The organism is Haematospirillum sp. 15-248 (genome assembly GCF_012102665.1).
Taxonomy (GTDB): Bacteria; Pseudomonadota; Alphaproteobacteria; order Rhodospirillales; family Rhodospirillaceae; genus Haematospirillum.
This window is the reverse complement of sequence record NZ_JAAVTF010000004.1, coordinates 114,119-157,256: the sequence shown is the minus strand read 5'-3', so window position 1 is coordinate 157,256 and position 43,138 is coordinate 114,119. Positions and strand designations below refer to the sequence as shown.

Below are 43,138 nucleotides of genomic sequence, written 5' to 3'. Positions count from 1 at the left end.
GGACGTGTCAACAAGGGAAACCGGCTGGATCCCAAGGGAAACAACCGTGTCCTCTTGCGTTGTCACAGGATCGGACCCAGCCCTCAGGTCCGGTACATCAATAACCGGCGTCACATTGACCGCGACAGGAACATCAACGGTTTTCGTGACCGCATTGCCACCGCCCTCCGGCGTGTCAACAACCGTCGCCCTGACCCTCGCCGTGAAAGCGCCGCTCCAATTCTCCGGCGGGCGCACCGCAAGCGTGCCAACCTTGCTGGCAGCAACAGCATGGCTCGTGTCCGGACCGCCGGATGTCGCAAGCGGCGTAAACACGTCCCCGGCCAGCGTCCCGAGGACCGCACCCGCGGGCAAACCGGACACACTCACCGAAAGCGTCTCGGACGTGTCAACAAGGGAAACCGGCTGGATCCCAAGGGAAACAACCGTGTCCTCTTGCGTTGTCACAGGATCGGACCCAGCCCTCAGGTCCGGTACATCAATAACCGGCGTCACATTGACCGCGACACCGGCGGTACGAACGGCAGACGATGGGGCACCTGCATCTGTCGACGTCGCCGTGACCGTCGCCCTAAAAGCGCCGCTCCAATGCGCAGGAACCTTCACCGCAGCCGTTGTGACCTGCGTCTCGTCCAGTGTCCCGCCAGGCACCTCAATGAAGGTGCCTTTACCGTCACGATAACCGACCTGCGTCCCGGCCGGAGCATCCTTCAGGCTGATCGCAAACGTCGTCGCTTCCTTGCCGTCCTTTTCCTCATAGGAAATCGTCAGCGGCACAACCGCACCAGCCGCCGTTTCAGGAACCGTAACCGGCGCAACCGACAAAGCCGAAAGACCATCCGAAATGGGCGCAATATCCGCATGTCGCTCCTCAGTCGGCAGAACAACGGCATCCAAGATCTCTGGCTCCAGAGTCTCTTCAACAAGCGCATCGCTCTCTTCGCCGTCAGGCTGAGTATACTCCTCATCCGAATCCCGACGCCGACGGTCACCACGCCAAGCCGTTATTTCTTGATCTTCAACAGAAATAGATTCATCCGTGCCGTCAGCGTCCTCGTTATCTTCGTCCTCCGTCTCCACAAGCCCGGAGCGTTGCTCCTGACGCTCCACCGAGACTTCCGAACGGTCTACAGATACGGATCCAGACTGTGCTTGCGTGACAACTTCACCCCCGGTCTCCTGAATATCGGAGACCTGCCGGCGCTCTTCCAACCCTGAAGAGGTAACCAGCGTTTCTTCGTCATCAGAGATATAACCATTCACATCCATATCGCGACGGCTGCCGGTATGGGTCGTTGCATGGCTCGTCAGATTGCGTTCCGAACGATTCTGTTCTTGGCTGTCATCATTGGCTTCACGCGCAATGGCGTCCAATGGATCATCTATTTCGTCATCACCCGCGACACGCGGCCTGAGATTGGCAATATCACCCGATAAAACCTCATCAAAGAGATCGGCCTGCCCAGACACAGAAGACACACCCGGAGTAATGTTCTCCACCTCTTCAGGCAGAACCACCGTAGAGTTCTTGTCTGTCATACGAACCTCTTCAAAACAACAGATTGATACCAAGGCCGCTGCCCCGTGCAACGGTTGCAGCAATCCTTAATGTGTATACGTGTTTTGGAAACCCGTACAGAGCTGTGTTTCTCAGCGCTCTGTGAAGGCTTGGGTTGCCGCTACGTAGATTGGTTTCAGGAGATACTCAATCAGCGTCTTTTCGCCGGTCAAGATATCAGCCTGCACAACCATGCCAGGCAAAAGCCTGTTGTGGATCTTTCCAATCCAGTTCTGGGACAAACGGATACGAGCCTTGTAATAAGGTTGTCCCTGTTCATCAAAAAATGTTGTGGCCGATATTAATTCCAAGGTTCCATCAATGCTTCCGTAACGAGCGTAATCAAAAGCCGTTACCTTGACCCGCACGGTCTGACCAACCTCAACCGCGCCAATGTCTTTTGTTGCTATACGGGACTCGACAACCATCTCTCCCGCACCGGGCACAATTTCGGCCAATAATTGCCCGGGCGTTACCACCTCGCCGGCATGCCTGACAGCAAGCCCCTTGATCACGCCATCAGACGGAGCCGTAACCGTCAGCCGATTCACCTTGTCACGGGCACGCCCCAAGGCTTCCTCAACTTCTGCAAGCTCTGCAGCCACGGCACCAATGCGGTTTACCGTCTCTTCATGGCCACTGCTTTCAAGCTCCATCAACTGCTGCGTCACTTCGGCGATACTGCCGCGAACACTTTCCAGCTGCCCCTGCATCCGGGACTGCTCTGCCTGCCGGCCGGCAAGCTCCCGCTCCGCACGCAACATGCTGATCTTGGAGCCAATCCCCTGCTGGAAAAGACGACGATAAACATCCCGTTCCTGCGAGAGGGCCGAAACTTCCTTGGCGCTGGACTGAAGCTGCTGAACCAGGCCTGCCTCTTCCGCTTTGCGCTGCCCCAGCCGGCTTTGCAGAACAGATCTTCTGTCCTTCAGGGAACGAATCTGCGCCGCAAGAATGGCCTGCTGATCTTCCCCGATAGAAGCAAAGTTGCCCCCGGACAAAGATGACAAGTCCACATCCTCTCCCGCTGCAAAGGCACGCAACCGCCCGAGCTGGAACTCCAGAAAGGCACGACGCGTCAGCAACTGACCTTGCTCTGCCTCAAAGGCAGCTGGATCAAGACGCAACAACAGCTGGCCCATGGATACGTGATCGCCTTCCTGCACCAGAACCTCACGGACAATACCGCCCTCGAAGTGCTGGATCTTCAGTACAGGATCAACAGGCACAACCTGACCGGACGTCACCGCCGTCTCGGCAACCGGCTGTGTAGAAGCCCAAACGGTAAATGCAAAAACAATAGCAGCAACGATAAACAGAAGCCTGCGACGATGGTCGCTGATATCTTCTTCCAAGTGCACGACATGGGCCTGAGGACGCTGCCGACGGCGGCCACGCTCAACAACCGGATGCGCTATTGCTGTTTGCACTACCTTGTCAGGGGCCATTGTCAGGCTTCTGTCCTTTTCCATCACTCTTTTCTGCCTGCTCCACGGGGGGAGTCGGCCGGGAGGGTGTCAGCGATTCAACATCCACAAAACGCACAACCTGACCATCACGCAGCTCCAGAAGCTTGTCTGCAAGCCGGACATGGCTGGGACGATGCGTCACCACAACAACCGTAACCCTGCCCTGCAAGCGGCGGATCACGTTCATCAAAGCCTCGTCACCGGCAGCATCCAACCCACCTGCCGGTTCATCCAGAAGAACGATCGGCGCATCCTTGCGCATCAGAACCCTGGCAAGGGCTATGCGGGTCCGCACACTGGGAGAGGCAACTTTCTGGTCACCAAACCGCGTTTCCAGACCATCGGGCAGCTCCCTCAGGTCATCAGCCAAACCAACCAGACCGGCTACCTCCTGAATATCAGCCAAGGACGCCGACGGGTCAGCCAGCTGGATATTCTGGATCACCGTACCCCGAAAGATCTCCGGCTCTTCCGGGCACCAGGCAATAACCCTTCTGTACTCCAGCGGATCAAAGCGACGGATATCCATACCATCAACTTTGACCATGCCGGTCTGGCCTTTGAGAACACCGGCCAACGCCTTGATCAGGGTCGACTTGCCAGCACCATTCCGACCAACAACGGCGACCACCTCACCAGGCTTCACTTCAAAGCTGACACCAAGCAGGGCCGGTTCACTATCCTGGCTGTAACGCAGACTGAAGCGACTGACCTGTATGCTACCACCCAGTTCACGCACTGGCCGAACCAAGGCATGAGGCGGACGCTCGGGTATCATCTCCATCAGCCGGTCGATCTGGCGGATACTGGAATGCACCTGCTCGGAACGAGCCAGCACCATAAACCCGGCCTGGAACGGCGCCAAGGCGCGCCACAACAGGATCATCGAGGCAATAAGCCCACCCGTGGACATCACACCGGCAAGGACAGCCACAGCGCCAAACCACAACGTGGCAACGCCACACAACATGACAACGCCCTGGGCGGCAACAGCCAAGAAAGCAACCGTCTGGTTGGTCCCGAAATTAGCCTGCGCTGCCCGCGCAGAGCGAATGCGATAACGGTTCAACCATACAGAGAACGCACCCGTCGTACGCAACAGCCGGTGAAGGCGCACCGCCTCAATAGCAAGCTCCTGCCTGTTTGAGGTCGCCCGCGCAGCTTCGGCTACCTGACGGCGCAAGGGCTCTCTGGCCAGAAAACCCATAGCAACAAGTACAAGAGCACCAATTGTCGGGACCAGCCCAAGCCAGCCAGCCAGAATGTACATGCTGGCGATTACCAGAACCGAGAAGGGTACGTCAAGGACAGACTGGGCGCTCTGCCCGGTCAAAAACTCACGTACCGTGTCGAAGTCCTTGACCCTGGACACTTGTGCACCAACGCTGGCCCCTTCTGTAACACTTGGCGGAAGATATAAAAGGCGCTCGAAAACAGCCCGCCCGACCAGAATATCGATTCGCGCGCCGACTCGAGCCAGCAACCTTGTACGCAAGGATCGGGCACCAAGCTCACCTGTCAGGGCAACAATCATGACCAGGACAAGAGACCCCAAGGTAGAAAGCGACCCAGATGATATGTACCTATCATAGATCGCCATCACATACAGCGGGGATGTAATCGCCAGCAACGTGATAACAGCTGTCAGGGCAAGGGCAATCCACAGATGGGGACGAAACCGCATCAGGATGCCACCCAGCCACGACCCTTCCCGCAAGGAAGAAGCCCGGGCATCAGGATCTTCAATCGCCTGGAAGACAAGGGCAACGCCAGGGTTCACGTCATCAATAACCTGAACACCATAACCGGGCATGAAAACATGCAAGCCATCGTGTTCCCGGGACAGAACAACACAGGCATCCGCATCGTCAGGGAGAAAAAGACAGGGCAGTTCCCGGTCCGGGATGGATGAAACAACCCCGACCCTCAGAACACTGGAGAAACCGAGATCAACCATGGTCCGGCGCAGACCGGTCAAGTCCAGGGGACCTCCGAAGTAAGGCAGGGACTCAACCAAGTGGCGAGTATCCCCGTCCCAACCCAACGCACGTAGAAGAACAGGCAGACAAAGCCCCAAGTCATTGCGGGTCAGCAATGACTCGTCGGGAAGCTCCAGCGGACGGGAACGGTAGCGTACCGGCCCCGCACCTGTAGCATCAGGGCCAGTCTCTTCTGGCGACACCCTGACTCCTATCCCCTTGTTCATGCTGTAGCCATCGACAACATCACCATCGGATATGACCACGCTCACGCCCCCTGTTCCGGAGGAACCGCGCGGACCACACCATCTGGACCCGGTAATGGAACCAGACGACCAGCAACCAGTTCATAATGACACTGGGCTATTTTCAATGTCGATGGCCTGTGACTCACAATGACAAAAGCGCGATCCTTCATCCGACGCTGCATGGCCTGCATCAGCAGCTGGTCCGAAGCTCCATCCAGAAGCGTATTCGCATCATCGAAAAGAATAACAGCAGGATCGAGAGCCAATATCCTTGCAATCGATATTCTCTGGATAACCCCGCGGGGCAAGGCACTGCCGATACGACCACCCAGCGGAGCATCAAACCCCTGGGCCAAGGACGCAGCAAATTCATTCAAGCCAAGCTCTTCAGCCACAGCAAGGGCTGTACGCTCCCTTTCGTGATCAAAAAGCGTCAGATTTTCCAGAAAAGTACCGGCAACAAGTTCGCCATGCTCGCCAAGAAAACCGGTCGCCTGCCACAGATCATCCCGACGCACATTGGCAAGATCCTGCCCATCAACCAGAACACGCCCCTGCTCGGGAACAAGATGACCTGTCATCAACCATAGCAACAGGGACTTTCCGCTGCCATTAGCACCACGAATGCTGATGGAATCCCCCGGACGCAAAGTAAGGGACACAGAATCAAGAAGCCATGATCCATCAGGCCTCCGCCCATAACAGACGTTGTCCAGTGTCAGAACCCCCTTGTCGATGACCAAGGGATCTTTGTCCTCATCCAAGGCAATGGCAAACGTTTCGGCAACCCTCTGCTCTGCCATCGTATTGCTTTGACGGCGGAGCCAAACAGACAAAGCCGCCTGCACAGGGGGGGCAATGCGCCCGGCCAGCATAGTGCAGGCCCCCAGACTCCCGACTGTCATCTGATGGTCCACAACCAGCATGGCTCCAAAGGCAACCGTCCCGACTGTCAAAGCCTGGGTAAAGATAGCCCCCAGCATCTGGACGGCTCCCTGACGAATAGCCAGGATGTGGCGCCCACTTATGGCATTCTCCAGGAGACGTTCAAAACGCCTGAGCATCTGCGCCTCGGCAGAGAGAGCCTTGACCGTCTGGATGCCTGACAGAGTCTCCAACATGAAATTGAAGCGACGCTCATACTGCTCACCCGTTTCTTCGGTGGCAGAACGCAGCTTGTCCCCCTGGTGCAGGGACACCATGACAAACACAGCCGTCATCAGGATGGGCACGAAAACAAGCCACCCGCCCAGGAAGAGAATAACAAACAAAAATATCCCTATAAAAGGCAAGTCAGCCAAGGCCAACAGCATCCGTCCACCATGGAAGTCACGCAGCTTGTCCACTGATGACAGACGCTCCAGATGAGTCCCCCCCCCGTCTTTCTCGAAGCGAGACATGGGCAGGGACAAGAGCCTGCGCAAACTTTCATAATGGCCACGATGTTCAAAGCGGGCCGACACAAGACCGGCCAATCCCTCTCTCAAGGTGCGCAAGAGCATTTCCAGGATCAAGGCGCTGATAACACCCAATGCCAGAAGATCAAGGGTTGCCATATTATGATTAGGCAAAATGCGATCATAGATCTGCAGCATTGACAGCGGCAATGCCAGGGCAACTACATTGATAAAGAAAGAAGACAGGAACAATTCGACAAGATGGCGCTGTCCGGACACAAGATGGGCCGGATCCGACGCGCGATGGAAAGCGGGTGCCTGACCTGCCATAATTGCCTGTCCCCTGCCGGACTCTCCCGACACTCCTGCCATACCTGAGCCAATACAACTTTTCGACTATGCATAAACAACCAAAGATAAACGTGTCCTGAATACACCGAAATTTCAACCAAAAGAATTTACAACTCTTCTATTCCCCATCAAAAGTAATCTTTGCGCCTCTTCAGCGGCCTACATTATCCTTTATTATCACATAGAAAGACAATGGTGGGGACGGCGGGACTTGAACCCGCAAGACCATAGGTCGGACGATTTTAAGTCGTCAGTGTTTACCATTTCACCACGTCCCCGGAGAAATGGACCCCACCCTAGACGCTCCCGGCCAAAGGCTCAAGCATCTTATTGCACCAGAAGGGAACTACCGATTCCATAGGGACAACACAGAGCATGTCCAACAGAAAACAATGTAGGCTGAAAAACAAAAAGCCGGCCGGAGAAACCCCGGCCGGGCATCAAGGAAAGAACTCAGGGATAATGCGTTCAGACCATGGTCTCAACCGCATTCTTGTAACGCGCCTGGATTGGCTCAAGCGCCGAACGGGCCACAATGGCACCCATCTCGGACAACTTCGAAGACTGGGCCACAGCCTTGTCCCAGCTCTCCCGCGCCAACTGCTGCTGCACGCGCGCCATATCATCCGGATTCTTGCAGGAAGCCAAGGCCTTGCTACCTTGGACAGCAACCTCAAGTGTCTTTCCGGTATAACCGAAAACTTCCTTGGCGATCTCCTCCACTCCGGCGGCCAGACGGTTCCCGGATTGGACAAAAGCATCAACGTTGGCCTTGTTGAAACTTACAACGTCGTCAAATGACCTGAACATCGGACCCTCCCGGGGGCATTCGCAGGCATAGCCCAGAGAAAACAGGGCCAAGCCTTGTAGAGGAAGACAGTTCACACTGCACCGCAGCATGAGACAAAAGTGCCCCCTCTTACCCTAAAAGTCAAGACCGGAATTGTGCAGCGCAGCAGAGGGGCAGATTGCCCTGCCTTCAGGTGCCATTTTCTCGCCTTCTCAGCCAGCAAGGCTGGACCGGATCGCGTCCAGCGCTGCCCCGGAAGCAGCACCATCCGGTCCCCCGGCCTGGGCCATGTCGGGACGACCACCGCCTCCCTTGCCGCCAACAACAGACGAACCGGCCCGAACCAGATCTACGGCATTGAAACGACTGGCCAGATCGGGAGAGACAGCCACAACCAGACTCGCCTTTCCTTCAAAGGACGAAGCCAAGGCAACAACCCCCGACCCAATCTGGCGCATCAGGTCATCGGCAATCCCCTTGAGGTCCTTGCCAGGTACATCATCCAACAGGCGCGACACGAAAGAGACACCATCAACCGTCACGGGCGCAATTCCTTGTCCGCCCGATCCACCTCCAAGTGCGGCCTTCCGACGCAGATCTTCCAACTCCCGCTCAAGCCGGCGACGCTCCTCTACCAATGCGGCAACACGCTCCGGAACCTCTGCGGGAGCAGCCTTCAGTGCCTCAGCCGCCCTGGACAACAGGCCCTCGCGGACAGAAATCCAGTCCAAAGCTCCCCGACCGGTGACCGCCTCGATCCGGCGCACCCCGGCCCCAACCGCACTCTCGGACACAATCCGCAACAAACCAATATCACCGGTACGGCTAACATGCGTGCCACCGCACAGCTCCGTTGACACATCCCCCATACTGACAACACGCACCTCATCACCGTACTTCTCACCAAACAAGGCCATAGCACCGGCCTTGATCGCGGAATCAGGATCCATCAGACGGGTGACAACCTCGACATTGGCCCGGATCGCCGCGTTGACATCAGCCTCGACAACGGCAATCTCCGCAGCAGTCACCGCACGGGGATGCGCAATATCAAAGCGCAGGCGATCAGCATCAACCAAAGATCCCTTCTGGGTGACATGTTCCCCAAGCCGCCGGCGCAAGGCCGTGTGCAGCAGGTGCGTTGCCGAGTGATTGGCCCGGATGGCCAGACGGGTTTCCGTATCCACTCTCAGGAATACAGCACCACCAACAGCAAGCACCCCCTCGTCCACAAGGCCGGCATGCACAATCAGGTCACCCAGCTTCTTCTGGGTATCAGTTACGGATACGCGCCCCGTACCCTCGACAAGAGCAATGACCCCACGGTCACCGACCTGGCCACCGGATTCGCCGTAAAACGGGCTTTGATTCACCACAACAGAAACGGTCTGCCCCGCTTCGGCACGGTCCACACGCTTGCCATCAACAAGCAGGGCCAGGATCTTGCCCTCGGCCTCATCGGTGGCATACCCCAGAAACTCGGTTGCCCCGACACTCTCACGCAGTTCGAACCAGACAGCATCGGTTGCCGCCTCCCCCGAACCAGCCCAGGACTTCCGTGCCTTTTCACGCGCCTGGTCCATGGCTGTATGGAAACCATCCAGGTCAACGGTATACCCCTCGCCACGCAAGGCATCCTGTGTCAGGTCCAGCGGAAAGCCATAAGTATCGTACAGGGTAAAGGCGACACCGCCGGGCAAGGTCCCGCCAGAGGGCAGCCTCTCTTTCTCCGCATCCAACAGGCGCAGGCCACGCTCCAGCATCTGACGGAAACGGGTTTCTTCCAGACGCAGCGTTTCGACAATCAGGGCATGGGCACGCTCCAGCTCATGGAACGCCAGGCCCATGGCCCGCAGCAAGGCGGGCACCAGACGGTACATGACCGGTTCCCGGCATCCCATGATATGGGCATGACGCATGGCCCGGCGCATAATCCGGCGCAGGACATAACCCCGCCCCTCGTTGGATGGCAGGACACCATCGGCAATCAGGAAGCATGCTGCACGCAGGTGATCGGCGATCACACGGTGACTTACCTTGTGCGGACCATCCGGATCCGTATTGGCAACATCGGCCACGGCTTCGATCAGGCCACGCATCAGATCAATATCGTAATTATCGTGCTTGCCCTGAAGAATGGCGGCAAAGCGTTCCAGACCCATCCCCGTATCAATGGACGGTCGGGGCAGATTGATCCGGGTTTCGGCATCAACCTGTTCAAATTGCATGAAAACCAGGTTCCAGATTTCGATAAAACGGTCGCCATCCTGATCAGCGCTGCCAGGAGGACCACCGGCAATACCCGGACCATGGTCAAAGAAGATTTCCGAACACGGACCACACGGACCCGTCTCCCCCATCATCCAGAAATTATCCATCGTTGGAATGCGAATGATACGGCTGTCCGGCAGACCTGATATGCGACGCCACAAACCGGCGGCGTCCTCGTCCGAAGTGTGCACCGTCACCAGAAGCCGGTCAGCAGGCAGACCAAACTCACGGGTCACCAGCGTCCAGGCATGATGGATGGCCTCTTCCTTGAAATAATCACCGAAAGAGAAATTCCCCAGCATTTCAAAGAAGGTGTGATGACGGGCTGTATACCCCACATTGTCGAGATCGTTGTGCTTTCCCCCTGCCCGAACACACTTCTGCGAACTGGCCGCCCGCGTCCATGGGCGCGTTTCCTGACCGGTAAAGACATTCTTGAACTGCACCATCCCCGCATTGGTGAACATCAGCGTCGGATCATTACGGGGCACCAAGGGGCTTGACTCAACGATCTGGTGGCCATGACGACCAAAATAGTCAAGAAAAGTGGCACGGATATCATTGGTTGTCTTCATGGGGGTACTTCTTCAGACTGGGGCGCAGCGGACGTTCATAATCCTGAATGGCCAGTTCTAGGACGACGTGGAGACGCTGTAAAGACGGAGTCAACCAACACCGGACAGAGACCCGGAAAGGGTCTGCACCATTTCCAAGACACTGTCTACATCCTCGACGCTGGTGGCAAAGGAACAAACCATACGGACAACATCAGGCCCAAGGTCCGACCATGGGCAGAAACCAATACCGGAGGCCGAGAGCGCATCGGCCATGCCCGGAGCCAGGCGCACAAAGACCTCGTTAACCTGAACCGGCATGACAAGTTCCACACCCGGGAGATCACCAAGACCAGCAGCAAGGCGCGCGGCCATGGCGTTGGCATTGTATGCATTGCGTAGCCAAAGGCCATCATCCAGCATCGCTTCCAGCTGGGCACTCACAAAACGGCTCTTGCTGAGAAGGTGGCCGGTCCGCTTCAGAAGATGCCCGAAGGTGTCCGCATGCCGGGGATCAAAGAACAAAACAGCCTCTGCCGCCCATGCCCCGTTCTTGGTTGCCCCGAATGACAAGGCGTCCACCCCGGCCCTCCAAGTCATATCCGCCGGAGAAACACCCGTCGCCATAACGGCATTGGCAAAACGTGCACCGTCCATGTGCACAGCCATTCCCAAGCACCGGGCAACGGAGCATACAGCCTCGATCTCATCAAGGCTGTAAACCGTTCCAAGTTCGGTAGCCTGCGTCAGGGTCACAGCCGCAGCCCTGGCACGATGAATTCCATGGGAAGAGGAACGGGAAAAGGCCACCTCCACGCCTTCGGGTGACAGTTTAGCCTGCTCTCCCGGAACGGGAATCAACTGGACCCCACCACCCAAAACCGTCGGTGCAGCAGCCTCATCACCCATTACATGGCTGTCCTGCTGACAGATAATACTGCCCCAGGGCGGACACAGGGCAGACAGGGACAAGCTGTTGGCAGCGGTTCCCGTTATAACCGGCCACATGACCAGATCAGGCTTCTCGAACACTTCCCGGAAGGAATCCTGGGCCCGGGCTGTCCAGTCATCAGCGCCATAGCCAGCTGCACTGCCAACCGATGCCACCGTCAAGGCATGCAGGATCTCCGGCGAACAGCCATCAACATTGTCAGACGTCAAATTTATGTTTTTCATGCCCAGGCACCCGACCACACCCTTAAATCCGTGGGAAACGTACAGGACTGCCGTACTTCCAGGCAACAAGGATCACAGAGGAGCGAACGGACATGAATTAACATAATGATGTAAATTTTCGTCATTATGACGGATATAACTACAAATATGATGCACAAAGACGACAAGAACATCCCAGAATGATGACTGAAAGATAAATACATGTAGAAGGATGCGATATAATGAGCATCATGGAGAGAGAAGCAACACGATAAACTATGCAATGAAGCCTGAAAGGCGGATCAATGTGAATAAAACAAGCCGCAATTCAAGGACTTTGCGAATCAAATGAAAACAAACATTCTTGACAAGATCTGCAAACTGGCACAGAACAAGCCCTCTTCTGCAATTCCGGGGCACAAGCAAGACCATTGCGCTCCGGCTCCCGCTGTCGAGGATACGGTGCAAAGTGAAGCGATCCCCGGTGACAACAGGGCTGTTGCCCTGGTTGCCGACAATATCCACAAGAGCTACCATGGACTGGAGGTCCTGAAGGGCGTTTCCCTTACAGCTCTTGAAGGCGATGTCATCTCTGTCATTGGCTCCTCGGGGTCGGGAAAAAGCACGTTCCTGCGATGCCTGAACCTGCTGGAAGTGCCGGATTCAGGTACGATCCGCATTGGGGAAGAAGAAATCCGCATGCGCCCCGACCGTAACGGGGGCATGGCTGTTGCCAGCGAACGACAGGTGACCGCACTGCGACGCCGCTTGGGCTTTGTCTTCCAGAACTTCAACCTGTGGCCACACATGACCATTCTGGAGAATGTGTCCGAAGGCCCTGTCCAGGTTCTCGGCCTCTCCCGGCGAGAGGCAAATGAAAAGGCTGAAGCTCTTCTGGCCAAGGTGGGTATTGCAGACAAGCGTCACGTACACCCGTCCCATCTTTCCGGTGGGCAGCAGCAACGGGCGGCCATAGCCAGGGCCATGGCGATGGATCCGCAGGTTATCCTGTTCGACGAACCAACCAGTGCCCTGGACCCCGAGCTGGTGGCAGAGGTGCTTGGTGTCATGCGTGGACTGGCCGAGGAAGGCCGGACAATGCTGGTTGTCACACACGAAATGAGCTTTGCCCGTGATGTTTCGAACCGGGTTGTCTTCCTGCACCAGGGGCGGATAGAAGAAGAGGGACATCCATCTCAGGTCATGACCAACCCATCATCACCCCGGCTGCGTCAGTTCCTTTCCAGCCACCTGTCCTGAGCGGCATAATAAAAACAGTCAATCATAACCCCGAAAACGCAAGGAGGGTGCTCTCGTGGAAAAAATTGTCAGCTGTATCATGGCGGCGGTTCTTGCTTTTGCGTCTGCATCCGGCGCTGTTGCTGCCGAAAAGATCCGCATTGTAACCGAGGGAACCTACCCCCCGTTCAGCAGCGTCAACGGCAAGGGAGAGTTGGTCGGCTTTGATGTCGATATTGCCAAGGCCCTGTGCAAAACCATGAAGGCGGAGTGTGAAATTGTCACCCAGAACTGGGATGGCATTATCCCCGGCCTTATGGCACGAAAGTACGATGCAGTCATTGCCTCAATGTCGATTACTGAAGAACGCAAGAAAGCAGTTGATTTCACAAGCCCTTACTACTCGAACAAGCTACAGTTCAGTGGTCCGAAGAGCAAGCCGCTGGATATCTCCAGGGCAGGCCTGCGGGGGAAGACTATTGGTGCCCAACGCGCGACATTTGCGGCAATCTGGTTTGAACAGAACTACAAGGGCGTGGACCTGAAGCTCTATGCCGGCCAGGAAGAAGTCTTTTCCGATATGGCATCCGGACGCTTGGATGGCATCATCGCCGATGTTTATGTCACCTATGACTGGCTGCAGTCGAAAATGGGGGAAAAATTCGAGTTCAAGGGTCCGGTCCTTTACGATGGTGACAAGGTCGGCATTGCCGTGCGCAAGGGGGATGCCCTGCGTGAACGCCTGAACAGCGCCCTCAAGACCATTCGCGAGAATGGAACCTACGCAAAGATCAACGCGCGTTACTTCCCGTTTGACATCTACTGATACCCACCACGGTGGCCTGCCGCTTTGTGACAGAAGCAAAGGCCGCCAACCGTAGAGGATTGTATCTTGCTATACGGCTTTGGCCTACAACTCCTGGAAGGTCTTCTCGTGACCGTGCAGGTCTCTGTGGTTTCTGTGTGCATTGGTATTGTGTTGGGCATGGCCGGCGGAACGGCCAAGGTCTATGGCCCTGCGCCCCTGCGGGGACTGGCTGAGCTCTATACAATCGTTCTGCGCGGATTACCGGAACTGCTGGTCGTCCTTCTGGTCTACTATGGTGGTTCGTGGCTGCTGGGCCTGATTCCGGGGTGGCCCCTAGAACTGAAACCTTTTGCGGCCGGATGCCTGGCACTGGCCACAACCTTTGGCGCCTATGCCACCGAAGTTTTCCGTGGTGCCCTCCAATCAATCCCAAAGGGGCAGATCGAAGCCGGTACGGCTATAGGATTGGGGCGCTTTCTTGTATTCCGTCGCATTATCCTGCCCCAGGTCTGGAGGCTGGCCCTTCCCGGACTGGGGAACCTGTTCCTCGTTCTGCTGAAGGACAGCGCCCTGGTCTCTGTCATCGGTGTGCACGACCTTATGTACAAGGCCGACATGGCCCGTACCGCAACACGGGATTCCTTTACCATGTTTTCTGCAGCCGCTGCCCTGTACCTGCTGCTGACAGCGGTTACAACCGCCGTACTCCATGTCCTCGAAAAAAGGACATACCACGGCATCCGCCGCCCTGCCTGAGGTTTTACGACCATGGACTTCAGCCTTGACCTGATGATCTCAAGCCTGCCGCACCTGCTTGACGGCGCGGTTCTGACAGCAGAGCTGGTGACACTTTCAGTCATCATCGGCTTTTTCATTGCCGTGCCGGTGGGTGTGTTGCGCAGCATCGGGGGGCCTTGGTGGATACAGGCTCTTCCGTGGTCCTACATCTTTTTCTTCCGCGGGACTCCGTTGCTGATCCAGATCTTCCTGATCTACTACGGGCTCAGCCAGTTTGAAGCTGTTCGTGACAGTCTGTTGTGGCCCCTGTTGCGGGATTCATACTGGTGCGCCCTGATCGCCTTCACCCTGAATACGGCGGCTTACTCTGCGGAAATACTGCGTGGAAGTATCGTTGCCGTGCCAGCTGGCGAGGTTGAGGCAGCCCACGCCGTGGGGATGACGCGTCGACAGGTCATCTGGCGTATTGTCCTGCCAAGGGCCTGCCGGATGTGTCTGCCTGCCTATGGAAACGAGATCATCTTCCTGATCAAGGGGTCTGCGCTGGCATCCGCCATCACGCTTGCCGAGCTGACGGGAAGTGCAAACATTATTATCGCACGAACTTACAAACCGTTGGAAGTTTTGCTCGCAGCCGGACTGATTTATCTGTTGATGATCTACGGCCTGACACTTGCGCTGAAGATGGTTGAACGGCACCTGTCGATTACGCCACCCCGCCTTCCAATTCGGGCCGAAGATACAGGTCCTGTCTGACACGTACAAAACCAACGGGAAACAGAGACCAATTCCCTGGTGCATCCCGGCCATACTGCCATTAGGATTCACCCGTTCTCATCCAGGTTTGCCACGCAGGCTTTCCTGCTGCGGCAACCGGACAACCGAGGCCATATCAGATGGATATCAAGAAGATCCCTGTCGGAAACAACCCTCCGCATGATGTCAATGTTATTATTGAGATTCCCCTGCGCAGCGACCCGGTTAAATACGAGGTCGACAAGGAAAGCGGAGCAATGTACGTCGACCGCTTCCTGCACACGGCCATGCACTATCCGTGCAATTACGGCTTTATCCCGCATACCCTTTCCGAGGACAATGACCCGATCGATGTCATGGTGGTGAGCAACATGCCTGTGGCTGTCGGGTCCGTGCTGCGGTCGCGCCCTGTCGGGGTCCTGTACATGGAAGATGAGTCTGGCGGGGATGAGAAAATCCTGGCTGTGCCGCATTCGAAACTGCATCCCTATCACGACAACGTGCAGAACTATACAGACCTGCGGTCAACCCTGATCCGGCAGATCGAGCACTTTTTCGTGCATTACAAGGATCTGGAAGAAGGAAAATGGGCAAAGGTCAAGGGCTGGGGTGACGCCGAGGCTGCCGGCAGGGCCATTGCCGAAGCGATCGAGCGGGCCAAGCAAAAAGGGTAAGGCGTAGCCCGCTCAGACAGGGCAAAAAAGACACGGCGGCTTTTTATCAGCCGCCGTGTTGCTTCTTACAGCCCTTGAACAACCCCTACAAACTCATCGAAGAACTCTGGTCCGCCTTGGGACGCTGCCCGGTCACCTGCTGGCCCGTCACAATAAAACAGGTAATCTCGGCCAGGTTGGTGGCATGGTCACCAACACGCTCCAGATTCTTGGCAATAAACATCAAGTGCGTGCACGGTGTGATGTTGCGCGGGTCCTCCATCATATAGGTCAGAAGCTCGCGGAACAGGGATGAGTACAGGTCATCAACCTCCCGGTCGCTGTCGCGCACCTTGTGGGCACGGTCTGTATCCTGGGCAAGGAAGGCATCCAGGGATTCCTTGAGAAGGTCGCGTACCAGCCAGCCCAACCGCAGGACCGACCGAATGGCCGGGATATGTGGTGACTGGCGCAATACCTCAACGCGGTGAGCGGTCGAGGTTGCATGGTCGGCAATCCGCTCCAGGGCCGAGGCAACCTTGAGCGACGACATGATCAGGCGAAGATCATCGGCAACCGGCTGACGCAGGGCCAGCAGGCGCACAACCTGTTCATTGATACTGTCCTCGTCACCGTCAACCTGGCCATCCGCCCCGATCACACGCGCCGCCAGATCCGTATCGCCCTGCTCCATGGCCTGAAGGGCTGATACCAGCTGTGCTTCCGCCAATCCCCCCATATGGGCAATGGTCTGGTTCAGACGATTGATGTCATGGTCAAACGACCGGACCGTATGCGGATTACCGGGCACAGCCTATACCTCCTCAACAACAAAAACGGCCCACTCCGGGGCGGGGGCGCATCATTGACCAAAAGCGCCGCCGGAGCAACGGATGTCAGCCCGTTTTCCCTGTCTGGTGACAATGTTGCTCCATGTAGGGGAGCCATACACTGAAGGCGCTACCCTGCCCCGGAGTGCTGTCGATATGCAGTGTACCACGGTGGCGGTTGACAATATGCTTCACGATGGCCAGTCCCAGCCCGGTTCCCCCCAGCTGACGGGAACGAACGGGATCAACGCGGTAGAAACGCTCGGTCAGGCGGGGAATATGCTCACGCGGAATGCCAACGCCATGATCCCGGACCGTCAGCGACAGACAATGATCACGCCCGTTACGGGGCATGGACGGGGGCGGCTTGCCTCCGACCCTTATCTCGACCGTTACCGGCCTCTTGTCCTGTCCGTAACGGATGGCATTGGTCAACAGGTTCTGCACGACCTGAGACAATTCATCAGCATCCCCGGGAACCGGGGGCAGACTGCCCGGAACATCCAGCACCAGGGATATGCCACGCTCCTCCGCCTGAGGTTCCAGTGCCGCGACTGCATCAGAGACAACAAGGGCCAAGTTTACGGCTTCTGTCGGGTGGGCATGCTCATGCAGCTCAACCTGTGACAGGGACATCAGGTCATCAATCAGTCGCTTCATGCGCAGGGCCTGCTGGTACATGATACCAAGAAACCGCTCCCGCGCATCAGGGTCATCACGGGCCGGGCCATTCAGGGTCTCCAGGAACCCGATGACTCCTGTCAAGGGCGTACGCAACTCGTGGCTGGCATTGGCAACAAAGTCAGCCCGCATTTTCTCGGCACGAACCAGAACGGTAACATCGTGAAACAACAAGACAGCCTGTCGGTCACCCTCTGGAGCCGGGACTGGTTCAATTTTCAGATCAAAGTATCGCTCGACCGGGCCAGAAGACACCACAAGGTTCAAGGATCGGGGAACACCGGATTGCAGGGTTCCGGCAACAGCTTCCAGAACCGGCGGATCACGCAGGACTGATGCCAGCGGGCGGTTGACAACATCCTTGGCAAACAACGCACCCGCAGCCGGACTGGCGGTCAGGACAATTTGGTCCTGACCAACCAGAATCAGGGGCTGCGGCATATTGGCAATCAGGGAACCATGCATATTGGCCATGTGCTCGGATTGTCTCAGCCGTTGGCGTATCTCGCTCCTGAGCGTCGCCGCAGCTTGAACAATGTCGCGGCCGGTTTCAGAGAACCGGAGATCCGGCAGGTGATGACTGCCCTCCCCCACGCCATCATCACGCAAACAAGCCGCAACCGCAGCCAGATCAGCCAGAAAAGGCCGCACCAGAACCGTCAGGCCAACCACGATGCAGAGCCAGGACAACAAGGCATCACCGACCGGCAGGCGGCCCAACGTCACAAGGCCAATCAGCACACCCACCGGGGGAACACTGCCAATCAAGGCAACACGAACACAACGGGACAACGAAACGGACCTGTGGGCTTCGGGCATAGTCAATCCTTGATCCGGGGCAGACTGTAAGCATGAAATAGCAACAGTGCCTGCCAGAATACGGGATCCAACAGAATGATCCGGATCGGATTGTCCGGAAAAGAGAAATTTTGGTGACACTTTCCGCTCAACGGCGCAGGGAATCGTGAACGGCCAGAACCGCCATCGTCACCAGATCAGAGACGTTGGCGTCCAAGTGCACAATCTGTACCGGCGCATCCAGGCCAATCATCATTGGACCGATGACCGTCGCTCCACCCATCTTGTCCATCAGCTTGTAGGCCACATTGGCTGAATGCTGTCCGGGCATGACCAGAATATTCGCCGGCCCTGACAGACGGCAGAACGGGTATACTTTCATCAGCTCGCTGTCCAGGGCCACGTTGGCCCCAAGGTCGCCGTCGTACTCAAAGTCGACATCCCGTGCATCCAGAAGACGGACCGCATCACGAACACGGGCCGTATCCGGCCCCATCGGGCTGCCGAACGTGGAATAACTGACCAGGGCCACCCTTGGCTCATGCCCCATCTGCCGCACCCTGGCCGCTGCACCGACGGCAATGTCGGCCAGCTCCTCCGCCGAGGGCGTTTCGTGAATGGTGGTATCGGCAATAAACACTGTCCGGCCACGCGACAGCATGATTGTCATCCCGAAGATACGGGATCCCGGCTTGGGATCCACAACTTTTAAAAGCCCCTTGAGAACACTTCCATGGGTACGGGTCAGGCCGGTCACCATGGCATCGGCATCCCCCAGGCAGACCATACAGGCCCCGAACACGTTCCGGTCCTGATTGACCAGACGCAGGCAGTCCCGCCACAACAGCCCGCGCCGCTGCATCCGACTGTACACATGGTCCGCGTAATAATGGTTCCGCTCCGACAGGGCGGCGTTATGGATTTCCACCCCCTCCAGGGCATCGGCATCCAGTCCAAGGCTGCTGACTGTGGCGGCAATCCGTTCCTTGCGGCCAACCAGAACCGGATACCCATAACCGGCATTCCGGAATGCGAGAGCCGCACGGATTGCTTTTTCTTCCTCACCTTCGGCAAAGACAACCCGGCATGAGCGAGCGGCCACTTCGGCAAAAATCGCCTGCATGGACCCGACCATGGGGTTGAGACGTGCAGCAAGGGCGCTCCGGTATGCGTCCATATCCTCGATCGGACGACGGGCAACCCCGCTATCCATAGCCGCCTTTGCCACCACGGGGGGAATGGTCGATACAAGTCGGGGATCAAAGGGAACCGGGATCAGATATTCAGGCCCGAACTGAAGCCGCCGACCGGAATAAGCCGCCGCCACCTCATCGGGGACATCCTCGCGCGCCATGGCGGCCAAAGCCTTGGCACAGGCAATCTTCATTTCCTCGTTGATGGTACGGGCCCGCACATCCAGGGCGCCGCGAAAGATATAGGGGAATCCAAGCACATTGTTGATCTGATTCGGGTAATCCGATCGCCCGGTTGCAACAATCGCATCGGTCCGCACTGCATACACCTCTTCCGGTGTGACCTCCGGATCCGGGTTGGCCATAGCGAAAACAATCGGGCGTGCCGCCATGGATTCCAGCATGGTCGGCGTGACGACCCCCTTGACCGATACCCCCAGAAAGACGTCTGCCCCCTCCATGGCCTCGGCCAGCGTGCGGGCCGGCGTCTGGATGGCATGAGCGGATTTCCACTGGTTCATGCCTTCGGTCCGCCCCACGTACACAACACCCTTGGTATCACACAGGGTGACATGCTCGTGACGCACGCCGATGGCCTTGATCAGTTCGACACAGGCAATCCCGGCGGCCCCGGCCCCGTTGACAACAATCCGTACCTCGTTCAGCTGGCGACCGGTCAACTTGCAGGCATTGATCAGCCCGGCCGCCGCAATGATTGCGGTGCCATGCTGGTCGTCATGAAAAACCGGAATGTCCATGATCTCGCGCAGTTGCTGCTCGATGATGAAACACTCCGGGGCCTTGATATCCTCAAGATTGATGCCGCCAAAACTGGGACCCAAGAAACGAACGCAGTTGATAAATTCGTTCACATCATGCGTATCGACCTCAAGATCGATGGAATCCACATCGGCAAATTTCTTGAACAGAACCGCCTTGCCTTCCATCACCGGCTTACCGGCCAGAGCGCCGATATCACCAAGCCCAAGAACGGCGGTACCATTGGAAATAACGGCAACCAGATTGCCCTTTGTCGTATAATCGTACGCCAGGGACGGATCCCGGGCAATCTCGCGGCAAGGCGCGGCAACACCGGGACTGTAGGCCAAGGACAAGTCTCGCTGGGTGGTCAGCGGCTTGGTCGGTACGATCTCGATCTTGCCCGGACGACCCGATGCATGCATGGCCAGGGCATCCCGCTCCAGCGTCGCCCGGAATGACTTGTCACCTTTTTCCCCCATGACCCCCGTCCTGCCCCTTGTTCCTGCCCGCCTAATCCACGGCAGGCACCTGTTCATGAACAGCCAGGGCACGGGCCCCGTGTTCCATCAAAACCAGACGCGCTTTTTCCTCGTCCCCCGGATCGGTCAGCAAAACCCATAGCAGAAGCTCGCCATTGGCTACAGCACAGGCATAATCGTCTGCATCGGGAAGAGCATCATATTCCTCAAATGCTTCCTTGAGAGCTGCCAGACCAACACCCGCCGCCGCCAGAATACCAACCAGGGCCACACCCGGACTTCCCGCCAAAGCAATCAACGTACCTGCAACAACAGGAACTTCGTAGCGGGTTTCAGCCAACAGCGGCAGAAGCCGGTCCTGCCAGGACTGTTCACCCCGCCCCATGGCCCCGACAGCATCGTGCCCGGCAAGAACAGAGAGATCCGTGCGCACAAATCCGACTTTCAGCAGTGCACGAATGCATGTCTCCAGCGCATCGGGCGTTGGCAGGATGCCAACCAGCTCGCGTACAGGGGTGACCGTGTCCGATGGGCGCGAAACCAAGACCAATAATCCTTGCTGGACAGAACGGGGCGAAGAACGACACAGCCATAGTGCCCGCCAGCCGACAGGATGCCCAGCGTATTTTACAACGGCGATACGGCGTACACAGAGTTTCCCCGTCACGGGCTTTGTATGCACATCGTGCAGTCCGGCACTGGCAAGACATCGGGAATGCCGTTATGGTCACCAGCAGTTTTCCCGCCAAACATAGTTTCCAGGGTTGTTCCGTGACCGACGCCGATCTTTTGCCCGCCTGCTCCCTTTCCGGAACCACACCCGCCGATACAACGGCTGCATCCATACCGGAAACAACAACTCCGATGATGCGACAGTACCTGTCGATCAAGGCCGAACACGAAGACTGCCTTCTGTTCTACAGGATGGGCGATTTCTACGAACTGTTCTTCCACGATGCCGAACAGGCCGCCGAGGCGCTGGACATTGCCCTGACCGCACGTGGGCAGCATATGGGACAACCGATCCCGATGTGCGGAGTACCGGTTCATAGCCACGAGGCCTATCTGGCCAAATTGATCCGCAAGGGCTTCCGGGTGGCGGTCTGTGAACAGACAGAAGATCCGGCCGAAGCCCGCAAGCGCGGGGCCAAAAGTCTGGTCCGGCGCGAGGCTGTACGCATCATCACCCCCGGCACCCTGACCGAGGACTCCCTGCTTGATGCCCGAAGCCACAACTATCTGGCAGCCATCGCCGAAAGTGGGGGCTGTCTGGGGCTGTCGTGGGTTGATGTATCGACCGGTGATTTCCAGACCCAGCCGGTCGGGCCGGGAACACTGGGCATGGCACTGGCCCGCCTGTCTCCGGGTGAAATTCTGGTCCCCGACCGCCTGACCACGCGCGAGGATACAGCACCCGTCCTTGCAGAGTGGCGCAACATCCTGTCACCCCTTCCCGGCTCACGCTTTGACAGCGCCAATGGACAAAAGCGTCTGGAAGCCCTGTTCGGTCTGCGCGGCCTGGACGGACTGGGAAGCTTCAGTCGCGGCGAAATTGCTGCGGCCGGGGCCCTTGTGGACTATATCGAACTGACCCAGAAAGGCCGTCTGCCGCGCCTCTCGCCGCTCCGGCGCCTGGCCGAGAACGCGGTGATGGGGATTGACGCGGCGACCCGTCGCAATCTGGAACTGACCCAGACCATGGGCGGGGAAAGGCGGGGAAGTCTTCTGGCCACGATTGACAGAACGGTTACCGGCCCCGGGGCACGGCTTCTGGTCTCGTGGCTGTCTGCCCCCCTGACAGACATCCGTGCCATCAATGACCGTCTGGATGCCGTCGAAACCTGCACCGGGCACGATACCCTGCGCACCACCCTGCGTGAGGCCCTGCGCCGTTGTCCGGATGTGGAGCGCGCCCTGTCCCGCCTGTCCCTTGGCCGGGGTGGGCCACGCGATCTGGCCAACATCCGCGATACCTTGGCCCAGATTCCGGGCATCCGGGTCCTGTTGCGCAGTCAGGTATCACCCCCACAAGGCAGCCTTCTGGATACCCTGTGCATCAATCTGGGAACACACGATACCCTTGCCGACACCCTGAACCGGGCACTGGGGGCTGATCTGCCGCTTCTGGTCCGCGACGGTGGCTTTATTGCCCCGGGCTGGAACCCTGTCCTGGACGAACTGAGGGGGCTGCGCGACGAAAGCCGGCGCCTGATTGCCGCCCTGCAAAACACCTATGTTCATTCCACCGGAATTGACAGCCTGAAGATCAAGCACAACAACGTGCTCGGCTACTTTATCGAGGTACCCGCCAAGCGGGCCGAAACAATGATGGACCGCGAGGGGCCATTCATCCACCGCCAGACCATGTCCAATGCCGTCCGCTTTACCACGGTGGAGCTTTCGGACCTGGAAGACCGGATCCGCGGTGCCGGCGAGAAGGCCCTGGCCATGGAATGCGACCTGTTCCGGACCTTGGCCGAGGAAACCCTGGCCCGCGCCACCGACATTGCCGCAGCCGGGGCGGCCCTGGCAACACTGGACGTTGTGTCCGGTCTGGGAGAACTGGCTGTTGAACGTCGCTACACACGCCCCGTGATGCTGGATGATACCAGCCTTGACATTCAGGGCGGGCGCCATCCGGTCGTGGAAACCGCGCTGGAGAAGGCCGGAGAGTCCTCTTTTGTGGCAAACAACTGCTGCCTTTCAGACGGACAGCGCCTGTGGCTGATTACCGGCCCGAACATGGCGGGTAAGTCAACCTTCCTGCGCCAGAATGCCCTGATTGTGCTGCTGGCACAAACCGGCAGCTTTGTCCCCGCCTCACACGCCCGGATCGGCGTGGTGGACCGCCTCTTCAGCCGGGTGGGGGCAGCCGATGACCTTGCACGCGGACGCTCCACCTTCATGGTCGAAATGGTGGAAACGGCTGCCATCCTGAACCAGGCCACGCCGCGCTCCTTGGTTATCCTGGATGAAATCGGGCGCGGAACCGCCACCTTCGACGGCCTGTCCATCGCCTGGGCCACCGTGGAGAACCTTCACGATATCAACCGGTGCCGGGCCCTGTTTGCCACCCACTATCATGAGCTGACCACCTTGACCAAACGGCTTGACCAGCTGTCCTGCCATTCGATGAAGGTCCGGGAATGGAAAGGGTCTATCGTCTTCCTGCACGAGATTGCACAAGGTGCCGCCGACCGCTCCTATGGTATTCATGTTGCCCGCTTGGCCGGACTGCCTGCTGCCGTGATCCAGAGGGCCGGAGAGGTTCTGGAGAGTCTGGAAAAAACAAATCAGGGTGGATTGGCTGCAGGCCTGACCGATGATCTGCCCCTGTTCTCTGCAGCCCGACGCCAGGAACGGTACCCCGAGCCAGAACCGGACCCCGTACCAGTTCCGGTGCCACCGGTCCTGAGCGCCCTGGAGACCCTTAACCCGGATGATCTGACCCCACGTCAGGCCCTGGAGGAACTCTATCGCCTGCGAGCCCTTCTGGCACAAGCCTGAGCCCCATGACCACAGCATTTTCACGGCTGCCGTCCTCAAGGAGATAATACCCTGAACGGCAGCCAATCGTTTCGTAACGCAGGGCCTGGTAAAGGGTCCGGGCTGCGGCATTGCTCTCTGCCACCTCCAAAAAGACCTTTTGCGCACCACGTGTACCCGCTTCGACCTGACAAGCCTTCAGAAGGGTGATGGCAATGCCGCGGCGACGATAATCCGGATCAACAGCCAGAGTCAGAACTTCAGCCTCCCCCGCCATAGCACGGAACAGGGCAAAACCCGCCGGCTGCTCTCCCGCTACAGCCAGACGACCAAAAACAATACTGGTCTCCAGCATCTGCCGAAAATCTACGGCCAGCCACGGGCGGGCAAAAGCACGGGCATGCGCGGCGGCAAGGACATCCGCATAGACCGGCGTTAAGGGAAGCAGGGAAATGGCCCCATCCATCATGGAGCCGGAGCACCGGGACGGAGCTGCCCGCCATTAGCTGGTATGGCGGCATCAGGCGGACGGACATACAGCGCGGAGGGTACAGCGTCCCCGTCCTGCAGCACCGCCCCTGCCGCCAGAGCAGCCACAACAGCCGGATCGGGCCAAGGGACAGCAGGTCCTGCAAGAAGAGTTCCGGCATGCACCAGGGGATCAACAAGCCCTGAGGCATCACCGCACACCAGCGGAACCGACGATCCCACACCCGCCCGCTGCATAAAGGCCCCGAGATCGGAAGCCGCCACAACCTCCGGCCCGGCAAGAGACACCAGGTCGGAAGCCCGGAACAGCTCGGCATACATATCCCCACGTCGGGTATCGATGGCAACCAGAATGGAACCGGCCGTCGCCCGTACCGCATCCGGAAGGGATGCAGCCCAGGCACGGGTTGCTGTGACCCCGGCTACCGGAACACCCGTCGCAAGACGCAAGGCCCGGGCTGTCGCCAGCCCGACACGCAGGCCGGTAAAAGACCCCGGCCCGACCGTAACACCGATACGGTCCAGACTGTCCCAGTCAAGACCGACCTCGTCCCGCAAACGGGCCAGCAGTGGAACCAGGGCTTCGGCATGACCATGCATCATCGGCATACTGTCCCCGGCCAGAACACGCCCGTCTTCCCACAGGCAGGCCGAACATGCGGCAACAGAGGTATCAAGGGCAAGAATACGCATGGTGCGGCATCATCCGTGTTTGAAAGACCATGTCATCAAGAAGCGGCCAACGCCCGGGGGAAGGAAGATTATAATGCCACCACTCCGTCTCCAGGTGCTCGAACCCGGCCAGACGCATAAGGCCAAGCAAGGTCAGCCGGTTACGCTGGACCGTGGCAGACAGGGTTGTAACCCCATGGTGGGAGTCCGGGGTGAAATCATCAAACGGGGTCCCCATGTCCAGTGCCACCCCGGTCGCGGCATCAAGCAGGGTCAGGTCCACCGCTACCCCGCGACTGTGGGTGGAACCAACGGCCGGGTCGGCCACAAATTCGGGGTTCGGCAAAAAATTCCACAGGATTTTCTGGGCTTCCGTCGGACGGAACGCATCAAAAACACAAAGCCGCAGCCCCTGTCCCATGGCCAAGGCAGCCGCACGGTCCAAAGCCTGCGCGGCCTCTGGCACAAGGAAACAGGCCGCCCGCGCATAAACAGGCGCACCGGTAAAATTCTTGCCCGTGGCATAGGCGATATCCAGCACAAGGCCGGAACCTGATGAGATTTCGACAAGCATAGCCGGACCATGTCTCTTGAAAAGGCTGCCAAGCCCGCCACCATACGTCCGTTTTACGGGTTACGGAAGCACAGAAACAGGCCCACATGTTCTGAAGGATTGCCCGCAGCCCACTTTGGCCCTATGGTCGCGCCCAAAGGATTCACTTCGACGACGGCCATGACCGACCTAAGCCATATTCGCAATTTCTCCATCATTGCGCACATCGACCACGGCAAATCCACCCTTGCCGATCGCCTGATCCAGCTTTGCGGCGGACTGACCGACCGCGAAATGAAGGAACAGGTTCTTGATTCCATGGATATCGAGCGTGAGCGCGGCATCACCATCAAGGCCCAGACCGTCCGCCTGACCTACAAGGCCAAGGACGGGCAGACCTATGAGCTGAACCTGATGGACACGCCGGGCCACGTGGACTTCGCCTACGAAGTCAGCCGGTCACTGGCCGCCTGCGAAGGATCGCTGCTGGTTGTCGATGCCTCGCAGGGGGTAGAGGCCCAGACACTGGCCAATGTCTACCAGGCCATTGATGCCAATCACGAAATTGTGCCGGTCCTGAACAAGATTGACCTGCCGGCGGCAGAGCCGGAACGGGTCCGTACCCAGATCGAGGATGTGATCGGGATCCCTGCCGACGATGCCGTGGAAATTTCAGCCAAGACAGGCCTGAATATTCCGGCCGTTCTGGAGGCCGTTGTAACCCGCCTGCCCTCCCCGCAAGGGAACGTGGATGCCTTGTTGCAGGCTCTTCTGGTCGACAGCTGGTACGATCCGTATCTCGGGGTTGTCATTCTTGTACGCATCAAGGAAGGACGCCTGAAAAAAGGCATGAAAATCCGCATGATGCAAACCGGTGCCGCCTATCAGGTGGACCGCTGCGGTGTCTTCACCCCCAAGATGACCGAACTGCCGGAACTCAGCGCCGGACAGGTTGGGTTTATCATGGCCGGAATCAAGACAGTGGCCGACACACAGGTCGGTGACACCATCACCGATGATGCCAAACCGGCTTCCTCTCCCTTACCCGGGTTCAAGCCATCCATTCCCGTGGTATGGTGCGGCCTGTTCCCGGTAGACAGCTCCCAGTACGAACATCTGCGCGACAGTCTTTCAAAGTTGAGGCTGAATGATTCCAGCTTTGACTATCAGCCGGAAAATTCGGCAGCGCTTGGATTCGGATTCCGGTGTGGTTTCCTTGGCCTTCTGCACATGGAAATTATTCAGGAACGTCTGGATCGTGAGTTTGATCTGGACCTGATCACCACGGCACCATCCGTCGTGTACCGGATGCACCTGACAGACGGATCGCTCAAAGAACTTCACAATCCGGCCGACTTTCCGGATCCGGTCAAGATTGACCGCGTGGAGGAACCCTGGGTCAAGGCAACAATCATGGTTCCGGATGACTATCTGGGATCCGTCCTCAGCCTGTGCAGCGAACGCCGGGGCGTGCAGCTGGACCTGACCTACGTCGGGAACCGGGCCATGGCCGTTTATCGCCTGCCCCTGAACGAAATTGTCTTTGACTTCTATGACCGGCTGAAATCCCTTTCCAAGGGATACGCCAGCTTCGACTACGAAGTGGATGAGTATATCGAGGGCGACCTGGTCAAGATCGGCATTTTGGTCAACAACGAACCGGTAGATGCCCTGGCCTTCATGGCGCACCGCAGTCAGGCTGAATACCGTGGGCGGCAAATCTGTGAACGCCTGAAAGACCTGATTCCCAAGCACTTGTTCAAGATCCCGATCCAGGCAGCCATCGGCGGGCGGGTGATTGCCCGCGAAACCATCAGTGCCATGCGCAAGGATGTGACGGCCAAGTGCTATGGCGGCGATATCAGCCGCAAGAAGAAGCTGCTGGAAAAGCAGAAAGAAGGCAAGAAGCGGATGCGCCAGTTCGGCAAGGTGGAAATTCCGCAGAACGCCTTTATCGAGGCCCTGCGCATGGGCGAACAACGATAGGCAGGAACACCGGGAATACCGGCAGGAACCATGACGGCGCTACGCAAGAAAAAGCTGTTTATACGCACCTACGGGTGCCAGATGAACGTCTACGACTCAGCCCGTATGACCGATGTTCTGGCGCCCCTTGGGTATGAACCGACGGAAGACCAGGCCCAGGCGGATATGGTGGTTCTGAACACCTGCCACATCCGCGAAAAGGCATCGGAGAAGGTTTTCTCCGAACTCGGGCGGCTGCGTGAACAGCAGGAGGGAAACCGGGAACAGGGGCGCGACCTGATCATTGCTGTTGCCGGCTGTGTCGCCCAGGCCGAAGGCCAGGTGATCATGGACCGTTCGCCGTGGGTGGATATTGTGCTGGGACCGCAGACCTATCACCGTCTGCCGGAAATGGTCGCCCGGGCTGAACGGGCCGCCGCACGGGACGATCGCAGATACACCACAAACGAGCGACGGCTCCGGGGCCTTGGCATCCTCGACACTGAATTCCCGGCCGAGCCGAAGTTCGACCACTTGCCAATGCCTACGGCACAGGGCCCCTCGGCCTTTTTGTCCGTACAGGAAGGCTGTGACAAGTTCTGCACGTTCTGTGTTGTTCCCTACACGCGTGGTGCCGAGTATTCACGCCCGGCATCCGATATCCTGGCCGAAGCGCGCAAGCTGGTCTCTGATGGCGCGCGGGAGCTGACACTGCTGGGACAAAACGTCAATGCCTACCATGGCAATGCCGCACAGGGCACCGGCACATGGGGTCTGGGGCGGTTGATCCGTGCGCTGGCCGATATCAACGGTCTGGACCGGATCCGCTATACCACAAGCCATCCCAGGGACCTTGATGATGAGCTGATTGCCGCTCACGCCGATATTCCCCAGTTGATGCCCTTCCTGCATCTGCCGGTCCAGTCCGGGTCTGACAAAATCCTGCGGGCCATGAATCGTGGCCACACGGGAGCCGAATACCGGGCCAAGGTTGATCGCCTGCGAACAGCGGTACCTGGTCTGGTCCTGTCCTCGGACTTTATTGTCGGCTTCCCGCATGAAAGCGATTCCGATTTTGCCGATACCATGGTCCTGGTGCGCGATATCGGCTTTATCCAGGCCTATTCGTTCAAATACTCCCCCCGCCCCGGCACACCGGCCTCTGCCATGGAGTCCCAAGTACCGGAACCTGTGAAGAGCGAGCGCCTGGCCATTCTTCAGGAAGAGTTGATGCGCCAGCAGAATGCCTTCAACCAATCCTGTATTGGCAAAACAATGGCTGTCCTTCTGGATCGTCCGGGACGTCAGCCCGGACAATTGGTCGGACGCAGCCCGTTTATGCAGCCCGTTCATGTTCCAGCCGAAGCCGGAGCCATTGGCGATATTGTACACGTGCGAATAAATTCGTGCAGCGCAACAAGCATGGCCGCCATTCCTGTGGGGAAAACCGGTCACGATCCCTTGACGACAGATCGCACCTGTCCGGTATAGAATTGGTAATGCACGGCTCGTTTCCCAAGACAGGGCATCCCCGTACAGGGTCCGGAAAACAAAGGAGGTTCCCGATTCGCATCAGCCTGACTTTTGCCGAGAACACCCTGCTGCCACTGGTGTACGGAGCGCATAACGTCAATCTTGAGCGTCTGGAGGGAAACCTGGGCGTGTCTGTGTCTCCCGTGGGCAATACCTTGACACTGGAGGGACCGGACAAGGCCGTTGTATCAGCCCGTGCTGTCCTGGAATCGCTGTACGAAGAGGCCCGTCGTGGCCACTCGATCGGCTTTGCCGAAGTGGATGCTGCCGTGCGCATGCTGCCGGTTGATCCAGCCGCTGTCATTGGTGCCGAGGGCGTGGAAGACCTGACCATTCGCACCCGCAAGCGGCCGATCGTTCCACGCAGCCCCAATCAGGCGGAATACGTCCGCCTCATGCACCGCCACGAGATGGTCTTTGGGCTGGGGCCCGCCGGTACAGGCAAAACATACATGGCCGTTGCCATGGCGGTTGCCATGAAAATACAGGGGCGGGTGAACCGTATCGTCCTGTCCCGCCCGGCAGTGGAAGCCGGGGAGCGGCTGGGGTTCCTGCCCGGTGACATGCGGGAAAAGGTCGATCCCTATCTGCGCCCCCTGTACGATGCCCTGCACGACATGTTACCCGGAGAGCAGATCGCGAAGGCAATGGAAAGCCGGGAGATCGAGGTTGCGCCACTAGCCTTCATGCGGGGGCGCACATTGTCCGATGCCTTCGTCATTCTGGACGAAGCGCAGAACACCACACCAACCCAGATGAAAATGTTCCTGACCCGCTTGGGTGAGAACTCACGCATGATCATTACCGGCGACCTGAGCCAGATTGACCTGCCCCGCGGGACGCAGTCGGGCCTGAAGGAAGCCTGTGACATCCTGAACGGCGTTCCGGGAATCGGGTTCCTGCGTTTTGACAGGAACGATGTCCTGCGCCACGAGCTGGTCAGCCGCATTGTGCATGCCTACGAACGCCGGGACCAGGAAAGCAACAGCCATGATACAGCCGGAAACTGAAACCATGACCCCGGCCCGGGACATATGCGGCACCGATGTGACGATACACCTTGACCTGCAGGACCCGCGCTGGGATGACCTTGTCCCGGGGTTGGCCGGATGTGTGGATCGCAGCATCAGGGCAGCCTTGGAAGGAAGCGGAGAGACCGGGCTGTTCGAGGTCTCTGTCGTCCTTGCGGATGACGGAACCGTGCAGGCCCTGAACCGCGATTACCGTGGCCAGGACAAGGCAACAAATGTGCTGTCGTTCGCCGTACGCGATACCGGAATGCCCGTTCCGCCCGACATACCCGAATCCTTGGGTGATATAATCCTTGCGTTTGAGACCACAGCCCGCGAGGCTGAAGAACAGAGCAAGACCACGGAAGACCATTTCTGCCATCTTCTTGTCCACGGCATGCTGCATCTTCTGGGGTATGACCATATACAGGATGACGAAGCAGAAGAAATGGAAAGCCTGGAGACAGAGATCCTGACCGGCCTTGGCCTGCAGGATCCGTGGAGAGATGGACCAACAGGCCCAGTAGACGAAAGATGAACGACGATTCTTCCAGTAGAAAGCCCCGTGAGAACGGGGCAGATGAAGCCGGCTCCCTGATCCGCCTGTTAAGGCGGCTCCTTCCCGGTGCCAAACGCAAGGACGAGGCCGTAAGAGAAGCTCTCGAGGAGCTGATCGAAGATGATGATGCCGATTCCATCAACGGTCATGAACGCCTCCTCCTTGGAAATATCCTGCACCTGCGCGATGTCACAGCCTATGACATCATGGTGCCCAGGGCTGATATTACCGCCATCGAAGTGGATACCCCCCTGCGGGAAGTCGCAGACCTTGCCGGGCGATGGGGACATTCCCGCATCCCGGTATACAGGGAAACACTCGATGATGTGGTAGGCATGATCCATATCAAGGACATTCTGCCTGTCGTTGCGCGTGGGCAGGAACCGGAGTTACGTCACCTTGTCCGCAAGGTTATGTGCATATCACCGGCAACACGGGTTCTTGACCTGCTGGTGGACATGCGCCTGAAGCGGACCCACATGGCGATGGTCGTTGATGAATACGGCGGCATCGACGGCCTGGTGACAATCGAGGATCTGGTGGAGCAGATTGTCGGCGAGATCGAGGATGAACATGACAACGGCAGTGAACCGGAAATGATGCTTGCCGGGGATGGGAGCCTGACCGCCGATGCACGCGTCACGCTTGAAATGTTCGAGGATCGTTTCGGCACTCTGTTTTCCGCAGACGACAGGGAAGATACCGATACCTTGGGTGGGCTTGTCTTCCGCCTGGCCGGGCGCATTCCGCTGCGCGGGGAACTGATCGCACACGAGAGCGGTCTGGAATTCGAGGTTCTCGATGCAGACCCGCGCCGTATTCGTCGCTTGCGGATTCGGAACCTGCCCGCTCCTATCACTGCGGAAGAGGCCTGATCCCTGTTGGCACCTGAATCTTTGCGGGAACGTCTTGCCAGAATAGCCCTCTACCCAGCCCGTCTTTCCGTAATGCGGCAGCTGATGCTTGTTTTTGCGGCAGGCCTTGCATCAGCCCTGGCCTTGCCGCCTGTCTTCTTTCTTCCGGTTCTGTTTGTCTCGTTCCCGGTCCTGATACAGGTTCTGGACCATGCACATAGCCGCAGACATGCCTTTCTCATGGGATGGAGTTTCGGCTTCGGGCATTTCTGCGCCGGACTTTACTGGATATCCCATGCCCTGCTTCTGGATCCGGTACGGTTTGGCTGGATGGTCCCCCTTGCCGTTGGCGGCCTCTCCGCCCTTATGGCAACCTATATCGGTGCAGCAACAGCCCTTGTCCATGCCCTGCGCCTGAAAGGGCTGTCCTGCATTCTGGGCTTGGCATCCCTGTGGACTGTCATGGAGCTTCTGCGCGGCTGGCTGCTGACGGGTTTCCCCTGGAATCCTCTGGGCAGTGTGTGGACCGATACCCTCCCCGTTCTGCAAACTGCAGCGTGGATTGGCATCACCGGCCTTTCACTTGTCACCGTTGTCATGGCCTCGCTGCCAGTCATACTGCTCTATCCTGGTGGCCGATACGCCGTGGGAATCGGAGGGATCCTTTTTGCCGTTATGGTCGGAGCCGGGACGACACGCATACCGGAAGACCCTGCTCCATCTGTTCCCAGAGTCCGTCTGCGCCTTGTTCAACCCGCCATACCACAAACCCTGAAATGGCAGGAGGGAACGCGCATGGCAAACCTTGGGCAGTACATGACGCTGTCCATGGTACCGCCAGATCCAGATGATCCGGCACCAACACACGTTATCTGGGGCGAGACAGCCCTCCCGTGGGCTATAGATGGCGTAACCGATGCTGAACTCCGGTCAGCCCTGTCTGCCGTCCCGAAACAAGCCGCACACCACGGTGCCCACGCGCCGCTTCTTGTCACCGGCGCCATACGGCGAACGCCTCCGGGACAGGAACCTGCCCGGATCTGGAATTCCATGATCGCCGTTGATGCCAGCGGGTCCCTGCAAGACCCCTTTGACAAGGCGCACCTGGTTCCATTCGGGGAATATGTTCCGCTACGCTCCATCCTGCCCGTCGACAAGGTTACCCCGACACCGGGACACATGGACTATTCTGCCGGGGAAGGCCCCCGGACCCTGTCACTGCCCGGGCTACCACCCGTATCACCCTTGATCTGCTACGAGATCATCTTCCCCGGTGCGGTCACAGAACAGAACAAGCGGCCGGAGTGGATTCTCAATCTGACGAATGATGGGTGGTACGGCGTATCCACAGGACCCTATCAGCACTTGGCAACAGCCATTGGACGGGCCGTGGAAGAAGGGCTTCCCGTCGTTCGGGCTGCCAACACCGGAATATCGGCTGTTATTGATCCGTGGGGTCGGGTCATCACATCCCTTGACCTTGATACAGTTGGCTTTGTGGACAGTAACCTTCCTCTTGCCCTGCCAGAAACTGTTTATGGACGCTGGCACCACAGGATTCCCTTGTGGATCGCAACTCTTTTACTGTTTGCAGCACTTGCCCTGCGCGTACGTTTCAGTGGCCAACACATCTCACCCTGAGCACAGCCCAAAGCCGAAAACAGCACCGTATGCCAGGATCACCTTCAGGACATCACGTTGCCAATAGGCTGAAATGAAAGCTATTGTGACGTACACAAGTGATTGACGCGGCAAGATACGCAACCTATACAAGCAAAATGGTGACAAACTTTCTACGGTCGATCCTGCGGAATGACAGCCCTTGAATTGCCTTGCCGCTATCAACCCGGGAAACGCATAGCCTCAGAGCACACGGTCAGAAAAGCAAAACACAATGCAAAGACAGGTGCATGATCCGGTCGGGATCCGGATCCTGAGGCTACTGCCACCATACATCAGTGAGAGACACAAAAGAGTATACATCATGCACACTTCCAACAAATCATTGCGGGCCGCCCGGGGGCGCATGCCATCCGGTCAACCCAACCCAGTTGACGTTCACGTTGGCTCTCGCGTCCGCTTCCGCCGAACCGTGCTGGGCATGAGCCAGAGTACCCTGGCTGAAGAACTTGGACTGACATTCCAGCAAGTTCAAAAGTACGAACGCGGTGCCAACCGCATCAGTGCATCGCGCCTGTGGGATTTAAGTCTGATCCTGGACGTATCTATTGGCGAGTTTTTCAAGGATATGGCCCATGATACGGCCTGTCAGTCTCCACGCCACATCAACACAGCCAACAAGACAGATAATAATGGACAGCCTACAGACAATCAGAATACAGCCACACCAATTCACAACCGAGAGACTCTTGAGCTTGTGCGTGCTTTCAACCGTATTCACGAAGCAGTAGTGCGTCGTCGTATTTATGAACTGACTCGAACTCTTTCCGCCATATCTAGTGCAAACACATGCATTAATGATGAGGACATGATGTCAGAAAATGACCTGCTTACAGATAACAACTGAACAAAGCACCGCCTGAACACAAGGGAAACCCGCACAAGGCACGTGTATTAATACAGGTTACTTGCATATCAGGCGCCTTTCCGATACTTCCTGCCCAGCAGGAATGATCTGGCCATAAGGCGCCGGATTGCCGGACCGTGCTTGTGCGGTCACCCTTTTGCGAGCTGTTCCGTCAGGAATAGGGTGCAGTGGGGAGTGTGTGGTGTAACCCCTTGAGTGGAGTAAGGCCCGTGGCCCGGAACGAATATCTTTTCACCAGTGAGTCCGTGTCTGAAGGACACCCGGACAAGGTTTGCGACCGTATTTCGGACAGCATTGTCGATTTGTTTCTGACCTCGGATCCCTATGCGCGGGTTGCCGTGGAAACTCTTGCCACCACGAATTTCGTTGTCTTGGCCGGGGAAGTGCGCGGACCCGATCACCTGACCCATGAACATTTCCGTAAAGCCGCCCGCGAAGCCATAAAAGATATCGGCTACGAGCAGCATGGCTTCCACTGGAAGGATTGCGAGATTATTTCGCACATCCACAGCCAGTCTTCCGACATTGCCCAAGGCGTGGATGCGGCAGGCAACAAGGATGAAGGCGCCGGCGACCAAGGGATCATGTTCGGCTATGCCTGCACTGAAACGCCGGAACTTATGCCCGCCCCTATCCAGTTCTCCCACCGGATCCTGAAGTCCCTGGCCGAAGAACGTCATGGTGGCAACACCCTGCTGGGCCCGGACTCAAAGTCGCAGGTTACGCTGCGGTATGTTGACGGAAAGCCTGTGGGTGCCACATCTGTTGTCGTATCAACCCAGCACCACTTCAATGCGTCTTCCGAAGAAATCCGCGAACTGGTCCGTCGCCATGTCGTGTCGGTCCTGCCGGATGGCTGGATGTGCCCGGAAAGCGAGTTCTATGTCAACCCGACCGGACGTTTTGTCATCGGTGGCCCCGACGGGGACTGCGGTCTGACCGGTCGCAAGATTATTGTTGATACCTACGGCGGTGCCGCACCCCATGGCGGCGGGGCCTTCTCGGGCAAGGACCCGACAAAAGTGGATCGTTCGGCAGCTTATGCCACCCGCTATCTGGCAAAGAACGTCGTTGCTGCCGGATTGGCGGAAAAATGCCTGATCCAGGTTTCCTATGCCATCGGGGTGTCAAAGCCCCTGTCCCTTTACGTCAACACCTTTGGAACAGCCAAGGTTGACGAGGCAAAGATTGCCAAGGTCCTGCCGGACATGATGAATCTGAGCCCGCGCGGAATCCGCGAGCATCTGGGCCTGAACCGTCCGATCTATGCCAGGACTGCGGCCTATGGCCACTTTGGCCGGACACCGGAAGCGGATGGTGGCTTCTCGTGGGAGAAAACAGACCTCGCCGATGCCCTGAAGGCTGAGTTCGGCGCCTGAGAATCCAGATCTGATGCAGAAAAGCGTTACCATTATGCACCCCGGGGACAGCGAGAACAAAAAGCACATGCGTGATTGCAAGCGCCGTCGCTTTTATGGTCGCCGCCATGGCAAGACCCTGCGCTCTGTCCAACGGGGACTGATGGACACGCTTTTCCCGGAACTGGAAATTACCCGGCCCGGAACAGGGGAGCAGACGACCCTGCAAACCCTGTTCCGGCGTCCGGTCAAGGAAGTTTGGCTTGAAATCGGGTTCGGGGGTGGGGAGCACCTTGCTGCCCAAGCTGAATCCAGGCCGGATGTCGGGTTCATCGGGGCCGAGCCATTTGTGAACGGAATCGGCAAGCTTCTGTCGCATGTACAGTCCCGTAACCTGGACAACATCCGGATTTATGGGGATGACGTCCGCCCATGGCTGGATACTCTGCCAGATGCCTGCCTGGACCGTGTCTTTCTTCTGTTCCCCGATCCCTGGCCCAAAACCCGGCACCGGGAGCGGCGTTTCATCAACCCGTGGAACCTGGATCTCCTGGCCCGGGTCATGAAGGACAATGCTGTTTTGCGGGTTGCATCCGATGATCCAACCTACGTGAGACACACCCTTGCCGTAGCCCCGGTTCATCCCCTGTTCTGCTGGAATCCGCAAAGACCGGCAGATTGGCGTATCCGCTGGGCTGATGCTGTCGAAAGTCGTTATGAAGCCAAGGCACACCGCGAAGGGCGCGTGCCCCACTACTTTACATTCCACCGTATCCCAAGGGGATAGCCCCGGGCACAGCCTGTCCTGGTACTGCCTGCATTCTCCCCCCTGTTGCAGGACAACTGTATGGGGTATAACCCCGGGATGACTGACGCTGTACTCCCATCCCTGACCCTGTCCGACGAGGCATCCACCGTACGTCTGGGCCATGCCTTGGCCGCTATTCTCCGTCCCGGCGATGTCCTGGCTCTGGAAGGCGATCTCGGGGCCGGGAAAACAGCGCTCAGCCGGGCCCTGATCCGGGCTGCCCTCAACTCCCCGGATGAAGACGTTCCAAGCCCCACCTTTACCCTTCTTCAGGTTTATGATGCCCCACAGGCAAGCTATTGGCACTTTGACCTGTACCGGTTGGAGCAAGCCGACGATGCCCTGGAGCTGGGGATAGAAGATGCGTTTGCGGGAGGAATCAGTGTGATCGAATGGCCCGACAAGCTTGGCCACTGGCTTCCACGGCATGCGCTGCGCCTTGCCCTGTCCATTGGCGATGGTGGGCAGCGCCATGCACACTTCTCGGGTCCGGTGATGTGGGCCCCGCGCCTAGCAGGGTTGAGCACATGACACATCAGCTTCTTATCCCCCGCCGTCCCGACCCGAACCGCCTTGCGGCCATGCATGCATTCCGCAAGGCCCATGGATGGGGGCATGCCACATGCTCCCTTCTGGCCGGGGATGCATCTTTCAGGACGTACTATCGCCTTCGGGACACGGGAACCGGGGAAACGTGTGTGTTGATGGACGCCCCGCCCCCCACGGAGGATGTGCGCCCGTTTGTCAGGATCGGGCGCCACCTGGCTGGCCTGGGGTTATCAACTCCGTCCATACGGGCTGAAGATGCCGAGCAAGGCTTCCTGCTGCTGGAGGATTTCGGCGATGATCTCTATGCCCGTCTGCTGGGATCCGGCTCGCGGGAAAGCGACTTGTATTCCTTGGCAATGGATGTGCAAACCGCTCTGCACCAGGCACCGGCACCGGATTTCCTGCCCGCCTATGATGATACGTTCCTGCTGACAGAGGTTGGATATCTGCCCGACTGGTTCTGCCTGCATTGTGCAACACCCGTTCCGGACGATGCACGGGCCGAGTATGATGCCCTGTGGAACACATTGTTTTCCATAGCCCGTGCCGTGCCCGAGCGGATTGTCCTGCGTGACTACCATGCCGAAAACCTGATGCTGCTCCCCGGCCGACAGGGCTTGAAAGCATGCGGACTTCTGGATTTCCAGGGAGCCGTGCGCGGCCCCCTGACCTACGACCTGATGAGCCTGATGGAAGATGCCCGGCGCGATATCGATCCTGGTTTGGTTCAGTCCATGCAGGACTACTATCTGGACTGCAATCCCGGACTGGACCGGGAAGCTTTCCAGGCATCGTGGTCTGTCATGGCCGCCCAGCGCCATGCAAAGGTAATCGGGCTTTTTGTCCGGTTGTGGAAACGGGACGGAAAGCCTGTCTACCTGCCACACCTGCCACGGGTCTGGCGCTTGATGGAACAAGCCTGCCAGCACCCGCTGCTTGGCCCCCTGAATGCATGGCTGAATCGCCATGTTCCCCATGAGACAAGGCAAAGGATACCGGCATGAGCATTCTTCCCCGCATGGCTATGGTTCTGGCAGCCGGTACGGGCACACGGATGCGTCCACTGACCAACCATACCCCGAAGCCATTGATCCGTGTTCTGGGCAAAACGATGCTGGACCGCACACTGGATCACCTGGCAAACGCTGGTGTTGCCGGAGCTGTTGTCAACATCCATCACCATCCGGATCAGATGAGGGCACACCTGGCCACACGAACGGGGGTACCGGACATCTTTCTGTCTGACGAAAGCAATCAGCTCCTCGACAGTGGTGGTGGGGTACGCAATGCCCTTCCCCTCTTGGGGAATACACCATTCCTGATCCTGAATGCCGACATTGTCTGGCTGAACGGAAGCGAGGCAACTCTGCCCCGTCTGGCCCGGTACTGGGATCCGGCCCGGATGGATGCCCTGCTTCTGCTGCAAAACAAGACCCAAGCCATCGGATACGAAGGACGAGGCGATTTCTTTCGCAACGAACATGGTGTCCTGCACCGTATTCAGGACCATGAAACCGAAGCTCCACTGGTCTATACCGGCATCATGATGATTGGCCCCGCCGCTTTCATGGACACACCATCCGGTCCGTTCTCGCTGAACATGGTGTTTGACAAGCTGCTGGCAACAAACCGCCTGCACGGTCTTGTTCATGATGGCCCCTGGTTCCATGTCGGAACGCCCGAAGCCATTGGAAGAACGGAACAGATCCTGCAACACCTGGAACACCCCGCAACGGCAACGACAGACAATGCCGCAGCGGTCGTGCGCTGACCGCTGCCTCCTATGCACCAAGATACCGGCGTGACCCTGCGGGGACCCCTTCTCAATATCCCCGCACGGTTTCCGTTCGCAGACACCTTGGCCTGCGGGTTGCTGGAGGAAACGGGCAGCGACCCGATGCAGCTGGCGGCCTACACCCTTCTGCTTCCCACACGCAGGGCTGTACGGACCCTGCGCGAGGCCTTCCTGCGCCAGTCGAACGGCAAGGCCCTTCTCCTCCCCCGCCTACTACCGGTTGCTGACCCGGATGAAATAACACTGCTACCCCTGTTGTCCGATACGTCCGCAACAGATGACAGTACAATAGACATCCGCCCCCCCATTTCTCCCCTGCATCGCCAGCTGCTGCTGACCCGTCTGATCCTGGCGGCACCGGCAACCGGCCAGGCCTACACCCCGGACCGGGCTGCCCTGTTGGCATCCGAACTGGCGCAACTCCTTGACCAGGTCCAGACCGAGGGACTGGGCTTTGATGCCCTGGAAAAACTGGTGCCGGAAGACTACGCCCGACACTGGCAAATTACGCTCGATTTCCTGAGCATTCTGACACGGCATTGGCCCGTCATCCTGGACAGCATGGGCTGCCTAGACCCTGCGGAACACCGGAACCACCTTTTGTTGGCCCGCGCCCGCGCCTGGCAGACAACGCCACCGTCCGGTCCGATCCTTGCTGCAGGCATTACCGGATCCATACCGGCCGTGGCCAGCCTCCTTGCCACCATAACGACGCTGCCACAGGGACGCGTTGTTCTCCCCGGACTGGATCGCGACCTGGATGCAGACAGCTGGGAGGCCATTGACGAAAGCCATCCCCAACATGCGCTCAAGCGCCTGCTGGACCGGCTTGGGAAAAACCGTGATGCTGTGCATGACTGGCCCTGCGTAGAGAGCATACGCACGGCAAACCCGGACCGGGAACGCCTGTGCAGCGAACTGATGCGCCCGGCCTCGACAACCCACACATGGCGCCATATCAAACCCCTGGCAGAAGAAGCCGTACAAGGCATAACCCGCCTTGACTGCCCGTCCCCGCGGGAAGAGGCTTTGGCAATTGCCCTGTTGATGCGCCATACCCTGTCGATACCGGAGCGTACCTGTGCCTTGGTGACGCCGGACAGGGACCTTGCCCGACGGGTAGCAGCAGATCTGACCCGCTGGGGCATTATGGTTGATGATTCAGCCGGTCGCCCCCTGGCCGTCACCCCCCCCGGGGCGTTTCTCCGGCTGGGGGCCGATATGGTCGCCCAGCGCTTTGCCCCTGTTCCGCTGCTCGCCCTTCTGAAGCACCCACTGTGCAGTGCCGGACTGGATGCCGCCGTGTTCCGGGATAGCGTCAGGCGTCTGGAGCTGAGCGTTCTGCGCGGTGTCCGGCCTGCCCCGGGGATTGCGGGCCTGCGGGCTGCGGCTCTGGCATCCGGGGCCATGGATGAAAGCTTGTCCACTCTCCTGGATGCACTGGAGCGCTGCTGCGCGGATTTTATCGCCCTGATGGCCGAACAGGATGTACCCCTGCATATCCTGCTGGAATCGCACATGCGGATGGCCGAAGCCCTGGCCACAACACCGGACAGACCCGGCCCCCTGTGGCTGTGGGATGCCGATGCCGGTATGGCCGCAGCATCCTTTGCCGCTGATCTGGCAGAGCACGCTGCTGTGCTGGGGCAGATCCGTCCGCAGGCCTATCCCGGCCTGCTGGATGCCCTGATGCGTGGCCGTACCGTACGCACCCGTTTTGGCAGTCACCCCCGCCTGGATATCCTTGGCCCCATGGAAGCCCGCCTGCATCAGGCGGATGTCATGATTGTGGGAAGCCTGAACGAAGAGGTCTGGCCTCCCCGTCCCGGATCAGATCCGTGGATGAGCCGCCCGATGCGGACAGCATTCGGGCTTCCCCTGCCGGAACAGAAGGTCGGGCATACGGCGCATGACCTGGTGACGGTGCTTGGCTCCCCCCATGTCGTCCTGACCCGCTCCCTGAAGGCAGAAGGCACACCAACTGTTCCTTCACGCTGGCTCTTGCGTCTTGAAACGGTCCTGTCCGCTGTCGGCCTTGCCCTTCCGGAGCCGGAGCATCCATGGCTGAAATGGGCTGAACTGTTTGACCGCCCTGAACAGATGATACCTGTACGGCGCCCGGCCCCCCGCCCTCCGGTCGAATCAAGGCCACGTGCCCTATCCGCAACCCGGATTGAAACGTGGATGCGCGACCCTTATGCCATCTATGCCCGCCATATTCTGGGGCTGCGCCCCCTTGATCCTCTGGATGCCCAGCCCGGCCCGGCTGACTACGGAACTTTGGTGCACAGGGCTCTGGAAGATTTCATACGACGCTTCCCGCACGCCTTGCCTGCCGATCCAGAGGCTGAACTGCTGGCCAGTGGGCAGAAGGTGTTTGCCGATACCATCGCCCGGCCATCCGTCCAAGCCTTCTGGTGGCCCCGGTTTGAACGGCTGGCCCGCTGGTTTGCCATCCAGGAGCAAGGGCGGCGGAATATGATACGGGAAACATTCGTGGAGATATCCGGAAGCCTGGATCTGGGCGACTTCGTTCTGACCGCCAAGGCTGACCGGATTGACCTGTTGGAGGATGGCAGCCTGGTCATCGTGGACTACAAGACCGGGGCCCCGCCCTCTGCCCGTGAAGTGGCAGCCGGTTTCTCACCCCAACTGCCACTGGAAGCCTTGATTGCACACCACGGCGGTTTCCCCGGCATTCCTGCCGGACGGACGATCACATCTCTCCTGTACTGGCACCTGAAAGGCTCTGCCAACGGAGGAGAGGAACGAAACGCCTGTGGCCATGGACTGTCACCGGATACCCTGGCCAAACAGGCTCTGGAAGGGTTGAGAGGGTTGATCGATGCCTTCTCCCACCCCGATACACCTTACGAGGCACGCCCCCACCCCGGAAAGGCACCGGCTTGGTCAGACTGGCTGCACCTGGCCCGGGTCAGGGAGTGGGCGGCTGCCGGCGATGCCGATGGAGGTGAGGCATGAAAACCATGGGGGTCCGTGCCGGCGAGGCCCAGAAAAAAGCAGCCAACCCGGCCATTTCGGCATGGGTGGGGGCCAATGCCGGAACCGGAAAGACCAAGGTGCTGACCGACCGGGTCCTGAACCTGATGCTGTCGGGCAGTGCACCCGAGCGTATTCTGTGCCTGACCTTCACCCGGGCAGCAGCGGCGGAAATGTCCACGCGTCTGGCCCGAACACTTTCTGAATGGGCCATTGCAACAGATGAACATCTGGAACACGCCCTGACGGCCCTGCTCGGGTGTTCGCCGGATCAGAAAACCTGCGACACGGCGCGGCGCCTGTTTGCCCGGATGCTGGATGTGCCGGGAGGCATGAAAATCCAGACGATCCACGCCTTCTGCCAGGCACTTCTGCGGCGCTTTCCCCTGGAGGCAGGGATCGCTCCCCACTTTGCCGTCATGGAAGACCGTGATGCCGCCACACTGATGCTTGAAGCCCGGGAACACATTCTTCTGGCAGCCCGACAAGACGAAACATCGGACCTTCACTCTGCATTGGCTCTTGTAACCAGCCATGTTCATGAAGATGCGTTCAATGCCCTGATGGCCGATATCGCAACCCACCGGGGGCGGCTGTCGCGACTTCTGGTACAGGGGCTGGAGCCCGTAGCCTTCCGCCTTGCCCAGCGCCTGGGACTGGATATCAACGATACACCGGACCGGATCCTGGAGCAGGCTGCCCGGGATGACTATGTACCTGTTGCGCAGCTGAAGAACCTTGCCATGGCCCTGGCCCGGGGGGGAAAGACCGACCTTGAGGCAGCAGAGCGGATAACCGGCTGGCTTGCCTCTGAAACCCCGGAACGTTGCGCCACGTGGTCGGACTATGGCCGTGCCTTCCTGACAGCGGACGGGGAACCACGGTCACGGTCCCGTTTCCCCTCCAAGGCTGTGCGGGAGAACAACCTGGAAACGCTGGATGCGGAAACAGAACGAATTGTCCGCACCAACACCCGCCTGAAAGCCGCCGTCACGTTCAGGGCGACACTGGCCCTGCTGACACTGGCCAAGTCCATGACGGCAGAGTACCAGATCCGCAAGGAGCGGGCGGGGAAGATGGACTTTGATGACCTGATTCTCACGACACGCCGGCTTCTACAGCACGCCGATACGGCAGCCTGGGTTCTCTACAAACTTGACGGCGGCCTGGATCATGTCCTGATTGACGAGGCGCAGGATACCAATCCGGACCAATGGGCTGTCATCAAGGCTCTGGTATCTGATTTCTTC

34 protein-coding genes and 1 tRNA gene (1 of these 35 only partly in view) are annotated in these 43,138 nt (G+C 58.5%); 20 read left to right on the top strand and 15 right to left on the bottom strand.

What is annotated here, in order from left to right; genetic code table 11:
• From HEQ72_RS05995 to HEQ72_RS05960, 8 genes are all read right to left on the bottom strand, one after another.
• A partial coding sequence (locus HEQ72_RS05995; protein ID WP_168022857.1) for a hypothetical protein occupies positions 1–1,539 on the bottom strand: 1,539 nt, incomplete at its 3' end.
• A 111-nt stretch (positions 1,540–1,650) separates the two neighbouring features.
• Entirely contained in the window at positions 1,651–3,030 is a 1,380-nt protein-coding gene (locus HEQ72_RS05990; protein WP_168022856.1) for an HlyD family type I secretion periplasmic adaptor subunit, read from the bottom strand.
• The gene (locus HEQ72_RS05985) at positions 2,996–5,278 is read right to left on the bottom strand and encodes a peptidase domain-containing ABC transporter (protein ID WP_168022855.1); all 2,283 of its coding nucleotides are present in this window, start codon (positions 5,276–5,278) and stop codon (positions 2,996–2,998) included. Before HEQ72_RS05985 ends, HEQ72_RS05990 begins: the two co-directional genes overlap by 35 nt.
• Positions 5,275–6,981 carry a peptidase domain-containing ABC transporter gene (locus HEQ72_RS05980; protein WP_168022854.1) on the bottom strand — a complete coding sequence of 569 codons (1,707 nt, stop codon included), beginning with the start codon at positions 6,979–6,981 and terminating at the stop codon, positions 5,275–5,277. The genes HEQ72_RS05985 and HEQ72_RS05980 overlap by 4 nt, the downstream gene beginning before the upstream one ends.
• Positions 6,982–7,195: 214 nt before the next feature.
• A tRNA-Leu gene (locus tag HEQ72_RS05975) sits at positions 7,196–7,280 on the bottom strand.
• Between the two features lie 190 nt (positions 7,281–7,470).
• Positions 7,471–7,812 carry a phasin family protein gene (locus HEQ72_RS05970; protein ID WP_168020600.1) on the bottom strand — a complete coding sequence of 114 codons (342 nt, stop codon included), beginning with the start codon at positions 7,810–7,812 and terminating at the stop codon, positions 7,471–7,473.
• 192 nt (positions 7,813–8,004) lie between these two features.
• Positions 8,005–10,638 carry an alanine--tRNA ligase gene (gene alaS / locus HEQ72_RS05965; protein WP_168022853.1) on the bottom strand — a complete coding sequence of 878 codons (2,634 nt, stop codon included), beginning with the start codon at positions 10,636–10,638 and terminating at the stop codon, positions 8,005–8,007.
• Between the two features lie 90 nt (positions 10,639–10,728).
• On the bottom strand, positions 10,729–11,793 hold the full coding sequence (locus tag HEQ72_RS05960) for a threonine aldolase family protein (protein WP_168020597.1): 1,065 nt from the start codon (positions 11,791–11,793) through the stop codon (positions 10,729–10,731).
• A 327-nt stretch (positions 11,794–12,120) separates the two neighbouring features.
• Here HEQ72_RS05960 and HEQ72_RS05955 point away from each other — a divergent pair, with 327 nt between their 5' ends.
• The 5 genes from HEQ72_RS05955 to ppa all read left to right on the top strand — a co-directional run bounded on the left by HEQ72_RS05955 (position 12,121) and on the right by ppa (position 15,987).
• Complete coding sequence (locus HEQ72_RS05955) at positions 12,121–13,032, top strand: ABC transporter ATP-binding protein (protein ID WP_168020596.1); 912 nt, start codon at positions 12,121–12,123, stop codon at positions 13,030–13,032.
• A gap of 55 nt (positions 13,033–13,087) precedes the next feature.
• A complete protein-coding gene (locus HEQ72_RS05950) occupies positions 13,088–13,837 on the top strand; it encodes a transporter substrate-binding domain-containing protein (RefSeq protein ID WP_322099217.1) in 750 nt (249 codons plus the stop codon).
• A gap of 66 nt (positions 13,838–13,903) precedes the next feature.
• On the top strand, positions 13,904–14,575 hold the full coding sequence (locus HEQ72_RS05945) for an ABC transporter permease (protein ID WP_168020595.1): 672 nt from the start codon (positions 13,904–13,906) through the stop codon (positions 14,573–14,575).
• A gap of 12 nt (positions 14,576–14,587) precedes the next feature.
• Positions 14,588–15,313, top strand: coding sequence for an ABC transporter permease (locus HEQ72_RS05940; protein WP_168020594.1), 726 nt, complete (start codon positions 14,588–14,590; stop codon positions 15,311–15,313).
• Positions 15,314–15,453: 140 nt separating this feature from the next.
• Entirely contained in the window at positions 15,454–15,987 is a 534-nt protein-coding gene (ppa, locus tag HEQ72_RS05935; RefSeq protein ID WP_168022852.1) for an inorganic diphosphatase, read from the top strand.
• 85 nt (positions 15,988–16,072) lie between these two features.
• Here the strand turns inward: ppa and phoU are convergent, their stop codons facing one another.
• From phoU to HEQ72_RS05915, 4 genes are all read right to left on the bottom strand, one after another.
• The gene (gene phoU / locus HEQ72_RS05930) at positions 16,073–16,777 is read right to left on the bottom strand and encodes a phosphate signaling complex protein PhoU (RefSeq protein ID WP_168022851.1); all 705 of its coding nucleotides are present in this window, start codon (positions 16,775–16,777) and stop codon (positions 16,073–16,075) included.
• 85 nt (positions 16,778–16,862) lie between these two features.
• Complete coding sequence (locus HEQ72_RS11720; RefSeq protein ID WP_168022850.1) at positions 16,863–18,416, bottom strand: sensor histidine kinase; 1,554 nt, start codon at positions 18,414–18,416, stop codon at positions 16,863–16,865.
• A 7-nt stretch (positions 18,417–18,423) separates the two neighbouring features.
• Positions 18,424–20,709, bottom strand: coding sequence for an NADP-dependent malic enzyme (locus HEQ72_RS05920; RefSeq protein ID WP_168020590.1), 2,286 nt, complete (start codon positions 20,707–20,709; stop codon positions 18,424–18,426).
• Between the two features lie 31 nt (positions 20,710–20,740).
• Positions 20,741–21,391 carry a hypothetical protein gene (locus HEQ72_RS05915; RefSeq protein ID WP_322099218.1) on the bottom strand — a complete coding sequence of 217 codons (651 nt, stop codon included), beginning with the start codon at positions 21,389–21,391 and terminating at the stop codon, positions 20,741–20,743.
• 182 nt (positions 21,392–21,573) lie between these two features.
• Here HEQ72_RS05915 and mutS point away from each other — a divergent pair, with 182 nt between their 5' ends.
• On the top strand, positions 21,574–24,216 hold the full coding sequence (gene mutS / locus HEQ72_RS05910) for a DNA mismatch repair protein MutS (RefSeq protein ID WP_168020623.1): 2,643 nt from the start codon (positions 21,574–21,576) through the stop codon (positions 24,214–24,216).
• Here the strand turns inward: mutS and rimI are convergent.
• The 3 genes from rimI to ddpX are packed head-to-tail and all read right to left on the bottom strand — an operon-like array spanning position 24,140 to position 25,930.
• On the bottom strand, positions 24,140–24,664 hold the full coding sequence (gene rimI / locus HEQ72_RS05905; RefSeq protein ID WP_209316200.1) for a ribosomal protein S18-alanine N-acetyltransferase: 525 nt from the start codon (positions 24,662–24,664) through the stop codon (positions 24,140–24,142). The two genes, mutS and rimI, sit on opposite strands and share 77 nt — an antisense overlap.
• A complete protein-coding gene (tsaB, locus tag HEQ72_RS05900; protein ID WP_168020589.1) occupies positions 24,661–25,377 on the bottom strand; it encodes a tRNA (adenosine(37)-N6)-threonylcarbamoyltransferase complex dimerization subunit type 1 TsaB in 717 nt (238 codons plus the stop codon). The genes rimI and tsaB overlap by 4 nt, the downstream gene beginning before the upstream one ends.
• Positions 25,358–25,930, bottom strand: coding sequence for a D-alanyl-D-alanine dipeptidase (gene ddpX, locus HEQ72_RS05895; protein ID WP_168022849.1), 573 nt, complete (start codon positions 25,928–25,930; stop codon positions 25,358–25,360). The genes tsaB and ddpX overlap by 20 nt, the downstream gene beginning before the upstream one ends.
• A 159-nt stretch (positions 25,931–26,089) precedes the next feature.
• On the opposite strand from ddpX, the gene lepA reads away from it, so the two are divergent.
• From lepA to addA, 14 genes are all read left to right on the top strand, one after another.
• Entirely contained in the window at positions 26,090–27,895 is a 1,806-nt protein-coding gene (gene lepA, locus HEQ72_RS05890; RefSeq protein ID WP_168020620.1) for a translation elongation factor 4, read from the top strand.
• Between the two features lie 30 nt (positions 27,896–27,925).
• Positions 27,926–29,365: a tRNA (N6-isopentenyl adenosine(37)-C2)-methylthiotransferase MiaB gene (gene miaB, locus HEQ72_RS05885; protein ID WP_168022848.1), complete on the top strand. Its 1,440-nt coding sequence runs from the start codon at positions 27,926–27,928 to the stop codon at positions 29,363–29,365.
• Between the two features lie 8 nt (positions 29,366–29,373).
• Complete coding sequence (locus HEQ72_RS05880) at positions 29,374–30,417, top strand: PhoH family protein (RefSeq protein WP_168022847.1); 1,044 nt, start codon at positions 29,374–29,376, stop codon at positions 30,415–30,417.
• Positions 30,398–30,955, top strand: a complete 558-nt coding sequence (ybeY, locus tag HEQ72_RS05875) for an rRNA maturation RNase YbeY (RefSeq protein WP_322099483.1) — start codon at positions 30,398–30,400, stop codon at positions 30,953–30,955. The genes HEQ72_RS05880 and ybeY overlap by 20 nt, the downstream gene beginning before the upstream one ends.
• Entirely contained in the window at positions 30,952–31,851 is a 900-nt protein-coding gene (locus HEQ72_RS05870) for a hemolysin family protein (RefSeq protein WP_168020585.1), read from the top strand. The genes ybeY and HEQ72_RS05870 overlap by 4 nt, the downstream gene beginning before the upstream one ends.
• Positions 31,852–31,857: 6 nt before the next feature.
• On the top strand, positions 31,858–33,471 hold the full coding sequence (gene lnt / locus HEQ72_RS05865; protein WP_168022846.1) for an apolipoprotein N-acyltransferase: 1,614 nt from the start codon (positions 31,858–31,860) through the stop codon (positions 33,469–33,471).
• 343 nt (positions 33,472–33,814) lie between these two features.
• Entirely contained in the window at positions 33,815–34,357 is a 543-nt protein-coding gene (locus HEQ72_RS05860) for a helix-turn-helix domain-containing protein (RefSeq protein ID WP_245183186.1), read from the top strand.
• 230 nt (positions 34,358–34,587) lie between these two features.
• Positions 34,588–35,757 carry a methionine adenosyltransferase gene (metK, locus tag HEQ72_RS05855; RefSeq protein WP_066133841.1) on the top strand — a complete coding sequence of 390 codons (1,170 nt, stop codon included), beginning with the start codon at positions 34,588–34,590 and terminating at the stop codon, positions 35,755–35,757.
• Positions 35,758–35,770: 13 nt separating this feature from the next.
• The gene (gene trmB, locus HEQ72_RS05850; RefSeq protein ID WP_245183187.1) at positions 35,771–36,523 is read left to right on the top strand and encodes a tRNA (guanine(46)-N(7))-methyltransferase TrmB; all 753 of its coding nucleotides are present in this window, start codon (positions 35,771–35,773) and stop codon (positions 36,521–36,523) included.
• 78 nt (positions 36,524–36,601) lie between these two features.
• The gene (gene tsaE, locus HEQ72_RS05845) at positions 36,602–37,075 is read left to right on the top strand and encodes a tRNA (adenosine(37)-N6)-threonylcarbamoyltransferase complex ATPase subunit type 1 TsaE (RefSeq protein WP_168022845.1); all 474 of its coding nucleotides are present in this window, start codon (positions 36,602–36,604) and stop codon (positions 37,073–37,075) included.
• Positions 37,072–38,097 (top strand): aminoglycoside phosphotransferase family protein, encoded by a 1,026-nt coding sequence (locus HEQ72_RS05840; protein ID WP_168022844.1) that lies wholly within the window; start codon positions 37,072–37,074, stop codon positions 38,095–38,097. Before tsaE ends, HEQ72_RS05840 begins: the two co-directional genes overlap by 4 nt.
• Positions 38,094–38,864 carry a nucleotidyltransferase family protein gene (locus HEQ72_RS05835; RefSeq protein ID WP_168022843.1) on the top strand — a complete coding sequence of 257 codons (771 nt, stop codon included), beginning with the start codon at positions 38,094–38,096 and terminating at the stop codon, positions 38,862–38,864. The genes HEQ72_RS05840 and HEQ72_RS05835 overlap by 4 nt, the downstream gene beginning before the upstream one ends.
• A 30-nt stretch (positions 38,865–38,894) precedes the next feature.
• A complete protein-coding gene (gene addB / locus HEQ72_RS05830) occupies positions 38,895–41,870 on the top strand; it encodes a double-strand break repair protein AddB (RefSeq protein ID WP_322099482.1) in 2,976 nt (991 codons plus the stop codon).
• Positions 41,867–43,138, top strand: the beginning of a protein-coding gene (addA, locus tag HEQ72_RS05825) for a double-strand break repair helicase AddA (protein ID WP_168022841.1). Its footprint extends 2,220 nt past the window's final position; the window shows 1,272 of its 3,492 coding nt (coding positions 1–1,272); the start codon lies at positions 41,867–41,869; the stop codon falls past the right edge of the window. The genes addB and addA overlap by 4 nt, the downstream gene beginning before the upstream one ends.

Coding starts and splice junctions, on each gene's coding strand:
- HEQ72_RS05990 (WP_168022856.1), bottom strand. CDS start 3,030: ATGGAAAAGGACAGAAGCCTGACAATGGCCCCTGACAAGGTAGTGCAA.
- HEQ72_RS05980 (WP_168022854.1), bottom strand. CDS start 6,981: ATGGCAGGTCAGGCACCCGCTTTCCATCGCGCGTCGGATCCGGCCCAT.
- HEQ72_RS05970 (WP_168020600.1), bottom strand. CDS start 7,812: ATGTTCAGGTCATTTGACGACGTTGTAAGTTTCAACAAGGCCAACGTT.
- alaS (WP_168022853.1), bottom strand. CDS start 10,638: ATGAAGACAACCAATGATATCCGTGCCACTTTTCTTGACTATTTTGGT.
- HEQ72_RS05960 (WP_168020597.1), bottom strand. CDS start 11,793: ATGAAAAACATAAATTTGACGTCTGACAATGTTGATGGCTGTTCGCCG.
- HEQ72_RS05955 (WP_168020596.1), top strand. CDS start 12,121: ATGAAAACAAACATTCTTGACAAGATCTGCAAACTGGCACAGAACAAG.
- HEQ72_RS05940 (WP_168020594.1), top strand. CDS start 14,588: ATGGACTTCAGCCTTGACCTGATGATCTCAAGCCTGCCGCACCTGCTT.
- ppa (WP_168022852.1), top strand. CDS start 15,454: ATGGATATCAAGAAGATCCCTGTCGGAAACAACCCTCCGCATGATGTC.
- HEQ72_RS05920 (WP_168020590.1), bottom strand. CDS start 20,709: ATGGGGGAAAAAGGTGACAAGTCATTCCGGGCGACGCTGGAGCGGGAT.
- mutS (WP_168020623.1), top strand. CDS start 21,574: ATGATGCGACAGTACCTGTCGATCAAGGCCGAACACGAAGACTGCCTT.
- rimI (WP_209316200.1), bottom strand. CDS start 24,664: ATGATGGATGGGGCCATTTCCCTGCTTCCCTTAACGCCGGTCTATGCG.
- tsaB (WP_168020589.1), bottom strand. CDS start 25,377: ATGCGTATTCTTGCCCTTGATACCTCTGTTGCCGCATGTTCGGCCTGC.
- ddpX (WP_168022849.1), bottom strand. CDS start 25,930: ATGCTTGTCGAAATCTCATCAGGTTCCGGCCTTGTGCTGGATATCGCC.
- lepA (WP_168020620.1), top strand. CDS start 26,090: ATGACCGACCTAAGCCATATTCGCAATTTCTCCATCATTGCGCACATC.
- miaB (WP_168022848.1), top strand. CDS start 27,926: ATGACGGCGCTACGCAAGAAAAAGCTGTTTATACGCACCTACGGGTGC.
- HEQ72_RS05880 (WP_168022847.1), top strand. CDS start 29,374: ATGCACGGCTCGTTTCCCAAGACAGGGCATCCCCGTACAGGGTCCGGA.
- ybeY (WP_322099483.1), top strand. CDS start 30,398: ATGATACAGCCGGAAACTGAAACCATGACCCCGGCCCGGGACATATGC.
- HEQ72_RS05870 (WP_168020585.1), top strand. CDS start 30,952: ATGAACGACGATTCTTCCAGTAGAAAGCCCCGTGAGAACGGGGCAGAT.
- HEQ72_RS05860 (WP_245183186.1), top strand. CDS start 33,815: ATGCACACTTCCAACAAATCATTGCGGGCCGCCCGGGGGCGCATGCCA.
- trmB (WP_245183187.1), top strand. CDS start 35,771: ATGCAGAAAAGCGTTACCATTATGCACCCCGGGGACAGCGAGAACAAA.
- tsaE (WP_168022845.1), top strand. CDS start 36,602: ATGACTGACGCTGTACTCCCATCCCTGACCCTGTCCGACGAGGCATCC.
- HEQ72_RS05840 (WP_168022844.1), top strand. CDS start 37,072: ATGACACATCAGCTTCTTATCCCCCGCCGTCCCGACCCGAACCGCCTT.
- HEQ72_RS05835 (WP_168022843.1), top strand. CDS start 38,094: ATGAGCATTCTTCCCCGCATGGCTATGGTTCTGGCAGCCGGTACGGGC.